The sequence below is a fragment of the Maricaulis salignorans genome, assembly GCF_900103475.1.
In the GTDB taxonomy this organism is placed as follows: Bacteria; Pseudomonadota; Alphaproteobacteria; order Caulobacterales; family Maricaulaceae; genus Maricaulis; species Maricaulis salignorans.
Window position 1 is genome coordinate 55,562 of record NZ_FNHG01000006.1, and the last position, 55,159, is coordinate 110,720.

Below are 55,159 nucleotides of genomic sequence, written 5' to 3' on the forward strand. Positions count from 1 at the left end.
ACAAGGCATGGTCACGCACGAAACCTTCAAGTCGGGCGATGGCCGCTGGCTGTCTCCGGAAGAAGTCGAGCGCAAGCATGATAGCGCCGTGGAAATCGCGACCGGCAAGCCTGTCACGATTGGCGGCATTGAGAAAATGTCGAAATCCAAGAAGAATGTCGTCGATCTTGATGCTTTCGTTGAGGATTTCGGGGCTGATGCCGCGCGTTGGTTCGTCCTTTCGGATTCCCCACCGGAGCGCGATGTCGAATACACCGATAGCGGTGTGGAAGGCGTCTGGCGCTTTATTCAGCGTCTCTGGACCGTCGTGATTTCATTGCCCGAGGACGCGCCAGGACCGCTGAGCGTTGCGACCAGTGCCGAGGGTGACGCCCTGGCGCTGCGCAAGACGGCTCACAAGACCCTGAAGGGCGTCACCGAAGCGATTGAAGGCTTCCGCTTCAATTCGGCCGTCGCACAGATCCACGACCTTGTGAACGCCTTGCGCAAGGCTGAGGGCGGCGGGGCCGGCATGGTTGAGGCCCGGGCGGAGACGCTTGGCATTCTCGCCCGGCTGATCTCACCCTTCATTCCGCATCTGGCTGAAGAATGCTGGCACAGACTGGGCGGTGATGGCCTGGTGATTGATGCACCATGGCCTGAGGTTGACCTCGGCCTGCTCGTCGAGACCGACCTGGTTCTGCCGGTCCAGGTCAATGGCAAGCGGCGTGGAGAGATCTCGGTAGCCAAGGATCTTGATCAGGAAAGCGTCAAGCAAATCGCCATTTCCGAAGAAGGGGTGGCGCGTTCGCTCGAAGGGCTTACGATACGCAAGGTGATCGTGGTTCCCGGTCGTATCGTGAATATCGTCGCAGGATAAATCATATGCGCCCTTTGCGTCTCGCACTCTCCGCTCTGCTCCTGATCGCCTCTGCCGGGCTTTCAGCCTGCGGCTTCGCGCCCATGTATGGTGCCAACGGCGTCTCCAGTGAACTGGCCGATATCCGTGTCGAGACTGGCCGTGAACGGGTGGATTTCCGGCTTCAGGAAGCCCTGCTGGACGGCATGGGCGCCCGGTCAGCATCCGGCCCCTATACCATCCGCGCGACGACCAGCGTGACCTCAACCCCGTTTGGCGTCGGTGCCGACGCTATCGCCAGCCGCTACGCCCTGCGCATAACCGTCAACTGGCAGCTATACCGCGACGGATCGGTCGATCCCGTCATGACCGGAGTCGCGCGCAGCGATGCATCCTATGATGTTCCAACGGGCGTCTACGGAGCTCTGGCTTCAGAGGCGGACGCCGAGGATCGCGCCATCAATATCGCCGCCGATCGCATCATCACCCAATTGGCGCGGGCGATGCAGGACGGACAGGCGTGGTAAAAACATCGCCACGCGATGCCGATGCGCGGATCGCGCGTCCTGACCCTTCCATCAAAGCCTATCTCATCTTCGGGCCGGATCGGGGCCTGGTGCACGAGCGCGCCGACGCCCTGGCCCAGGCTTTGGTTCCCGACCCGAATGATCCTTTCGCGGTCACCCAGATGACCGAAGAAGACCTCAAATCCGACCCCGCCTGCCTGTCCGATGCGATGGCAGCCATGTCGCTGACCGGTGGGGCACGGCTGGTCCGCGTACGTCTGTCCGGTGAAACCGGCAGTGGCCCGATCCTGGAGCTCGTGGCGGCGCTCGAGAAGGGCCAGGCCCAGGCCGAGGCCTGTCTCGTCGTTGAATCCGGCGACCTCACGCCCCGCGGAAAGCTGCGCAAGCTGTTTGAGCCCGCCAAATCGGCCATGGCCATCGCCTGTTACGCCGACTCCGCGCAATCCCTGGCCGATATCGCGACAAAAATGCTGGCAGAAGAAGGGCTGAGCCTCACATCTGACGCGCGAGCGGCCTGGCTGCCTCGGCTGGAAGGGGACCGGGCCTTTGCGCGTGGTGAGATTGAAAAGTTAATACTGTTCAAAGGCTTGAAGAGCCAACGCAAACCCGGCGATGATGTTGTCGAGCTTGGCGATGTCGAGATGATCGCCGCGGATCAGGGCGATGCTGCACTCGACGCAATCATCGGCCCGGTCCTAGACGGTTCACTGACGGTCGCCGACAGCGCGTATGTCCGTGCTTTGGGCGGTGGCGCCAGTGCGGTAGGTGTATTGCGTGCCCTGCAGCGCCGGCTCGACCAGTTAGGCTCTGTTGCCGCTGCGGGCGGTGATGATACAGCGATGGCCCGTAGCGGTGCGCCTCGTTACGGACCGCAGGCCGCACAGTTTCGCGGTCAGATGCAGATCTGGCGTGGGCGCCGGCTCGATGCGGCGCGGCAATTGGCCTTTGACGCCGAGCGGGCCGTCAAGCGGTCCGCCAGTCCGGCCGATACCCTGGTCGGTGACCTTTTGCTGCGTCTCGCACGCGGTGCAGCGCGGATGCGGGCCTGACAGCGATCAATGCTCGGCCGAGCTGAGACGCCGGCAGACATCATCGAGCTGTTCCAGCGTCGTATAGCGCACGCGAACCTCGCCGCCCTTGCTGCCATGCCGGATATCGACATCGAGTCCGAGGCGGGCCGATATATCAGCCTCGAGTGAACGCGTGTCAGCATCCTTGTCAGGCTGCCCCATGGCAGGAGACTGACGGCGGGAAGGGGCCGGGCGATCCAGGGCCTGGCGCGCCAAGCCCTCAGCGTCGCGAACAGAAAGCCCTTTATCGACAATAAGTTGAGCCAGGTTTGCTGGATCGGGCGCCGTCGCGATCGCGCGCGCATGTCCAGCGGAGATCTGACCTTCAGCCAGATATGTCAGGACGATGGCAGGCAAGGAAAGCAGGCGCACCATATTGGCGACATGGCTGCGGCTCTTGGATACAGCCCGGGCGATATCTTCCTGCGTGTGGCCGTAGCGATCAATCAGCTGACGATAGGCCTGGGCTTCCTCAACCGGATTGAGGTCGGCGCGCTGGACGTTCTCGACAATGCCGATTTCCAGTGTCTCCTGGTCGGAAAGTTCCCGTACCAGGGCAGGCACTTCGTGCAGGCGGGCCCGCTGGGCCGCGCGCCAGCGGCGCTCACCCGCGACAATTTCATAAGCCTCGCCCTGGCCTTTGGCAGGGCGAACCAGGATGGGCTGGACGATTCCTTTCTCGGCTATCGACGCTGCGAGGGCTTCCAGCTCGGCTTCCGCCATGGCCTTGCGGGGCTGGTCGGGATTTGGCCGGATCAGTTCGATCGACAACATGCGGACGCCGTCGCGCGATGCGGGCGCCGGGCTGCCGGCGGCTGCCGGGGTCTCGAAGGTTTCGCCCTCGGTCTCACCAAGCAGGGCAGAGAGGCCGCGGCCGAGGCGGCGATTCTTGTCGGTTCCAGTCATGCCACTTCACCCTGTTTCAGCCGGCTTCGGCTACGTTCCTGACGGACAATTTCGCGGGCCAGGCCGAGATAGGCCTGCGACCCGGTACAGGCGAGATCATACAGCAGGACTGGTTTTCCGACGGAAGGCGCTTCGGAAACGCGCACATTACGCGGGATTACAGTCTTGTAGACCGTATCGCCAAAATGACCGCGCACATCGGCCGCAACTTCAGCCGAGAGATTATTGCGGGAATCATACATCGTCAGCACGATGCCCTGGATCTCGAGCTTCGCGTTCAAATGCCCGCGAACACGTTCGACCGTGCGAATGAGCTGGGTCAGCCCCTCAAGGGCGAAGAATTCGCACTGTAGCGGCACGAGGATGGAATCAGCCGCCGTCATGGCATTGACTGTCAGGACGTTCAGCGATGGCGGACAATCGATCAGGATATAGTCAAACCCGTCGGATTCATGTTGCAGGGCTTGGAAATACTGGTCTACAGCGCGCTTCAGGCGGTAGGAACGGCCCTGATCCGTCGCCAGCTCAAGCTCGGCGCCTGACAGGAGGACATCAGAGGGCAGGATGGACAGGCCTGGCACCAGGGTCGGCACCAGAGCCTCACTCAATGGGACGCTTCCGACCAGAACATCAAAAGACGTCGTCGTCCGCCGTGCTGGCGGCACACCGAGGCCGGTCGAGGCATTGCCCTGGGGGTCGAGATCAATAATGAGGACTTTTTGCTTCACCGCCGCCAGCGCGGTGCCCAGATTGATGGCGGTCGTTGTCTTGCCGACGCCGCCTTTCTGGTTGGCGATAGCGATCACACGGGGCGCGCGTTGGCGCGGAAGATCATCGGACACGCTGTACCTCACTGATACGCAGGATCACACCATCACCGGTCTGACTGGGTATGACTTCGGTTTCGAATGTCCAGTGTTTATGGGCCTCGGTCAATTCGTCACGGTAGTGCCGGCCCTTGAAAAACAGGCCAACAGTCCCGCTTTTCAACAGCGGGGCGGCGAAACCCAATAATTTATTCAGGGGCGCAAATGCGCGTGCCGTGACGATTTCAAAGTCTTCCGACGGATCCATGGCCTCGACTCGAATCGCTCTTGCCTCGGCTGCCACACCCAGTTCGCCGATGACTCGATTGAGGAATGCGGTCTTCTTGGCGACAGAGTCGATCATGACAATACGGGTCTGGAGACCGCGATCGCGGCAAGCCAGGGCCAGGGCCAGCCCGGGAAAGCCCCCACCGGCACCCAGATCGGCGATACGGCGCGTCCCGGACGGAATGAGTTGCATCAGCTGGAGACTGTCGAGGGCATGCCGTTCCCAGAAGTCATCCAAGGTCGATCGACCGACGAGATTGGTATGCGCATTGGCTTCCACCAGAAGCTCGCGCCAACGATCAAAGCCCTGCGTTGTTTCACGTGAAACACCGGTGGCCGCTTCAAACTCGTCCCGGGTCAATCAGCTTGCCTCTCTCTTCTGGCGTTTGACATGCGCCAGCACGGCCGTCAGAGCCCCTGGCGTCACGCCCTCAAGGCGCGCGGCCTGGCCCAATGTGTCCGGCCTCGACGCGATCAATCGCTCGCGCGCTTCATTCGACAGCCCGCCAACGCTGGCATAGTCCAGATCGGCCGGGATCTTGACGGCCTCATCACGGCGGAAGGCCAGGATATCGGCCTGCTGACGATCCAGATAACCGGCATAGACGGCATCGATTTCCATCTGTTCCGCCACCTGACCATCGAACTCGGACAGTTCCGGCCAGATAGCGCGAACATCGGCCCAGACAATGCCGGGATAAGCGAGCAGGTCAGCGACGCTGCGCCGGCGGCCATCGGAATTGACGGTGAGGCCGTGGCGCTGGGCTTCCGGCGGCGTGATGTCGAGCTCAGACACTCGCTGGCGTGCGCGGATCAGCTTTTCCTGTTTCACGTGGAACATCTCGCGGCGCGCCGCAGAAACGGCACCGAGATCAATGGCCTTTTGCGTCAGCCGCTGGTCCGCATTGTCGGCACGCAAGATGAGCCGGTACTCGGCGCGCGAGGTGAACATGCGATAGGGCTCACTGACACCTCGTGTCACCAGATCGTCGATCATGACGCCGATATAGGCTTCGGAACGGCTGAGAATGAAGGGTGCGCCGCCTGCCGCCGAAAGGGCCGCATTAAAACCCGCAACGAGACCCTGGGCAGCGGCTTCCTCGTAACCGGTTGTGCCATTTATCTGGCCGGCCAGCCAAAGCCCGCCCACGGCGCGGACCTGCAGGGTGGCATCGAGCTCGCGTGGATCGACATAATCATATTCGATCGCATAGCCGTAACGCTTGACCTCAACCTGTTCGAGGCCCGGGATGGTGCGCAGGAATGCGTCCTGAACCAGATCCGGCATCGAGGTGGAAATACCGTTCGGATAGACCGTGTCATCGTCGAGACCTTCGGGCTCGAGGAAGATCTGATGCTCTGAACGGTCAGCGAAGCGCACGACCTTGTCCTCGATCGAGGGGCAATAACGCGGGCCGCGGCCGGCAATTGAACCGCTATAAACGGCGGAATGCTGGAGATTGTCCGCAATGACGCGGTGCGTCGCCTCGGTCGTATGGGTGATGGCGCAGCTGATCTGCGGCACCTTGATGCGATCGGTCATGAAGGAGAACGGCACCGGAATCTCGTCAGCAGCCTGCTGATCCAATCCATCCCAGGCGATCGAGGACTTTCGCAGACGCGCCGGCGTACCGGTCTTCAACCGCCCCATACGCAATCCGAGGCCATAGAGCGTGTCCGCCAGACCGATTGAGGGTTTTTCGTCGACCCGGCCGGCAGGAATGCGCTCCAGACCACGATGGATCATCCCGCGCAGGAAAGTCCCGGTGGTCAGGACCACGCTCCCGGCCCTGTAGCTCTGCCCATCCGCATCGACCACCCCGACACAGCGGCCATCTTCCAGGATCAGATCCTCGACCGGTGCTGCGCGGATATCCAGATTGGGCGTCTCATTGAGGACGGCCTGCATGGCCTGGCGATAGAGTTTGCGATCAGACTGGGTCCGAGGCCCGCGCACGGCGGGCCCCTTGGACCGGTTGAGCAGGCGGAACTGGATCCCGGAGGCATCAGCGACCTGGCCCATCACGCCATCGAGCGCATCGATTTCCCGAACCAGATGCCCTTTGCCCAACCCGCCAATCGCCGGATTGCAGGACATCTCACCAATGGTCTCAAGCTTGTGTGTGAGCAGGAGCGTGCGCGCGCCAAGCCGCGCCGCGGCTGAAGCCGCTTCGCAACCGGCATGTCCGCCGCCGATAATAATGACGTCCCAGGATTTCATGATCACTCTTCCGGCCGCGGATCAGTCTGCGGCGAAGCCGGCTACATAAGGCTGACAGCGCCCGGAGTCGAGCCGCAGCGTCCAGTGTTTCACGTGAAACAGACTCATTGAACCCTATTTGCCGATACAGAACTGGCTGAAGACCCGATCGAGAATATCCTCGACATCGACCCGGCCGGTCAGCGATTCAAGTGCCCGGACGGCCAGGCGCGCATCCTCGCCGGCCAATTCAGGGGCATCGGCCAGGCGCTCGCGGCACCGGACCAGCGCGCTCTGGGCCGCCTCAACTGCCCGGCGATGCCGCGCGCGGCTCAGTGCCGGCAACTCGCGGGCGCCCAGTCGTTCACGAACGATGGCCTCGATTCGCGCTTCCAGGGCCTCAATTCCGGCACCGGTACTTGCACTGACCCGATATCCGGCTCCGCCCTCCTGATCCGGCACCAGATCGCGCTTGTTCAGGACCAGCAGGTCGCCATCCAGCAAGCGGCCCTTCAGGTCCAGCAATTCAGCCTCCGACCGCGCATCGGCAACGCCAATTCTCAGATCCGCATGCTCGGCCCGGTCCAGCGCCCGACGGACGCCTTCTGCCTCGATCGCGTCGACCGCTTCGCGAAGCCCCGCCGTGTCGCTGATCACCACGGGAAATCCCGCCATGGTCAGCCGCACTTCGACGATATCGCGCGTCGTGCCGGGAATATCGGTCACTATCGCCGCTTCCCGCCCAGCCAGCCGGTTGAGCAGGCTCGACTTGCCGGCATTGGGCGCGCCAATCAGGGCGATGGAAAATCCGTTCCGGACGCGCTCCCCACGACGCCCGTCAGCCAGATGCTCCTCGATCGAGGCCAACAAGCCAGAAACCGGCTCATAGGCGCGATGTGACAGGGCGTCGGGCACGTCGGCTTCGTCAGGGAAATCAATCTCGCCCTCAATCGAGGCCAGCACCGCGATCAAGGCCTCGCGCCAACCCTCATAGAGCAATTTCAATGAACCCGACATTTGCGCCAGCGCCTGTTTGCGCTGGCCTTCGGTCTCGGCCTCAATCAGATCCGCAAGCCCCTCAGCCTCCGTCAGGTCGAGCTTGTCATTTTCAAAGGCTCGGCGGGTAAACTCGCCCGCCTGGGCCAATATGCCCCCGGCATCCTCGATCGCCGATATGGCGCCATCGATGACCGCGGCGCCGCCATGCAGGTGAAGCTCGACGCAATCCTCTCCGGTAAAACTGGCGGGAGCCGGAAACCAGAGCACCAGCGCCTGGTCAAATACCTCACCATCCGGCGCCCGCAAAAGGCGCAGGCTCGCCTGGCGCGGCGCGGGAAGCGCCCCGCGCACCAGTTGGGCCAGGATATCCCCGGCTTGGGGCCCCGAAAGCCGCACGACGGCAATTCCGGACCGGCCAGGCGGGGTGGATAGAGCATATATCGTTGTTTTCACGTGCCTATTTCTTATTCCCGGCAGAGGGCGTCGCAGCCGCCTGCCGCATCAGATTCATGAAGGTATCGCTCATTTGACCGCCATAGGTCGTCCATTGCCGCATCAGGGCATCGGGCTCCAGCGACCCCATATTCGCTTCCATCCGGCGGATCATCTCTTCGGAAAAGCGTTCATTGAGCGCCGTCACATCCGGCAGGCCGAGAAACGCCCGCGCCTCGGCCGGCGTGCAATCGATTTCAACATTGACCTTCATAATGATCTCCCAAAATGTTCTACTCAGCTTATCGCATGAAGTGGAGGCACGCCATGAGTGGCCAGGACATAGAGATCCAATCTGACGATGGCAATTTCTCGGCCTATCTCGCCGTGCCTGCCTCGGGAAGCGGACCCGGCGTCCTTGTTCTGCAGGAGATTTTCGGCGTCAATGCCTCGATGCGTTCCATCGCCGACTGGCTCGCCGGAGAAGGCTTCACGGCGCTCTGCCCGGACTTGTTCTGGAGAATTGAGCCCGGTATTCAGATCACCGACAAGACCGAGGCCGAACTCAATCGCGCCTTTGAACTCTTCGGTCTGTTCAACCAGGACACCGGGTTGAGGGACATCCGCACCAGCCTGTCCGCATTGCGCGCCCTCGACGCCTGTAACGGCAAGGCCGGCGCCCTCGGCTATTGTCTGGGCGGTCTGCTCGCCTATCGAACCGCCTGCCACACCGACAGCGATGCCAGCGTCGGCTATTACGGCGTGAGCATTGAGGACAGGCTCGCCGAGGCGACCGGGCTCAATTCACCACTCATGCTTCACATTGCCGGTGCTGACCAATTCGTCCCGCCGGCAGCCCAGGCCCGCCTGCATCAAGGGCTCGGCCCCAATCCGCTCGTCACCCTGCATGACTATCCCGGCAAGGAACACGCCTTCGCACGTCCCGATGGCCACCACTATGACGCCGACAGCGCCAACCTCGCCAATCAGCGCACCCTGGACTTCCTCCACGGGCACCTGGGCTAACCCGCCAGCCCGAGCTGTGTGGCATTAGTCCCGGGAACTGGCGATGACCCAGCTTTCGCGCGCCGTCATCCGGTCGAAATAGGTTTTGAGATTGTCTGGCGCATCGCCGAACTGCCGGATCAGTTTAAGCAGGTAGAACATATAGATCATCGAGATATCAGCGGCCGTAAAGCGGTCGCCGGCGATGAATTCGCGGTCTCCAATGCCGTGCTCCGAGGCAAAGCCAAGCAGTTTCCCCGTTTCCTGCCGTGCCCAGGCCGCCAGGTTTGGATCCCGCTTGTCTTCAGGCAAGAGCTGGGTGTGAGCCAGCAACAGCGAAACCGCCATGGTCATCCCGCTCTCGCCAAAGTTCAGCCAGTGCAGATAGCGGCCAAACTCTGCCTCATCGGACGCAATCTCGAGCGGGCTCGGGCCATAACGCCCCAGCAGGTATTGCATGATGGCGATGGAATCGAGCACGGTCTCATCGCCATCCTTGAGGGCCGGAACCTTCCGCAGGGGATGGATCAGCGCATAGCTCTCATCCCCGGCCGGACGCGTCGCGAACTGCACCGTGTGCAATTGATAGGGCAATTGCATCTCTTCCAGCAGCCAACGCACACGAATCGAGCGGGTTTGCGGGGCATGAAAGAGCGTCAAATCGGGTTTGCGTGTCACGGACCATCCTCCAGAAAACTCAGTCCTGATCCAAGCGCCAATCCGCCGCGAGGCATAGCCCCAAGTTTCGCATTGCTGCGATCCGTGCACCGAAGCGGCGTGATCGCCGGCCGGTTCAATGGCCGGTAAGCGGCGCAAACAGACACAAAAAAGCCCGCCAGAACAATGCTCTGGCGGGCTTTTTGTCAGCAGATGACAGGGTCAGGTATTCATCGAATCGAAGAACTCGTCATTGGTTTTGGTCTGACGCAATTTCTCGAGCAGGAATTCGATCGCATCCTGGGCACCCATCGGATTGAGGATGCGGCGCAGAACATACATTTTCTGGAGCTGCGACTTGTCGACCAGAAGCTCCTCTTTCCGGGTGCCGGATTTGAGAATGTCGATCGCCGGGAAGACGCGCTTGTCCGCAACCTTGCGATCGAGAACGATTTCCGAATTGCCCGTACCCTTGAACTCTTCGAAGATCACTTCGTCCATCCGGCTGCCGGTATCGATCAGCGCTGTTGCGATAATGGTCAGCGAGCCGCCATGCTCGATATTCCGGGCCGCACCGAAGAAACGCTTCGGACGTTGCAGTGCATTGGCGTCCACACCGCCCGTCAGCACCTTGCCAGAGCTCGGAACGACCGTGTTGTAGGCCCGGCCAAGGCGGGTGATGGAATCGAGCAGGATGACGACGTCACGGCCGTGTTCGACCAGGCGCTTGGCCTTCTCGATCACCATTTCGGCGACCTGGACGTGGCGCGTCGCCGGTTCATCGAAGGTCGAGGAGATAACCTCACCCTTCACCGTGCGTTGCATGTCGGTGACTTCTTCCGGCCGCTCATCGATGAGCAGGACCATCAGATAGCAATCGGGGTGATTGGTCTCGATCGCATTGGCGATATTCTGAAGCAGGACGGTCTTGCCGGTACGAGGCGGCGCGACGATCAGGCCGCGCTGACCCTTGCCGAGCGGCGCCACAATGTCGATCACCCGGCCCGAACGATCCTTGACCGTCGGATCGGCGAGTTCGATCACGAAGCGGCTTTCGGGATAAAGCGGCGTCAGATTGTCGAAATGCACCTTGTGACGGGCGCTTTCAGGGTCCTGGAAATTGATTGTGCTGATCTTCAGCAGTGCGAAATAGCGTTCGCCATCGCGCGGGCTGCGGATCTCGCCCTCAACCGTATCGCCCGTACGCAGACCGAATTTGCGGATCTGGGTTGGCGATACATAGATATCATCCGGTCCGGCCAGGTAATTGGCCTCTGGTGAGCGCAGGAAGCCGAAACCATCCTGCAGCACTTCCAGCACACCACCGCCATGGATCTCGACACCGCGTTCGGCGAAGGCCTTCAGGATGGCAAACATCATCGCCTGTTTGCGCAGCGAGGACGCGTTCTCGATTTCAAGCGCTTCCGCGAATTCGAGCAATTCGGTCGGCTTTTTGAGTTTCAGGTCCTGCAGCGTCATGCGCTCCAGGCCTTCGAGCAATGCCGGCGTGGTTGTTTGGTCGGTCATGATCAATCTGTTTTTTCAGGCAGGGGAAACCAATTCCCGGACGGGAACAGGCTGAAACAAGCAAGTCGGGTGCCAAAAGAGTATGGTCCCGATGAGTGAGGATTGGACAAGCGCGCCATGTTTTGCGCTGGCTTGACCGAGCAGGAGAGGATCCACGTGTGGATTCGGGAAAAGAATTGCCACGCTGAAGCGCGACCGTCAAGCACACCGGCGAGCCTGCCCGTCAGGCACCACGAGGTTTTATGCCCTAGCGCAAGGCCACAACGGCAATCAGCACGATCAGGATGGCCGCAAGAAACGGCATCTCGTTGAGAATTCGGTATGAGCGATCTGACCACTCATTCGTGCCGTTCTGAAAACGCTTATAGCGCAGGGCCAGAACGTGGTGGAGCCCCGTCATGACAGAGACCAGCACAAACTTTCCCATCCATGCCAGGCTGAGAAAGACGGTCCAGCTACCAGCGCGCTCGGCATTGGCCCAGACCAGAAGAACTCCGAAAATCCAGACCGCAATCATGGCCGGATTCATGATGATTTTCAGCAAGCGGGTTTCCTGGAGCCTGAGCGTTGTATCGAGCTCGCCATCGGGGATAGCGGCGCAATGATAGACAAACAGGCGCGGCAGATAGAGCAGTCCCGCCATCCAGGCGATGACCGCCAGGATATGTAGCGCGCGTAACCAGTCATAGGCAGCAAGGATCATGACGAACTAGGCTTCCTTCAATGCCATTGGGCAAGCCGGGCACGCAACCGGACAGAGGCGTTGACCGTCCGGAGGCCCGAGCCGCGTCGGAGCCGACATGGCGCCCGCAACGATATTCGCAAGCGCTGCAATGAATTGCGGTGCCGTTCCCAGAGCCGGGACCCTTGTATAGCTGCTCACACCGCTTTCCTGCGCGAGCTCGCCATACTCCTCGTCCAGTTCGACCAGAGTCTCGATATGCTCCGACACAAAGGCGATCGGGGTGAGCAAGATGGCCTTGCCGTCATTCCCTGCCTGGCGAACGGCATCATCGGTCGATGGTCCGATCCATTTCAGCGGACCGACGCGGCTTTGATAGCAAACCTGCCAATCGGAAAATTCAGGCAGCAAGGCTGCGACAGCGCTGGCGGTCTGCTCGATTTGCCATTGATAGGGGTCGCCCGCCGCAATCACTTTTTCCGGCAGACCATGGGCGGAAAACAGCAAGCGGATGTTTTCCGGTCGGCCGGCGGCCTCCCAGCTGGCCCGGATCAGTTGAGCATGGGCCTCGATGAAACCGGCTTCGACCGGATAGCAGCAAACCGTATGGGTTTCCGGCCCGCCGGCCTTGCGCCATGCGCCCAGCGAAGACCCGGTCGTGGTCGTCGAAAAATGCGGGTAAAGGGGCAGCAAAACCGTTTCGTCCGGCTGCCAGCCGGCCACCTCTTGCGCCACGTCTTCGGTCAAGGGGTGCCAATAACGCATGGCCGGCCAGATCCGGATTTCACGGTCCGGAAAACGCTCCGCCATCAAGGGGGCCAAAGCCTCGATCTGCTTGAGTGTTTCCGGCACAAGCGGCGATCCGCCACCCATTTTCGCGTAATTTGCGCGCGCTGACTTGGCCCGCAAGGTCGAGATCATCCAGGCGAGAAACTGGCGAAGCGGCGTTGGCGCGCCGATAATTGCCGGATCGCGGAACAAATTGCGCAGGAATGGCTTTACCGCCTCGGGTCCGTCGGGACCGCCGAGATTGAACAGCACGATTGCCAGTCTTTTCTGCGTCTTGGCCATGTTCAACTCCGTCATCCCGCTGGACCTCAGGCTGATCGCCGAATCCGCGCCAGCAATTGCTCGACATGCGCGACCGGTACGTCCGGTGTGATGCCGTGACCGAGATTGAAAATATGCGGTCGACCCGACCAGGCTTCAAGCAAGCGGTCGACTTCGCTGTCGAGCACAGCTCCGCCGGCACGCAGTACGGACGGGTCCAGATGCCCCTGGACCGGCAAATTATCGGGCAGGACCGAACGTGCCCATTCGGGCTGAACCGCGGTGTCCAGCGCCAGTGCTGTCACGCCGGTTTCGCGAGCATAGCGCGGGTAGAGGGTTCCGGCACCGCGCGGAAAGCCGATAATCGGAACATCAATCCCGGCGGCCCGGACCCGATCAACGATCCGCCGCGTCGGGCGAATAATCACCCGTTCGAACAAGGGTTCTGGCAGGCCTTCAGCCCAGCTGTCGAAAAGCTTCAGCACTTCAGCGCCGGCGTTGGCCTGCATGATGAGATATTCGGCCGTCGCGTCTGCAATCCGGTCGAGCATGCCGTCAAAGGCAACCGGATCACTCCAGGCCGCCACGCGGGTTGCATAGCGATCCTTCGATCCCCCGCCTTCGACCATGTAGGTGGCGACGGTCCAGGGTGAGCCGGCAAAGCCGATCAGCGTGGTGTTGTCGGGCAATTGAGGCTTCACCAGTCGCAAGGTCTCGCCGATCGGTGCCAGAACTTCTGCCACACGCCCTTCGGTCAAACCCTCGAAATCTGCCGGATTGAATGGTTCCAGCTTCGGACCCTCTCCGGTGACAAACCAGACCTTGCGTCCCAGTGCGATCGGGATCAGCAATATGTCCGCAAACATGATCGCTGCATCGAATCCGAAGCGCCGGATCGGCTGCAGCGTCACTTCGGCAGCAAGTTCAGGGGTGAAGCAGAATTCAATGAAATTGGCTGCTTTTGACCGGACCTGGCGATATTCTGCCAGATAACGGCCGGCTTGCCGCATCAGCCACACAGGTGGTGGCGTGCGGGTCTCACCGGCAAGAACGGCGAGGAGGGGTTTTTGGGGCGTCAGCATCATTGGGCCTGATTAGTCTTCTCTGACCGATCATTCAATGCGGCGCTTTCACCCAAATATATATGTTTTTTTATTGTGATAATTGTAGGACCGTGAATGTCGTGAACTCAGAAACTTATCCGGCCATACCGGACAAGTCTGTCCACGCTAACTCGGCGCGCTCACAAGTTTGTCGCTAACGGGAATAAATAAGCTCACGCCATACAAAACAATAATTTACGCCAGATACATATGTTGAATTCTCTGTGAAACCTTGTTCAAATGGGCTTCGAACATTCAGGTTATCATACGGTTTTTCACAGGACTTTCATTGTGGATAGACGTGTGGGTAGTACCGGGTCATACCCGGTGAAACCCACACTCCAGGGATCCGCAACGATCGCTTGGGGAAAATCTTCATACTTATTAACAATTCGTAAACACCCTCGAGGCCCCGATCATCATGCCAACGACATCAAGGCCACGGTTGAATACGTCATTCCATATCCACATGGTCTCCGATTCGACCGGAGAAACCCTGATGGAAGTGATGCGCGCCTCCGTCGCGCAATTCGAACACACCAACCCGCTTGAACACCTTTACGCGCTTGTGCGTTCGCCCCGTCAGCTCGATCGTGTGCTGGAGGAGATCGAGGGTTATCCGGGCGTTGTGATGTACACGATCGTCAATTCCGAACTGCGCCGGGACCTGGAGACGCGCTGCGCCGATCTGGGTGTGCCGGCGATAGCCATTCTTGACCCGATGCTCGCGACCTTGAGCACCTATCTCGGCCGGGCCATGGCCAGCCGGGCGGGCGCGCAGCGGGCTTTGGATGCTGACTACTATCACCGGATGGACGCGTTGAACTTCGCCATGGCGCATGATGATGGCCAGGGCGATAATTTCGAGAATGCCGATATCATTCTGCTGGGCGTCAGCCGGACATCCAAGACTCCGACCAGTATCTATCTCGCCCATCGCGGCTATCGCGCGGCCAATATACCGCTTGTTCGCGGTGTGCCGGCGCCTGAATTCCTGTTCTCACTGCGTAATCCATTGATCGTCGGTCTGACGGCCTCGCCGGAACGCATCGTCCAGATCCGGCGCAACCGGCTGTTGACGCTGAATGAAGACCGGTCGACCGACTATATCGATGACTTCGCCGTTCGAGACGAGATCGTTGAGGCCAAGCGGCTCTACGCCAAGCATGGCTGGCCCAATATCGATGTGACACGCCGGTCGGTCGAGGAAACCGCTGCCAAGATCATCAATATGCTCAATGAAAAGCGGGGTCGCAAATGACCGCCCGTCTAATCCTTGCCTCGGGCAGCCAGATCCGGCGCCAGATCCTCCAGGACGCCGGAATTGCGTTCGAGATCATCAAGTCCAATGTCGATGAGGACCTGTTGAAGCAGGAAAACGCCGCGCTCTCGCCCTCGGCCATGGCTGTATTGCTCGGCCAGGCCAAGGCAGTACAGGTGTCGAGCCGGCATCCCGATGCGCTGGTGCTGGGAGCTGATCAGACCATGGAGCTCGATGGCGCCCTGCTCGACAAGCTGCCCCGCCGGGATCTGGCGCGGCAACGCCTGTCCGCCATGCGGGGCCAGCCACACCAGCTTCATGCCGGTTTGACGCTCGCCCAGGCCGGAAAGCCGGTATGGCAGCACCAACAAAGCTCAACCCTCTGGGTGCGCGATTTCTCCGATGCTTTCCTGGATCACTATCTGGCCGAAGCTGGTGATGAATTGACAGCCAGCGTCGGGGCTTACGCCTTTGAAGGCCTGGGCGCGCAATTATTTGACCGGGTCGATGGTGATTTTCATGCCGTGCTCGGATTGCCGCTCCTGCCCGTGATGAGCGCCTTGCGTCAGCATGGCCTGCTGACGTCATGAAACCCACCGGCGCAGCCAGACTGGCCGGCGTGGCCGGCGATCCGATTGCCCATTCACTCTCGCCCAGCCTGATGGCGGCGTGGATTAAAGCCGCCGGACTGGACGCGGTCTATTCGCCGTTCAGGATTGCGCCAGACGATGCAGAGGCCTTCTTTCGCGCCCTGGCCCGGACTCAATGCTCGGGCCTCAATATTACCTTGCCCCACAAGCAGACCGCCCTGGCGATCGCTGATCAGGTCAGCCCGGCAGCTCGCGCAATTGGCGCTGCCAATCTCCTGACATTCCGCGATGGAATGATCCACGCGGACAATACTGATGCGGCTGGCTTTCTCGGCGCCCTTCTCGCCCGGGGCGTCGACCCGGAGCGCGGACCGGCCCTGGTTCTCGGTGCCGGCGGTGCGGCGAGGGCAATCGCCTATGCCCTTCATCAGGCCGGTGTTCCGGAGATCCGGCTGAGCAATCGCAGTCGCTCGAATGCGGCGGACCTGGCGCGCGATCTGGTGCCGGACGCCCGAATTCATGACTGGGATGATCGTGACCAGGCGCTCGATGGTGCCGCGCTCATCGTGAATGCCACCTCCCTGGGACTCTCGGGCGCCGGTGATCTTGTCATGGACTGGCGAAGGGCGCCGACGGACGCTGTTGCCGCTGACAGCGTCTACAAGCCGTTGCAGACGGGATTTCTGCGCGACGCCGCCAAATGCGGGCTTGGGACGGTCGATGGGCTGGGCATGTTGATTGGTCAGGCCCGGCCGAGCTTTGAGGCGTTTTTCGGCATTGCACCGCCGGAAGGGGTTGATGCCCACGCCCTGTTGCACGCCATGCTGGAGCCGGCGCTATGAAGATTATCGGACTGACCGGCTCTATCGGCATGGGCAAATCCGCGACCGCGGCCCTGATGGCCGAGGCCGGCATACCGGTGTTTGACTCCGACGCCAGTGTGCACGCGCTTTATGCAAAGGGTGGCAAGGCGGTCGGCCCGGTTGGTGAGATGTTTCCCGGCGTCGTGGTGGACGGTGCGATCGACCGGTCGCGCCTCTCCGCGGCTCTGCATGAAGACCCGAGCGGGTTCGCGCGGCTGGAAGCCATCGTTCACCCGCTTGTGCTTGAGCAGCGTGAAGCCTTTCTCCACGAAGCGCATGAGCGCGGCGCAGATCTGGTCGTGTTTGATATTCCACTCCTGTTCGAGACCGGCGCCCACGAAGATGTTGATCATGTCCTGGTCGTCTATGCCCCCGAGGCGGAGCGCCGGGCGCGTGTCCTGCAGCGGCCGGGCATGACGGACGCGAAGCTGGACGCCATAATCGCCCGCCAGCTCGATGATTCGAGCAAGCTGGCGCGGGCGGATTATCGGGTTGAGACGTCCGGTGGCCTGGAGGATGCCCGGCGCCAGCTGGAGCAGATCCTGAGTTCGATACGCGAACAGGCCGGGGGCTGAGGATTATGATGCGCGAAATCGTTTTCGATACCGAGACTACCGGCCTGTACGCGACATCCGGCGATCGCGTGACCGAGCTGGGCTGTGTCGAGATCATCGACTTCATCCCGACCGGCCGCACCTGGCATGCCTATGTCAATCCGCAGCGCTCGACGCCGAAGGAAGTCGTCGAGATCACCGGGCTGACCGATGCCTTCCTCGCGGACAAACCCCTGTTTTCACAGATCGCCGAGGAATTCATCGACTTTGTGGGTGATGCCGGACTGGTCGCGCATAATGCGCCCTTCGACCGCGGCTTCATCAATATGGAGCTCGAGCGGCTCGGGCGTCCCGGCTATGCCGAGGCCCGGTTCAAGGATACCGCCCGGATCGCACGGGCCAAATTCCCCGGCTCCTATGTCTCCCTCGACGCCTTGTGCAAACGCTTTGATATCTCGCTGGAAAGCCGTGAGAAACACGGTGCCCTGATCGATGCCCAGCTGCTCGCCGAGGTTTATCTCGAGCTATCGGGCGGTCGCACCCGCGCGTTGGATCTCAGTGGTCAGGGAGAGGCCGGGCCGGGCGAAGTCGTCTTTCCGCCGCAGGCCGTGCGGCCCAGCCCGCTCAACCGGGCCCAGACAGAATCAGAGCGCGCCGCCCATGCTGCCTTCATTGAGGAGCTGGGCGAAAACGCGCTCTGGAAAAAACTGACGATCGGCCAGGGCTGACCGAAACGGGCTAATTGCCCGCTTCAGGTGCGCCATTGCCATTGGTGTCGGCGCCCGGGACAGCAGCAGCCCGCTTGAGCATTTGCTGGCGATAGAGACCGGCGAAATCAACAGGATCCAGCATCAGCGGCGGGAAGCCACCATCGCGCGTCGCGTCGGCCAGGACACGGCGGGCGAAGGGGAAGAGCAGACGCGGACATTCAATCAGCAGGAAGGGCTCGCGATCCATGTCGGCAACATTGGCCAGCTGGAACAGGCCGCCATAGGCCAGCTCGGTGATGAAGACGACATCGCCATCTTCACGGGCGGCATTGGCGGAAATATTGAGCACGACTTCGAAAGCACCTTCGCTGACGGTGCGGGCCTGGACGTCGATCGCCAGATCAATTCCGGGAGCCTGGGCATTGCGCAGGGAATCCGGCGCGCCCGGGTTTTCGAATGACAAATCCTTCACATACTGCGCGAGAATGCGTAGCTGCGGCGGGAGTGGCGGCGTATTTTCGGCAGGCGTGGATGGAGCGTCGGTCATGAAAATCCCCACAGGACGGGCGTCGGTGATACGGTCGTGACCAGAATGGCCACACGAAACGAGGCGCGCCGGTTAGCATGCGGGCCGGGCCGGAGCAAGCATGCTGGGTTTCAGCGACAAGGCTGACGGCTGGACAAATAGCGGCTATATCTGATCAACATTCCCTACCGGCCCAATCGAGCGGCGACAATCACATGTTTGAACTTCTATCCACTCTCATTTTTGCCGGCATCGCGATCTTTATTGCGATCCGCCTCTACTCGACCCTCGGCCGGCGCGAGGGGCATATGGAAGCGCCGCCCGCGAGCGATCCAAATGCGCGCCCATCCCTGTCTGATGTGCCGCAGAGCCATTTGCGTCCGGCCTTTGAAGGACGTGCGGCGGCAGGCCTCGAGGCGATTGCGGCGGTGGATCCCGGTTTTGACCCCGAGAGCTTCACCAGCGGTGCCCGGGCGGCCTATACGATGATCGTCGAGGCCTTTGCCAAGGGCGATCTGGCGGCCTTGCGGCCCTTGCTCGCCGACAAGGTCTATCAGCGCTATGCCGATGCCATCGCGGCGCGCAATGAGCGCAAGCAAAGCGTTCGGACCGAGATCGAACGGATCAAGGCGGCCGAGATCAGCGAAGCCTCGCACGAGGGCCATATCGCGCGGGTCAAGGTCAGCTTTGAGGCTGAAATCGCTACGGAAACCCTTGGCGAAAACGGGGAGCGCGTGTCCGGTGACCTGGGCACTCTGAACACGGTTCGCGAGAATTGGGTGTTTGAGCGCCGCACCGATAATGCCAATCCGAACTGGGTCTTGACCGGTGTGGCGGCGGTATAGCCCGGCCGCCTTTCTGATCGCGCTGTCAGTGGCAGCGTGTCAGCCGGCGCCCGTTCCACAACCCGAACCCGAGCCGGAACCACCTGTCGAACAACCCCTCCCGACCGGTCTTCAATTATTGCCGGCGCATTGGGACGCCCTGCCGGGCTGGGCTGATGCCGATATGCGCGCCGCGCTGGGCGCCTTTATGCGGTCCTGCGCCCGGCTTGATAATCGCAGCGATTCCGAGCCCTTGAGCCCGAGAGCCGCATGGGCCGGCCAGGTCGGTGACTGGCGTGCGGCCTGTACGGCGGCGGCGATGACCGGGCCAACGGCCGAGGCGGCGCAGGCGACGTTCGAGGCTTTTTTCGCGCCGGTACGGGCGATTGCGCTCGATGAAACGGGCGAGGCTGTCGGCGAAACCGGTTTGCTGACCGGGTATTACGAACCCTATGTCGAAGTGCGCGGCGAAGCGGATGGTGAGTTCAGCCAACCCTTGCGGCGGCGCCCGGCGGATCTGGTTTCGGTGGATCTGGGTCTGTTTGAATCCGATCTGGCGGGGCGGCGGATTGTGGGCCGGGTCAATGACGGGTCTTTGGTCCGCTATTATAACCGGGCCGAGATCGAGGTGGATAATCGCGGCGAGATTTTTGCCTGGGGCCGGCCGATTGATGTGTTCTTCCTGCAGATCCAGGGCTCCGGCCGGCTGGTCGATGCCGGGGGTAATCAGAGCCGTGCGGCCTTCGCGGCGCATAATGGCCTGCCCTATCGCTCGATCGGGCGCGAGCTGATTGAACGCGGGGAGCTGCAAGCCCATGCGGCCTCGAAAGCGGGCATTGAGGCCTGGCTGAACCGCAATGGCAGCGCTGCGACGGCGGAATTATTCTCGGTCAATCCGCGCTATGTTTTCTTTGAAACACAAGACCTTACCGACCCGACTTTGGGGCCGCGCGGCTCCTCCGGTGTGGCGCTGACGCCGATGGCCTCGATCGCGGTCGACCCGGCCTTCCATGCCTGGGGCGTACCGGTCTGGCTGGCCGCTGATCTGCCCGATATGCCTGCCTGGACAGGGCTAGTCGTGACCCAGGATGGCGGCGGTGCGATCAATGGTCCGCTGCGTGGTGACTTCTTCTGGGGCTGGGGCGAGCTTGAGGAACGGCGCGCCGGGACGACGCGGGCCCAGGCGCAGTGGACTGTTTTGCTTCCGGTTTCTGTCGCGCAGCGCATCGTCGACGCGACGCCGCCGGCCTGATCGGATGGCTCGCAAACGCTCCCTGCGTCCGGAGGAAAAGGCGATCTGGCGCAAGATTGCCAGCTCGACCAAGCCGCTGTCACCGGACCGGATGGACAAGCTGGACGATCCGGAACCGCCTGAATTGTCTCCTGAAAAACCCGCACCTGACAAGAAGTTGTCACTCAGGAACAGCCATTTTCCCCACCCGCACAGCAAGCCGAAACTGCCGGCTCTGCCGGTTGACCGGGGCGGTGAGAAACGGGTGCGTAAAGGGCGTCTGGAGATTGACGGGCGCATTGATTTGCATGGGCTGACGCAGGATATGGCGCTGAGAACATTGCGGAATTTTCTGGCGATGGCCTATCGCGATGGCTATAGGACCGTGCTGGTCATCACGGGTAAGGGGTTCAAGGCGCGCGAGCGCGAGAGCGAGCCGTGGGAAAACCATGAGGAGCCCGGTGTTTTGCGGCGTAAATTGCCGGAATGGCTTGGTAATCCGGAGTTTCGTCAGTGGGTGTCAGGGTATGCGATCGCGCATTTGCGCCATGGCGGGGGCGGCGCTTTTTACGTCACCATGCGGCGGGTGAAGCCGTAAACCGGCGTGTGGCTCAAGCTACCCCTGGACGGCCACAGCCCTGCCACTCATTTGCCGCTCATCATCGCCTGGTCTGCCATCAGCTTGCCGCTGCCTCGGGGGACCCTGTTGCGGGAGTCGATTCCGCAGGCGGAAAACCGACGACACCATCCCCCGGCTCGAACCTCCGGACGGATTCTCAGGTGTCGCATTTTCGAACCGCAAAACCGGTTCCCACTTTTGCTGAAAATGCTCCGGCCTCAAAAACGCGGCCCGTCAGAGAATGAATTTCGACAGATCGACATTCTTCGCCAGATTGCCGACATGCTCGGCGACATAATCCGGATCGATCACAATCGTCTCGCCATCGCGGTCGGAGGCGGAGAATGAAATCTCCTCGACCAGTTTTTCCATCACCGTCTGCAAACGCCGCGCGCCGATATTCTCGACCGAGGCATTGACCTCGTGCGCCAGCGAAGCGAGCGCGTCGATGGCTTCATCGGTGAAATCGAGCGTGACGCCCTCCGTGCCCATCAGCGCGACATATTGCGTGATCAGGCTGGCTTCCGGTTCGGTGAGAATGCGTTTGAGATCGGCTTCGCTGAGCGCCTGCAGTTCGACGCGGATCGGCAGCCGGCCCTGCAATTCGGGCAGCATGTCGGACGGTTTGGCCAGGTGGAAGGCGCCCGAGGCGATAAACAGGATATGGTCGGTCTTCATCACGCCATGCTTGGTGGTCACCGAGGTGCCCTCGATCAGCGGCAGCAGGTCCCGCTGCACGCCTTCGCGGGAGACATCCGCGCCGCGGGCGTCGGAGCGGCCGACAATCTTGTCGATCTCGTCGAGAAAGACGATGCCGTCATTTTCCGCCAGCTTGATGGCATCGGCCGTGATCGCGGCATCATCGAGCAGTTTGTCGGCTTCCTCGGCCAAAAGCGGCTCATAGGCCTCGCGCACCTTCATGCGCACGGTTTTGGTCTTCTTGCCGAAACCCTTGCCCAGGATATCGCCGAGATTGATCACGCCGGCGCCGCCACCGGGCACGCCGGGAATATCCATCATCGGCATGCCGCCGGCATCATTGAGCTCGATCTCGACATCCTTGTCGTCGAGCTCGCCATCACGCAGCCGCTTGCGAAAGCTCTCGCGCGTCGCCGGACTGGCACCGGGACCGACGAGGGCATCCACCACGCGGTCCTCAGCTTGGGCTTCGGCCTGGGCCTTGACCGCCTCGCGGCGGTTTTCGCGCACCAGGGTGATCGCCACCTCGACCAGGTCGCGGGCGATCTGGTCGACATCGCGGCCGACATAGCCGACCTCGGTAAACTTGGTCGCCTCGACTTTTATGAAGGGCGCCCCGGCCAGCCTGGCCAGGCGGCGCGAGATCTCGGTCTTGCCGACGCCGGTGGGCCCGATCATCAGGATATTCTTCGGCATCACCTCTTCGCGCAGGCCCGGTTCAAGCTGACGCCGGCGCCAGCGATTGCGCAGGGCGATCGCCACCGCCTTCTTGGCATCGCCCTGGCCGACAATAAAGCGGTCGAGCTCGGAAACAATTTCGCGCGGCGTAAATTCAGTCATGACAGGTTTCGCATTTGGCTTGGCTTCGCCCTCCATGTAATCAGGACGGAGCGATGAAACCAGAGCTGAAAGGCATTTACCGACATGAAGAGCGATCAACAACGCCCCCGCTTCCACCTGGCCTTCCCCGTCGACGACCTTGACAAGGCGCGCGCCTTCTATGGCGGCATCATGGCCTGCCCGGAAGGCCGCTCAAGCGAGAACTGGGTCGATTTCGACTTCTACGGCCACCAGATCGTCGCCCACCTCGCGCCCGGGGAATGCCAGATGTCCCCCGACCAATGCCAGGACGTCGCCACCGGCGGTGTCGACGGCAAAGCCGTCCCGGTCCGCCATTTCGGCCTGCTGATGGCCTGGGAGGACTGGGAAGACCTCGCGGAACGGTTCAAGGCCGCCGGCGTGAAATTCATCCTCGAACCCTATGTCCGCTTCAAGGGCGAAACCGGCGAGCAGGGGACGTTTTTCCTGAGGGATCCGGCGGGGAATGCGCTGGAGTTCAAGTGCTTTCGGGATGAGGGGGGGATTTTTGCGCGGTGAGGGGGTGAGGGTGTCGGTGGAAAATTTGTAATTTGATTTCCCACGGAAAATCACACCATATTATCGAATCATAAAGGGAGCGCGCTTGATTATCGGAGGGCATTGCTATAGATGGCCTGCCATTTTCGAATCGAGCAACTGAGAAATCCATGACCAATGAACTTCTAACATCGGCATTGTCGGTCCTTTTTGGGATTCTAGCGGTGCTGAGTCTATTTGGTGTATTTCGCTCTATGAAGTTGGGAACGACGGATTTGCGCGAAGCACGCCGCGAGGGCCGTGGAATACTCTCTCTAATCATAGCAAGCCTTCCAAACGGGCGGGAGCGCCCACAGGAAGATGTGCGTCGTGGTGTCAACAGCCATCGAAGCGTAAAGGGTGGGATCTCTTACCATAAAAAGGCGCGTGTCTTTAGATAGTTGCAAACCTTGGCGGCGACACCTTATGGTGCGCTATGACTGATAGAAGCGACACCCCCCAAACGGGCCCCTGGCCCTTCCCAAACGACCATTTCGCCGGATGGGTGCCTTGCGCTACAGGGCACCTTTCATTTGGGCTCTTTGGGAGAGATAGCCAATTCTCCACCGCAAATGTTTCAGGCAACGGGGCTACACCTACCCGTCACGTGTTCATCGCGCAGCGTCGCGAATCGCATGACCTGATTATTCCTGCGTGGCTGCTGCGCCACGTGTTTAGATATCATCGTGTCGCTGCAGACTATTTTTTGATCGCGAACACGGAACGCGCACTCCATCCAATTCACACAGTTGAGGGCATTAAATCGTTTGATGATGAACTCGGCTGTTTAACTGGAACAATTGCGATAATCATTGACCAAAATGCGAACGCATATTTGAACGGAAAACAAAGCCGTGCACTTCACAACAAAAGAAACCGATTTTATAAAAGTATATGTCGAGAGGCCGAAGCTGCGCACCAAGAATACATTCATCACAGAGACCCGTTTGGTCCAAAATCAATATTTACTACATTTAAGACGCAGATAGATGGTCTAGCCGATGAGGGGTTGTCATTAGTACAGTTTAAATTCGCGGTGTACAGAACTGGCGAAATCCGAATTGAGCCTATCGAATCCTCGTTCCCCTTAGACGGCTATGAAGGAGATGAAGACGCCGGACGTTCTGACTACATTCGATCCATGGCTGAGCAGGCTTACTATTTTGCCAAAGACGCAGGGCATCGTCATTATCATCACTACCATAAACAAGATAATCTAATACCGATTACGCCCGCTAGTCGAAGTGATGATGAGTCTTGGCGGCGTGAGACAATGTGGTCCCTCGTTCGTGCGATCCTAAGTGCACGGCGGAAGCACAATATTGAACATTTTTCAAAGGCGTCCGGTATTTCTGCCTATGCAGCATCATTTCAAACTCATCTCGGCGGGCATAAACGGTCGGAAAAGAGCTTTACAACATTTGTGAAGATCAATGTAACCACTGAATACGATTTGAGCTTCCTAAATGCATCTCTAGACTCACGTAGGGAAGAGCTTTCTTGGGCTAGGTCGAACGAATTACAAGTATTCTTCGCATCAGTCGGTGTTCTAATTTCGGTAGTTGGTCTGTGGCTAGCTGGCGCGCAATGGAAAGCAGCGGCAGATCCGTACTTTTACAGCTGGCCAATTTCTTTTGATACGGCAATCACATTCTTCGTACTATACCCAGAATATATAGTTATCACATTTATAGCGCTATGGATGCTTTATCTGTCGAGAACCATCAGTGAAATCCCTTGGTTTTCAAACACAATTTCTACCGTAATGGAATTTATTGATAGTTTTTATTACTCAATAACTACGTATGCATACAATTTGCTAAATGATTTTGGGGAGCGCATGGTCTCTATCCTGCGGATTATGATGTTCGTTGGGGTGTTTATATACTCACTCCAGAAGTCTTTCTCGCTAAATGGTATGAATATATTCCATTACATCAGCGATTTGTTACCCTTCTAGCAAATAGATAAACTGGGGACATACGCAATTTGTGTCACCCAGCGCTCCCTCAGAAATCCCTTGCCAGCCAGTGGGCCACCGGGGTTCAGCGCCGTCAAGGCCGCCCTTGGCGCCGCTTCGCGGGTCTACGCCTTGACGGCGCTGAACCCCGGTGGCGGGATCTCGGCATGGGTTTTGGGACGGGGTGTGACGCCCGGGCAATTGTCTGGTGTTCCCTCTTTGGAAATTCAGCTAGCCTGAACCCATGAGTTGGGAAGAGATAGCTTTGCACGAATCGCCATGCGCTTGTGGCGCAGGCTTGGTCGAAACCTCGGTCGAAATGAACGACTGGGGTGGGAGTCGGAAATTTACGCGCATACACTGCGAGCCCTGCCGAAAAGCGCAGGAGGAAATTCAACGTCAACGAGACGCCAACAACCGCCAGCGTGAGACATTGTTGGAGGAAGCGAAGGCCATCGCCCGTGAGCGCTACCTCGCAACCTGGCTTGGCCAGTTTGAGGGTCTGACCAAGAAAGACATATGGTGTCGCCTCACGAAGGGTGAGGGTTACCCGGTACTCCAAACGTTTTACAGGCACGTTCGAGATACAGGACTGCAACGATATCTAACCCGCTGGTTTGAGGATCATATCTTGATTGCGCTGGAACAGGTGAGCGTAACGGATGCAGAAGTGATTGGCTTGCTCCAACGCCGCGATGCCATTCCCCAATATCGAGAACGCCATCCTTGGCAATAGCGGTGAGTTCGCGCTTGCGCGGCTAGAAAACGGTTCCACCACCCCGATTCCCTCTAGTCTCCCCCTACGCCAGCGGAGCACTAGGCATGCGCTTTGGAGCACGGCGCCAGCGTCCGCCATTTCCTCACCACCGCACAAAATACCGTCACCCTGACAAGGGGGTGGAATTTTTGGGGGAAGAGGCTCCCGATTTGTCCACCACCCCGCTTCCCCCTAGTCTGCCCCCACGCCAGGGGAGCACCAGGCATGGACCGGTTTTCATTTGTGATGGTGTTGCTGTCGATCATTGTCGGGCTCGGCGTGACCGAATTGCTGACCAATGTGGCGCGGCAGATCCAAAATCGGGCGCGGTCGCGGTTTTACTGGTTGCACAGTTTGATGGTGGCGCTGGTCTTCATCGCCCTGCTGCAGCAATGGTGGGAGGCTTGGGACCAGCGGCTGGTCGAGACGTGGAGCTTTCCGATCCTGCTTTTGATGCTGGGCGGGCCGATCGGGCTTTACATCATCTCGCATCTTCTGTTTCCCGACGATGCGGAGGGGGTGGATTACGACCGGCATTATTTTGCCAATACGCGCCAGACCTATCTGCTCGGCATCGCCACCGTGGTGTTCGCGACCATCTACCGGCCGCTGAGCTTTGGTCACGGGCTGGTCAACATGGATAATCTGTCCTCGGCCTTCATCCTCGCCGCCTTCCTGGCGCTGGCGGTCTGGAAGACGCGAATGCTGCACCAGATCCTGGTGCCACTCCTGTTCGCGGCGCTGGTGCTCGATGTGCTGGTGTTTCACTTCGCGCTTTAGGGCGCGCCCTCGCTGCGCTCAGCCCCCTCCGTCATCCTTCGCCGGGGCGAAGGATGACACCTCCCCCGCCTGGCGGGGGAGGACGACGCATTTTTCTGCCCCCGCTTTGCGGGGGAAGTGGCCGCGAAGCGGCCGAAGGGGGCCGCCGCGCGCGCGCCTTCGTTACTGCGCCAGGCTGGCCGTAATCCCGGCAAAGCCCGCCTCGTAAATCCCCGGCCGGCGCCTAGGCCGAGCATTGAGAAGATGAGACATATCAGTATCGGCGCACGCAGCGGCGCCCCCCCGGGTGTGAAATCAAACGTCGCGGCGGACGCTATCACTTCACTCGCGCCTGCGGGGAATAAACTCGAGAGGCTCAGTCCGTGTCCGCGACCACGGCGGCGCGGGCGAGCCGTTTGATCTCGCTGACATAATCGTCCTGCGTCCAGCCGCAATCGCTGACCAGATGCTCCCAGTTTCGCACCGAGAGCAGGGTCCAGACCAGATCCGTGGCGCGGACGGGGTCGAGACCGGGGCGTAGCCGGCGGTCGCGGGCGATGGCCTGGATGGCGGCGTCGCAGCCATGGCGCATGGCGGCCATGCGGTCAGCCCAGGCGGCGCGGGCGGCCTCATCGGTCGCGGCCATCGCCATCAGGGCGCTGCCGACGCCATGGATCACCGGAATATAATTCCCCCAGGCCTCGATATAGGCGTCCAGACGCGCCGGTCCGCCCGTGGTGGCGCGGCTTGTGGCGAGGCGTTCGTCAATGTCCGAGGCCTCATCGATGAAGCGCGTGGTGGCGATCAAAAGCTCGGTCCGGTTGGGGAAATGCAGATAGACGGCCTGGCGGCTGACCCCGGCCGCGCGGGCGATATCGCTCATCCGTGCCGGGGCGTCGGGGCCCTGTTCCAGCAGGGTCCAGCAGGCCTTGAGGATGCGGGTGCGGGTTTCTTCACCGGATTTGGACATGGGGCAGTTTTCCGATTCACGCTTGACACGGTGTCAAGGTAACTCATATAGCGGCGATGTAAACTTTACACGGTGTCAAGACAGCACCCGAAACGAGGAAATCGCCATGGTCAATTCAAAAGCTTCCATCCGCCCCGCCGCCAGCGACGCGTCGCAGGCCGCCAAGAAGCCCGGCCTCATCCTGGTCATTGGCGGCAGCGGCAAGACCGGCCGGCGCGTCGCTGAAGGCCTGATGCGCCTGGGCCATGCCGTGCGTATCGCCTCGCGCAGCGCTGCCGCCGCCTTCGACTGGGACAAGCCGGCCGGCTGGGCTGCTGTGCTCACAGGGGTCAGCGCCGTCTATCTCACCTTCGCGCCCGATCTGGCAATTCCCGGCGCCGGCGAGGCGATCACCGCCTTTGTCGCCGCAGCGAAATCGGCGGGTGTGCGCCATATCGTGCTGCTCTCCGGGCGCGGCGAGGTCGAAGCCCAGGCCAGTGAACGCATCGTGCAGGATTCCGGTCTCGACTGGACCATCGTGCGCGCCAGCTGGTTCAACCAGAATTTCACCGAGGGCGAATTCCTCCCCATGGTGCAGGCGGGCGAGATCGCCCTGCCGGCCGGCGATGTGGTCGAACCCTTTGTCGATGCCAATGATATTGCCGATGTCGCCATCGCGGCGCTGACCGAGCCGGGCCATGCCGGCGAGCTCTACGAGGTTACCGGGCCGCGCCTGCTGAGCTTTGCCGATATCGCCGCCGAAATCAGCCAGGTGACGGGCCGCAGCGTGCGCTTTGTCGATATCCCGCACGAGGTTTTCATTGACGGCCTGGTCGCCGCCGGCCTGAGCGAAACCATGGTCTGGCTGCTCGACTACCTTCTGGCCACCGTGCTCGACGGCCGCAATGCCCGTCTGGGCGATGGTGTCCAGCGCGCGCTGGGGCGGCCACCGGCCGACTTCATCGACTTCGCCCGCGATGCCGCCCGTTCCGGTGCCTGGTCAATGGCCGCCTGAGACCTGGCGCCCGAGTGAAAGGAAATCACCATGTCGACGACATTGATCGCCATCGCCTGCCTCCTGCTGGCGCTTGTCAGCGCCCTGGTCAGCGGTGTCCTGCTGGCCTTCTCCGATTTCATCATGCGCGGTCTGGCCCAGGCCAGACCGGCCGGCGGAATCGAGGCGATGCAGGGAATAAACCGCACCGTGCTGCGCTCGGCCTTCCTGCTCGCCTTCGTCCTGCTTCTGCCGGGCGTGTACGGGCTGGCCGCCTATGCGCTCTTCAATCTGGAAGGGCCGGGTCAGTCACTGATCTATCTCGGCGCGATGATCTATCTGGTCACTGTCTTCCTGGTCACCGGTTTCGGGAATGTGCCGATGAATAAACGCCTTGCCGGTCTGGATGCGCAGGATGACGCGGCACAGGCCTATTGGCAGCGCTATCTGACCCGCTGGACCGGGCTCAATCACTGGCGTGCCGCAGGGTCGCTGGCGACCTCGCTGTGTTTCGCGGCGGCAGCTTTCATGCTGGTGTGAGGGGGCGCAAGGGCCCGGGGCGCTATTGCGCGGTCAGTATCTCGATGGTGAGATTGTCATTGGTGTAGATGCAGACCTCGGCCGCGATCGCCATCGCCTTGCGGGTGATGATTTCCGGGTCCGCTTCATAGTCGAGCAGGGCCCGTGCCGCCGAGCTGGCATAATTCCCGCCGGATCCCACAGCGACGACGCCATGCTCCGGTTCGAGGACATCGCCGGCACCGGTCAGCACGAAGGTGGCGCTGGTGTCGGCGACGATCAGCATGGCGTCGAGCTTGCGCAGATAGCGGTCGGTGCGCCAGTCCTTGGCCAGTTCGACACAGGCGCGGGCGAGCTGGGAGGGATATTGCTCGAGCTTGGCCTCGAGGCGTTCGAACAGGGCGAAGGCGTCGGCGGTCGAGCCGGCGAATCCGGCGACGACCTTGCCGTCGGCGAGCCGGCGGACCTTCTTGGCATTGCCCTTCATCACGGTCGGCCCGAAGGAGACCTGGCCGTCACCGGCGATCACGACGGTCTTGCCCTTGCGCACGGCGAGAATGGTGGTGCCGCGCCATTGCGTGGCGTCAGTGGATGAAGGTCTGGACATCATGGTCTCCAAGCTGTGCAGAGACAGATGTGGCCGCAGCAGCCGCCGCGATCAAGTCCTCAGACCATTTGAGCTATTCGGCTACGGCGCGCTTGGCTGAACCGCCCTGGGTATATTCGACGAAATCATGGGCCGGCATCGGGCGGGCAAACAGGAAGCCCTGGGCCAGGGTGGCGCCTTCGGCCCGCAGCATTTCAAACTGTTCCTGGGTCTCGACGCCTTCAGCGACGGTTTCCAGTTTCAGGGCCTTGGCCATGGCGAGAATGGTCTCGACGACGATGCAGGCGTGCGGATCGGTGGTCATGTCGCGCACAAAGCTCTGGTCGATCTTGAAGACGTCAAACGGCATCCGCGTCAGATAGGAGAGCGAGGAATGGCCGGTGCCGAAATCATCGATGGCGAAATTGACGCCGCGGTCACGCAGGGGCTGAACCTGGACGATGGCACGCTCAGGGTTTTCCATCGCGATCGACTCGGTCAGTTCCAGCTCGAGCAGGTGTGGCGGCAGATCTGCCAGTTCCAGCGCGTGCAGCACGGACTCCGCGAAACCCTCGCGCTCGAACTGCATCGCCGAGACATTGACGGCCACGGGAATCTCGATCCCCAGCGTGCGCCAGCGGGCGGCTTCAATACAGGCGGCGCGCAGGACCCAGTCGCCGATTTCGCCGATCAGGCCGCATTCCTCGGCCGCCTCGATGAAGGCGCCAGGGGATAACAGGCCGGCCGTCGGGTGCTGCCAGCGCACCAGCGCCTCAGCCCCGGCAACGGCGCCGGTCTTCATGTCGATCTTGGGCTGGTAGAAGACCACCAGCTGGTCCTTGAGGACGGCGTCGCGCAGTTCATTTTCCAGCACCAGGCGCTCGAAGGCGGACTGGTTCATGGCCGATTCGAAGAAACGGGCCGAGGAACCGCCATCGCGCTTGGCATGGGCCATGGCCAGGTCGGCATGGCGGATCAGGGATTCCGGGTCGGCGCCGTCCTGCGGGAAGACGGCGATGCCGATCGAGACACCCAGGAAGACCTGGTGACCGGAGATTTCAAACGGCAGACGGATAGCGTCGACCAGTTTATTGGCAATCCGGGCCGCGTCAGCGGGCTCGTCAATGGACGGCAGAAGCACGGTGAATTCATCGCCGCCGAGGCGAGCAACCAGGCTGGGTTCGCCGATGCGGCCGGCGGCAAGATCACAGCCGCGCGTCACTTCCGACAGGCGCCGGGCGACCATTTCGAGCATGCGGTCGCCTTCGCCTATGCCCAGGCTGTCATTGACGCGCTTGAAACGGTCGAGATCGAGGAAGAGCACGGCACCGGTTTCGCCATCTTCCAGCGCCTTGCGCGAGACCCGCTCGGTCTCCTTGCGGAAGCGTTCGCGATTGGGCAGCTCGGTGACCAGATCGACATAGGCCAGCCGGTGGATGCGTTTGAGATTGCCGTCGAGGCGCGCAAACATGCGGTTGAAGGCATTGGCAAGCACTTCCAGCTCATCGCCGGTGCGCACATCAATGCGCATGTCGAGGGTCTTTGACGAGGCGAGCCGCGCAGCATCGGTCAGTGTCTGCACCGGTTTCAGCGCCCGGCCGACGATCAGCGCGGCCAGCGGCAGGAAAATGCCCAGCGCGAACAGGGCGATCAATGTCTGGCGCCGGATGGCGGCATTGCGTGAGCGCACCAGTTCAGTGAGCTCCTGGCTGGCAAACACAACGCCCACCAGGCGGCGGGAAGCGGTGTAGATCGGCACGGCGACTTCCAGCGTCGTTGAGCCGAGGGCCGCACGGCGATCACCGGCGCCCAGGGCCATGACGGCCAGATCGGACTGAACCAGACGTTCCGGTTCCAGGCCTTCGGCAAAGGCGCTGCCCAGGACTTCGCGGCGGTTATTGATCGCATAGACTTCGGACAGATTGAGCGCGGCCATCATCTCGGTGAGATAGACCTGGATAAACTCGACATCATTGCCCGCGAAGGCGACGGCCATCCGGTCGGTCGAGGCTTGCAGCCTGGCGATCGAGCTTTCGGCCAGCAGATTGCGGGTTTCGCGCTGGGCCGCGATATTCTCCAGCGTCATCAGCATCAATGTGGTCGCAAAAATCAGCATGCCGGTGAGAAGTGTGAACTTCATCACCAGTGATCGCATTACACGCGATATCGCCTTGCGGATGGGTGCCATGTCTGCCCCTGATCGCGATCTTTTCAGATCGCGCCTACACCATCAAAACCTCTGGCACGACACGAAGTCCGCCAGTTCTCAGGAAGCAGAATGGGGGCAACCACTTGAATTGTGGTTAAAATGCCGGACAATTTTCATTAAGAATTGAATCGAATTTACGACCAGCCCTTATTCAAAAGGGATTCCTGCGTCTTCGGCGAGTGTTTTAAGACTGCATTCAGGCCGTGCACCGAAGTGAGAAATGATTTCTGCGGCGCAAATCGCCCCCATCCGACCGGATTCGGCAAGACTTCTATCCTGCGCCAGACCGAGCAGGAAGCCGGCGGCAAACAGGTCGCCCGCGCCTGTGGTGTCTACCAATTCGGAGACGGGCTCGGCCTCGATGATGACAGTTTCCTCATCACGCAACAAGACGGCACCCTTGTCGCTACGCGTCACGGCGGCGATGGCGACATCGCGGCGGCACATCTCGATGGCGGCGTCAAAATCATCGGTTTCGTAGAGCGCTGTGATTTCCGCCTCATTGGCGAGCAGGATATCGATGTGATGGGCCACGAGGTGGCGGAAGGCCGCGCGGTGGCGCGCGACGCAGAATGTGTCCGACAGGGTCAGCGCCGTCTTGCGGCCGGCCGCTGCCGCGAGTTCGGCGGCGCGGACATAGGCGCGCTTGGCCTCTTCACGATCAAACAGATAGCCTTCCAGATAGACGATGCTCGAGGCGCGCAGCGCGTCTGCGCCGGCTTCGACATCCTCTTCGGTCACCAGGGCCGCAGCTCCGAGAAAGGTCGACATGGACCGGCCCGCATCGGGCGTGACATTGATCAGGCAGCGCGCCGTCGCCGGACCACCTGTCAGCGGGGTGGAGGCGAAATCGACACCGATGGCGCGGATGTCATGGCTGAAAATCTCACCCAGCTGATCATCGGCGACCTTGCCGATATAGGCGGCGCGGCCACCGAGTGAGGCGATGCCGGCCACAGTATTGGCGGCGGATCCGCCGGAAGCTTCCTTGCCCGGCTGCATGCGCTCATACAGGGTGCGGGCCCGGTCTTCATCGATCAGCGTCATCGCGTCGCGGGCAATACCCTCGGCGGCGAGGAAGGCGTCACTCGCCGGGGACAGGACGTCGACAATGGCATTTCCAACGGCAAGAACGTCAAAGCGGGTCGCGGTCATGGCGGGTCTCTCGATCATTAAGGTTAAGCCCGGCTGGGCTGGCGGGCTGCCTCGCGGGCTGAATGTGGGTTAACCCTGACCGCGCGATACAGCAAGACTTGCGGGCACCGCTATTCCCGATTACGAGCGCCCCATGAAACATGTCGCCTTTCTCTCCGCCGCCTGCATGCTCAAGGACAATCCCGAGGCCCGCAAGGATTACTGGGAATATGATCTCGAGATCTCCGCCCTGGCACCCGCCTGCCGGGAAGCCGGTATCGAGCTGGTCACGCGTATCTGGGATGATCCGGATTTTGATGCCTCTCACTATGACGCCGCGGTGATCGGTACCTGCTGGGACTATATGCAAAAGCCCGAGGCCTTCGAGGCGGCGCTGGAAACCATCGCCGGCCAGACCCGCCTGCTCAACCCGTTCGAGATTTTCCGCTGGAACCAGCGCAAGACCTATCTCAAGGATCTGGCGGCACGCGGCGCTCCCATGATCCCGACCCTGTGGCGCGATCGCGCCGATGCGGCCACGATCGATGCAGCGTTCGAGGCGCTGGGGAGTGATGATATCGTCGTCAAGCCGGTGCTCGGCGGCGGCGCCTGGCGTCAGGCGCGGATCCGGCGCGGCGAAGCTCTGCCAAGCCCCGAAAATCTGCCAATCGCCGAATGCATGATCCAGCCTTTTCTGCCAGCCGTGTCGCAGGAAGGCGAATACGCCTTTCTCTTCTTCGGCCGCGAGTTTTCCCATTGCGCCCGCAAGCTTCCGGCGGCAGGCGATTATCGAGTTCAGTCCGAATATGGCGGACGCGAGGAAATCCATCACCCGACCGATGAAGAGCTGGCGCTGGCGAATTCGGTGCTGGCCTGCGTCGAGGGCGATCTTCTCTATGCCCGCATTGACATGCTGCGCGGTCTTGATGGTCAGCTGGCCCTGATCGAGCTGGAACTGATCGAACCCTATCTCTATCCGCAGCAGGGCCCGGATATGGGCGCGGCGTTTGCGCGGGCGCTCAAGGCGCTGATTTAGACGGAGGCGCCATAATCTGGCCGCCAGAACGCGGTTGCATGGCGGCTGGTTCTGCAACGGGGTTGATGATGCGTGCTCTTCTACTGGCTTTGACAGCGCTGGCCCTATCGGCCTGCGCCACGACACAGACCGGCACCGGTCCGAGCGGCCCGGGACCAACCGCTGCGGCCTGGACCGAGATCGAGATTGCCGAGGGCGCCTGTTATGGCTTCTGCCCGATCTACACCATCACCCTCACGCCCGATGATCGCTATGCGTTGAATGGCGAGCGTTTCACCCGCCATGACGGCGAAACCAGCGGACGGCTGGCCGCCGGCAGTTTCCAGCGCATCGCCGCGATCCTGCAGCGCCATGACGCCGTGTCCCTGCCGGCCGACATCACCATGAATAATCCGGCCACTTGCGGCCGCACCATGATGTCGGACCTGCCTGATTTCCGTTTGGGGCTGACCGGCCCGGATGGCCGCCAGGATATCGTCTGGTATCCGGGCTGCGCCGACTCGCCCTATCGCGATGCCCTGTCGCAGATCCGCGAACAGGTGCGCGAGGCCTATCAGTATGAGAGCCTGATCGCGCCGAAGCGCTAGGCGCCCTTCGGTGCCGGCGTCTTGTCCTTGAAACGGCACAGATCCGCGATCGGGCAGCGCCAGCATTCCGGCTTTCTCGCCTTGCAGACATACCGTCCGTGCAGGATCAGCCAGTGATGCGCGCCCTTCATATATTCGGCGGGCACGATCTTCATCAGCCGGGCCTCGACCTCATCCGGAGTCTTGCCGGGAGCGAGGCCGGTGCGGTTGCCGACGCGGAAGATATGCGTGTCCACCGCGATGGTTTCCTCGCCGAAGGCCTCATTGAGCACGACATTGGCGGTCTTGCGGCCAACCCCGGCCAGCGCTTCGAGTGAGGCGCGGTCATGGGGCACCTGCCCGCCATGACGCTCGACCAATTGCTGCGACATGATGATCGCGTTCTTCGCCTTGTTGCGGAACAGGCCGATCGTCTTGATGCGGTCGCGGACATGATCCTCGCCCAGGGCCAGCATTTTCTCCGGCGTATCGGCCTCCTGGAACAGGAGTTTCGTCGCCTTGTTGACCCCGATATCGGTCGCCTGCGCCGACAGCGCGACGGCGACGAGCAGGGTGAAGGGGTTCACATAATCCAGCTCGGTCTTTGGATCGGGGCGGTCCTGGGCCAGGCGGGCGAAGATATCGAGCGCCTGCTCGCGGGTCAGGCCGCGCGGGGCACGCTTGGCGGTTTTCTTGATTGGCGTCTTGCTCATGGCATCCTGTCTAGCCCAGGCCGCCGGTCAGCGTCATGCCGTTTCTTGCGTCAGCGCGCCGTGGCCATCAGCAACCAGACGGCGACGCCGACGAGCAGCAGCGAGAGCGCCCGCTGGAAGACGCGGTGGCGCGCCGGGTCCTCGAGAAAGCTGCGGGCACTGCCCGCTAGCAGGACGATTCCGAGATGGATTGCCGTGGCAATCGAGACCGAGATGGTCGCGAGCAAGGCCGCTTGCGCAGCAACCGGCGCATTCGGGTGTATGAATTGCGGGAAGACGGCGATGTAGAAGAGTGCCGCCTTGGGATTCAGGGCGTTGATCAGAAAGCCGCGCGCGAAATAGCGGCGATAGCCCTGCCGGGCGAGGACCTCCGGTGCACCATTGGCGTCGCGCCAGCCCTCCCAGGCCAGATAGAGCAGGAATGCCACGCCGGCCCAGCGCAGGCTCTGATACAGCCAGTCGAAGCGCTCGATGACGGCGCCCAGTCCCAGTGCGGCAGCCCCGCCGATCGTCGCCAGGCCCAGCGCGACGCCCGCAACCGCGGCAAAACCGGCGCGCCGACCCTCGCTGACGCTGAGCACCGCCAGCCAGGCCATATTCGGGCCGGGCGTCAGCTCGATGACGAGGACGGTAAAGGCAAAGGTCGCAAGGGCGGCAAGGTCAAACATGGCTCCTGATTACGCAAGCTGTGCGGATACGTCACCTGTTCGAGTGGGTTAGAGCGACGCAGAATGAAGGCTTGCGGGGTCCGCCGGTGCGTTCATGCCGGCCCTGAGCGTGCGATTGGCCGGTTCTGTGAAGATTTTTTCTATAGGTTCGTCGGGTAAATTCGATTGGAATTATGGCCCGCCTTCCGGCATCGTGAAAACATAGCGTTCGCGTAGACAATTCACCTCGAACCACGATCGGAAATACCATGGACGGCGAAAGCAAATGCCCGGTAATGGGCGCATCCCAGCGACACACGGCGGCCGGCGCGGCGAATAACGGGGACTGGTGGCCCGAACAGTTGAATCTGCAAATCCTTCGCCAGAATTCCAGCCTCGCCAACCCGCTGGACCCGGATTTCGATTATGCCGAGGCCTTCAAAAGCCTCGATCTCAAGGCGGTCAAGAAAGATCTCTACGCCCTGATGACCGACAGCCAGGACTGGTGGCCGGCTGATTACGGCCATTACGGTCCCTTCTTCATCCGCATGGCCTGGCACAGCGCCGGCACCTATCGCATCAGCGATGGCCGCGGCGGCGCCGGGTCCGGCTCGCAGCGTTTTGCGCCGCTCAATAGCTGGCCCGACAACGTCAATCTCGACAAGGCACGCCGCCTGCTCTGGCCGATCAAACAGAAATACGGCCAGAAGATTTCCTGGGCCGACCTGATGGTGCTGGCCGGAAATTGCGCCCTGGAATCCATGGGCTGTCCGACCTTCGGCTTTGCCGGTGGCCGCACCGATATCTGGGAGCCGGAGCAGGACATCTATTGGGGTCCCGAGAGCACCTGGCTCGGCGATGAGCGCTATAGCGGGGAGCGCGAGCTGGAAAACCCGCTCGCCGCAGTGCAGATGGGCCTGATCTACGTCAATCCGGAAGGCCCGAACGGCAATCCCGACCCGGTCGCCTCCGGCCGCGATGTCCGCGACACCTTTGCCCGTATGGCGATGGATGATGAAGAGACCGTGGCCCTGGTCGCCGGTGGTCACACTTTCGGCAAATGCCATGGTGCCGGCGATGCCGGCCTTGTCGGCGCTGAACCCGAGGCGGCCTCGATTGAGCAGCAGGGGTTGGGCTGGAAGAGCAGTTTTGGCAGCGGCAAGGGTGCCGATGCGATCGGCAGTGGTATTGAAGGCGCCTGGAAAGCCAATCCGACGAAGTGGGATATGGGCTATCTCAACGTGCTGTTCAAATATGAGTGGGAGTTGTCGAAGAGCCCGGCCGGCGCCCACCAATGGCATCCCAAGGATTGCGAAGAGGCGGACATGGTCGTCGACGCCTTCGATCCGACCAAGAAGCACCGGCCGATGATGACCACAGCGGACTTGTCGCTGCGCTTCGATCCCATCTATGAGCCGATCGCGCGCCGCTATCAGCAAAATCCGCAGGCCTTCGCTGATGCCTTCGCCCGTGCCTGGTACAAGCTGACCCATCGCGATATGGGCCCGGTTTCCCGATATCTCGGACCGGAAGTGCCCAGCGAGGAGCTGCTCTGGCAGGATCCGGTCCCCGAGCCTGATCACAAGCCAATCGGCGCCAAGGATATCGCCGCGTTGAAGGCGAAAATCCTCGCCTCGGGCCTCACCATCGCCCAGCTCGTCCAGACCGCCTGGGCCTCGGCCTCGACCTTCCGTGGGTCGGACATGCGCGGCGGTGCCAATGGTGCCCGCATCCGGCTCGCGCCGCAGAAGGATTGGGCGGTCAACCAGCCGGCCGAGCTCTCGCAAGTGCTGGCAAAGCTGGAGGAGGTCCGCAAAGGTTTCGGCGAGACAAAAGTTTCGATCGCCGATCTGATTGTTCTGGGCGGCTGTGCAGCGGTTGAATCTGCCGCGAAGCAGGCCGGGCATGATGTCAGCGTGCCCTTCACGCCGGGCCGGACGGATGCATCACAGGCGCAGACCGATATCGACTCCTTCGAACCGCTGGAGCCGAGATCGGATGGTTTCCGCAATTATCTGGGCAAGACGGCCGACCGGCCAGCCGAGGAATTGCTGGTCGACAAGGCGCAATTGCTCACCCTGACAGCGCCGGAAATGACGGTTCTTCTTGGTGGCATGCGCGTGCTTGGTGGCAATTTTGGCGGCACAAAGCATGGCGTCTTCACCGACAGGCCGGGCGTGCTCAGCAATGACTTCTTCGTCAATCTGCTGGACATGGGCACGACATGGCAGCCGGTTGCCGGATCTGATGATCTGTTTGAAGGGCGTGACCGCAAGACCGGCGAGGTCAAATGGACCGGAACCCGCGTCGATCTCGTCTTCGGCTCCAATTCGCAATTGCGCGCCCTGGCCGAGGTCTATGCCGCCGCCGATGCGAAAGCTGCCTTCGTGCGCGACTTCGTCAAGGTCTGGGACAAGGTGATGAATCTGGATCGGTTCGATCTGGCCTGATCCGCGCGGGCATATTCAGGCAATAAGCAGAAGGGGAGTGGGCCGAAACGTCCACTCCTTTTCTCTTGCGCGGGCGGTACTGGCTTGAGCTGCGCTGAAACGTCACCTGTCGCGCCGCGCCGGGCCGGGATTGAATGGCGTCATGGCAAGTCTTGTCGAAACCTGGCCCGCCGCGAGCGACGGCCATGAAGCGGCCACCGGCCCTTTCACCATGGATGCCGAGCTTGCACCCAATCGCTCCCTGCCCAATCCGGCTTTCAATGTGCTGATTCTGACCGTGGCCGCGGTCTCCTTCTTCTCCGGCATCCTGTTTGTCTCGATGGGGGCCTGGCCGGTGATGCCGTTTTTCGGGCTCGACGCGCTTCTGGTCTGGCTCGCTTTCCGGGTCTCCTATCGCGATGGCCGGATGCGCGAATATGTCCGCGTTGATGCGCGCGATATCGAGGTGACGCGTCAACACCCGACCGGTCATGTCCGCCGCTACCGTCTGCCGACGGGCTGGGCGATGTTGCAGCACCTCAATGCCGGCAAGCATGACGCCCAGCTGGCCATCGGCACGCACGGGCGCTGGCTGGTGCTGGGGTCTTTCCTCAGCCCGAAAGAGCGCGATGAATTTGCCGCCGCGCTGGGGGACGCGATCGGGCGCGCGCGCCGTTTCACGCCGCAAGAACCGGGTGGCGAGCTGGCGTAACCGGCCTAAACTCCGCCCCATGACCGCTGAAATCTACACCCTCGACGCCGCCGCCCGCGATTTTGATCGCGTCTCCGCCGCCCTCGCCTTTCTCGGCGATCATTGGCAGGAGCATCCCGATCTGGATGCTGCGGCCCGCGCTGCCGGCCTGTCGCCGCACCATTTCCAGCGTGTTTTCACGCGCTGGGTCGGGGTCAGCCCGAAGAAATATGTCGGTGCCCTGGCCCACGGCGCCGCCCGCGCTGCGCTCGATGAGGGCGCCTGTGTGCTCGACGCCTCATTCGAGGCCGGATTGTCGGGACCCGGGCGGCTGCATGATCTCTTCATTGCCCATGAAGCGGTCACACCCGGTGACGCCCGCCGCCGCGGGGCGGGGCTCGACTTTGTCTGGGGGGCGGCGCCGACGCCGTTTGGCGAAGCGGTGTTTCTGATCGCCCCGCGCGGCCTGTCGGCGCTGGCCTTTGCCGATCCGTACCCCGAAGGCGGTTTCGCCGATCTCCAGGCGCGCTATCCCGCTGCCGATTATCGCCGCGATGACGATATCGCGCGGCAATGGGCGGAGCGGGTCTTCGCCGCCACGCCGGGCGAGCCGATCCCGCTGGCGCTTTACGGTACGCCCTGGCAACGCCAGGTCTGGCGCGCCCTGCTCTCCATTCCGGCCGGTGCGACGACGACCTATAAAACCATCGCGGACGCCGTCGGTTCGGCCAAGGCGTCACGCGCCGTCGGCGCGGCGGTCGGCGCCAATCCGATATCCTGGCTGATCCCCTGCCACCGCGTGCTCGCCAGCAATGGCCTCCTGACCGGTTATCACTGGGGTGTAGACCGCAAGCGCGCCATGCTCGCCTATGAGGCAGCGAGGGGGTAAAAGGCGGCATGAATCTGACCCTCTATATCGTTGCCCTGCTGATCTTCACTGTCTCGGCAGCCTTGTTTTCGCGATGGCTGGCGGCGCGGATCAATCTGACCGCCGACGCCCGCGCCGAATATGCCGAGCGCGTTCTCACCAAGCCGGCCACGATCAAGGGCGTCGACGAGGCGGTCTTCGTGAAGCTCTATGTCGGGGCGCATGAGCCGCGCTGGGCGCTCTACATGCCGATCGCCCTGTTGACCGCGACACTGGCGACGCCGCTGGCGGCAATTGCCCTGACGGCGTTCTGGCCGGTGTTTACCTCAATGCTTGATGGCGGGCCCTGGTATGATGTCGGCTATTACCCGTGGATGTTCTACATGTTCTTCGGGTTTTGCGGCCTGTGGGCGCTATGCGCCGCCATTGTCGCGCGGATCCATCACGCCCGTTCACCAGAAGCCTTCCAGCCGGCCCTGGCACGCGCCCGCGGCGAGCCGCTCGATGATGTCGTGATCCGGCGCGCCCGTCCGAAATGGGCTGTCCGCGCGCGGCCCGATCCGGCGCCGCAGTCCACACCCACCCCCGAAACAAAATCCGCTACGGAGACCGAATAGATGGAATTCCTGCACACCATGGTCCGCGTCTCGGACGTCGATGCCAGCCTGCGCTTCTATTGTGACGGGCTTGGTCTCAAGGAAATCAGCCGCTTCGACAGCGAACCGGGCCGTTTCACCCTGATCTTCCTGGCGACACCGCAAGACATTGCCCGCGCCGGCTATACCGGCGGCCCGATCCCGACCGGCCTGCCCTGCGTCGAACTGACCCATAACTGGGATCCGGAGAGCTATGAGGGCGGCCGCAATTTCGGGCATCTCGCCTATCGCGTCGCCGATATCTACGCCACCTGCGCCCATCTCGACGCCATGGGCTATCTGATTTGCCGCCCGCCACGCGACGGCCATATGGCCTTCGTACGCTCACCGGATCTGATATCGGTGGAATTGCTGCAAAAGGGCGAAAGCCTGCCGCCGCAAGAGCCCTGGGCCTCGATGGAGAATACCGGGAGCTGGTAGGTTGGGGGCGTTTCATTGAAGCCGAAGTCACTGTAGCGGCACCAAGTTTTTGCTTTGTCGCGTTTTCGAACCGCAAAACCGGTTCCTACTTTTGCTGAAAACGCTCTAGGCCGCCCGCTGCATATCCTTGAAGCGTTTGCCGACCTCGTCTTCGAAGCTTTCGGCGAGGACGGTGACGCGTTCGATTCTGTCAGTGCGGAAGTGGCGGAAATCATTACGCAGTTCGCACCAGGCTGTCAGCAGCCACACGCGGCCGAAACAGGTCAGGGCGAGCGGGCGGATGATGCGCGTTGTCGCCTCATCATCGAGCGAATTGTAGCGCACCCGCAATTTGCGCCGATTGGTGATCGCATTGCGTACCGGGCCGAAGGCTTCCGGACGCACCGTGTCGTCGAGGAAGGCGGCAAAGAGTGGCGCCGATTTCAGACGTTCGCGATGGGTGTCGGGCAGGGCGTGTTCGATCTTCGACAATGCCTCCGATGCCGCCGCCGCGAGATCGCGATCACCGGTGGCGCGCACGAAGCGGGCACCCAGGGCGAGGGCGTCGAGCTGTTCATAGCTGAAGGTGATGGGCGGCAGATCGAAACCCGGCCGCAGGACATAGCCGACACCGGCCTCGCCATCGATGGGCGCGCCCGAACCGATCAGATGGGCAATGTCGCGATAAATGGTGCGTTCTGAGACATCGAACCGGCCACCCATGTCCTGGGCGGTGACGGCGCCGGGTGCGGCCTGGCGCAGGGCCTGGATAATGCGGATTAATCTTTCGGCGCGACGCACTGACAATCTCCTGACGCCAACGGGTATGACGGCAAGGTGTCAGGGTTCGACGTGCTGATCAAGTGAAGAATTGCCGGGCCAGGAGGGCCCGCCCGTCCTGACCTGTCTGGTGACGTCAGGCTGACAAACGACAGTTCACGCGGCGCTGCCGCGGCCTGCGTCTGGCGGGTGCGGCAGCGTGACCGGCTGAACTGCCCTCCTGACATCCACCGCCATGAACGCCAAGACAAGGAAACGACGCGTGAAATTCGACGACATGGTGCGAGAGAGCGGGCAGGGCCCGCGCTGTCCCACGTGAAACAGCTTGCCTAAGCCTTAACGACATCCTGCATCGAATACAGGCCGGGCTCGCGGCCCTTGCCGCCATCACACATCCAGCGCGTCGCCGTGATCGCACCGCGGGCAAAGACGCGGCGGTCATGGGTGCGGTGGGAGATGGAGATCTCCTCCATATCGGACAGCAGCCGCACCTCATGCTCGCCGATAATCCCGCCACCGCGAGAGACGGCATAGCCGATCGTGCCGGGCCGTCGCGGTCCGGTCACGCCTTCACGGGCCCACACAGCCATGGCTTCGTGATTGATGCCGCGGCCTCTCGCGGCTGCATGGCCGAGCAGGAGTGCGGTCCCCGAGGGTGCATCGGCCTTGAGCCTGTGATGGGTTTCGGAAATCTCGATATCCCAGTCCTTGGCCGGCAGGATGGCGGCCTGTTCGACCAGGGCCTCGATGACCGCTATGCCAAGCGAGAAATTGCCGGCGGCCAGCAGCGGGACGCGCTGGGCAGCGGTGGCCAGGCGTTCGGATTGCTCGGTCGTGAAACCCGTAACCCCGGTCACCAGGCCGCACTTTCGTGCCTGCACAGCCATGCGTTCGGCGACCGAGATCGTCATGGCCGGCATGCTCGCATCAATGACGATATCGCTCAGCTCCAACGCGTCCTCGAAGGGGACTGTCGTGCGGCAACCGACCGTGTCGCGATCCAGCATTTCGCCCACATCCTCGTCAAGAAAGGCGGACTGGCTGCGGACGATGGCGCCCACCAGTTCCATATCCGGAGCATCGAGAACGGCGGCGCAGATCGCGCGCCCGAGGCGGCCGGTCGGCCCGAGCACGGTGACTTTGGTGACTGACTTCAAAATACGCCTCCGGAAAGAATGCGATCAGCAAATTTTTCAAACAGATAAGAGCCCAAAATTGGCAGGATGGGGATTAGGATGTAAAGGCTGAAGCGTAGCGTGACCGAGGTCGAGATCGGCCATTCCGGTCGGCGTTCGACCCAGACTTCATAATCGGTCAGCCCGGCCAGTGCCGAGGCCGCCGCGTCATCGCCGGCAAAGGCCCGCTCGCGTGCCTGCGCCATATGCCGGTGCACTTCGGCCAGTTCCGCTGCCTTGGCCGCATGCACCTTGCGCTGAATTGGGCGCACCGCATTGGTGAGCGCGACCACGCCGCCCAGTACAGCCAGGCCAATTGCCGGCACGGCTATCCAGGCCTGGCGGGGATCGGCAATGAAGAGCAGGAGCACGCCGGCCATCACCAGCCATGAGCCGGATGCGGCAAGTCCGATGCGTCCGAAAATATCAAGTCGTTCAAGGTGATAGAGATCGATTACGACATGGCGATCGATCAGTTTGCGCATTTCCCGGCCTTCGCGTGCCAGGCTCAGCCCGGCGCGCATGCCGACGGCATAGAGCCAGGGGGAGAAGACCAGGAACCACAGGCCGATCGACTGGATATATTCCAGGGGTGTGACGGCTTCGGCATCGGTCATGATGATGTTGAAAATCAGGCCGCCGATAAAGCCGAATACGGTCAGCAGCCAGTAATAGCGGCGCCAGGAGACCGGGACGCCATCGCACAGCGCATTTGCGGCGGCGCGGCCCTGCGTATCCATGGCGGCAAGCAGATTGGCTCGTTCGGTTTCCCAGCGGCGGCGGCCGATCTGGGTCAGCGCGACACCGGTTGTCAGGATCATGGAGAGTACGAAACCGATCCAGCTGACCGTGTTCAGCTGCCAGGCCCCGGCGGCGTTCACATAGCCCAGATGTGGACGGCCCGTGATCTCGGCGATCAGCGCGAAGGAGCCAAAACTGACAGCGAAAACCGCCAGCGTCGTGCCCCAGAAACCCAGCGGCGACCAGCGATAGAGCGCGGTCTCGGCCGGTGTGAAGCGCTCGAGGTCCAGGATCTGTTCGGGTGTGGCATCGCTTTCGGTCATGCCGGCCACATTAGGCCGCGCCGGGCGCGCGTGTCACCTGCCCTGTGAGCCAAATCCGGTCAGGCGTTTGGGCGACCGTCATCCGTGGTCACGTCGCTCCAGAACTGCTTGACCTTGGTGAAAAAGCCATCGCTGTCCGGATTGCAGCCCTCGCCGGAGAGCGAGCAGAATTCTTTCAGCAGCTCTTTCTGGCGTTCGCACAGATTGCGCGGGGTCTCGACGAAAAGCTCGATCACCATATCGCCGCGCGGTCCGCCGCGCAGACGGGGCATGCCCTTGCCGCGCAGGCGCATACGGCGGCCGGTCTGGGCACCGGCGGGGATTTTCAGCTCGGCCTTGCCGCCATCAATGGTCGGCACTTCAATCGTCGCGCCCAGGGCGGCGGACACCATGGAGGCCGGTGTGCGGCAATAGAGATTGGGGCCGTCGCGCTCGAACAATTCGTGTGGTTTGGCGGAAAGGAAGAGATAGAGATCGCCGCGCGGCCCGCCGCGCGCCCCGGCTTCGCCTTCACCAGCCAGGCGAATGCGCGTGCCATCCTCGACGCCCGCCGGGATATTGACGGTCAGGGTGCGGTTCTTGCGCACGCGACCGACGCCATCACAGTCCTGGCAGGGGGTTTTGACATATTGGCCGCGGCCACCGCACTGCGGGCAGGTCTGTTCCATGGTGAACAAGCCCTGGGACCGGCGGATCCGGCCGGCACCGTGGCAGGTCGGACAGGATTCAAGATCGGTGCCCGGTTCATTGCCCTGACCGTCACAGCGCTCGCAATTCATTGCAGTTGGCACGGTGATGGTGGTTTCCTTGCCGGTGAAGGCGTCTTCCAGCGAGACTTCCATATCGAAGCGCAGATCATTGCCGCGGGCCGGTCCGGTATGGCTGCCGCCACGGCGTCCGCCGCCACGCCCGAAGGCATCGCCGAACACCTGTTCGAAAATATCGGCAAATTCGGCCGCGCCGCCAGCGCCGAACGGGCCCTGGCCGCCATAGCCGCCGCCACCGCCCTGTTCGAAGGCAGCGTGGCCCATGCGGTCATAGGCGGCGCGCTTGTCGCCATCGGACAGGATGGCATAGGCTTCGCCGACTTCCTTGAACTTGGCCTCGGCAGCGGCATCGCCCGGATTGCGGTCCGGGTGAAACTCCATCGCCAGCTTGCGATAAGCGACTTTGAGGGTCTTTTCATCGGCGGTCCTGGCGACACCAAGGATTTCGTAGAAGTCACGCTTGCTCATTAAATTTCACCCGGTTTCAGCACCAGCACCGCGTTCTGACGCATCTGCAATGCCAATTCATATCCATTTCGCAGGCACAGGCCGGCCGCTCCCGCTGTGAGACCGGCTTCATGCCGGGTCTCGAGCAGGATCATGCGGGGCCATATGGTTCGGGGCGCGTCCCCGAAAAAGGCCTCGAGGACAGTTTCCTCAAAGCCTTCAATATCCATTTTCATGATGTCGACATGGTCGACACCGGCTTCATGCAAGGCGGCGCGCAGCGGGCGCAGACGGATGCTGCTGCCTTCGCCGCCGGCCTCGATATGTACTTCGCCGCGATTATGGTCGGACTGGACCAGCACGGCTTCGCCCTCTTCGGCACCGAGTGCATAGGGCAGAACGGTGACATTGCCCGCATTCGAGGCGGCGAGATTGAATTCCAGCCGACGCCGGTTCTCGACGTCCGGTTCGATTGCGACCGCCTTGACGGTCCGCCCGAGGGCCTGACCGTCGGACACCGCCGACAATGTGTAGAAGCCGGCATTGGCGCCGGCATCGACGAAGACGAACTTCTCTCCGGCCGGTTTGGCGGCGATCTGTCCGCGGATGGCGGCGCGTTCGGCATTGTCCCAGGTCCGGGAGCCGACGAAGACCCGCTTCTCGCAGCGATTATCGCGCATGTGCAGGCGGGCAAACTGGCCGGGAAAGACCTCGACATCGGCGATGTCGCGACCGCCCGACATCAGCACGCGGCGGATGGCGGATTCGGCGCCGCGGCGCAGCCCGTCTGTCGGGAGCGACATCGCCAGCCGGCGCAGCCACTCTTCGCGGGAAGACAGGGCAAAGGCGCCAAATGGCGCAGTCATCGGGTCGGGGTTCGACATGTTTACGCTCTCAAGTCCGGTGCGGGCCGGCACCACCAATGCGGCGCCGGCCCGGATACCGTTTCTTAGGCGTCTTTCTTGGCGTCGTCGTCAACCTCTGAGAATTCAGCGTCGACAACATCGTCATCGGCTGTCTCTTCGGTTGCGCCTTCAGTGCCGCCTTCGCTCTGCTGGGCGGCATAGATGGCCTCACCCAGCTTCATCGAAGCCTGGACGAGGGCCTGGGTCTTCTGCTGGATGGCTTCGAGATCCTCGCCATCCTTGACTTCCTTCAGCTCGCCAAGGGCCGCTTCGATGGCTTCCTTGTCGGCGGTCGGGACCTTGTCGCCGAACTCCTCGAGCTGTTTCTCGGTCTGGTGCACCATGGCCTCGGCGCCATTCTTGGCTTCGACCAGGGCACGGGCGGCCTTGTCGCTTTCGGCATTGGCCTCGGCGTCCTTGACCATCTGGTCGATGTCGGCGTCGGACAGACCACCGGAGGCCTGGATGCGGATCTGCTGCTCCTTGCCGGTTGCCTTGTCCTTGGCCGAGACGTTGACGATACCGTTGGCGTCGATGTCGAAGGTGACCTCGATCTGCGGCAGGCCGCGCGGTGCCGGTGGCAGGCCAACCAGGTCGAACTGACCCAGCAGCTTGTTGTCGGCAGCCATTTCACGCTCGCCCTGCGAGACGCGGATGGTGACGGCGGTCTGGTTGTCATCGGCGGTCGAGAAGACTTGCGACTTCTTGGTCGGGATCGTCGTATTACGCTCGATCAGACGCGTGAAGACACCGCCGAGCGTTTCGATACCCAGCGAGAGCGGGGTGACGTCGAGCAGGAGCACGTCTTTGACATCGCCTTGCAGCACGCCGGCCTGGATGGCGGCGCCCATGGCAACAACTTCGTCCGGGTTCACACCCTTGTGCGGGTCCTTGCCGAAGAAGCCTTTCACGACTTCCTGGACTTTCGGCATACGCGTCATGCCGCCGACCAGGACGACATCATCGATATCGGCTGCGGTCAGGCCAGCATCCTTGAGCGCCTTCTTGCAGGGCTCGAGGGTGCGTTTGACGAGGTCTTCGACCAGGGCTTCCAGCTTGGCGCGGGAGAGCTTGATATTCAGGTGTTTCGGACCTGAGGCGTCAGCGGTGATGAAGGGAAGATTGACTTCATAGCTGGTCGCCGAAGAAAGTTCCTTCTTCGCCTTTTCAGCTTCTTCCTTCAGACGCTGGAGGGCCAGCTTGTCCTTGCGCAGGTCGATCGCATGTTCTTTTTTGAACTCGTCGGCGAGATAGCTGACAATACGCATGTCGAAGTCTTCACCGCCGAGGAATGTGTCCCCGTTGGTCGCTTTCACTTCAAACACGCCATCGCCGATTTCCAGCACGGAGACGTCAAACGTACCGCCGCCGAGGTCGAACACGGCAATCGTCTTGCCTTCATTCTTGTCGAGGCCATAGGCGAGCGCCGCAGCGGTCGGCTCATTGATGATGCGCAGGACTTCAAGGCCGGCAATCTTGCCCGCATCCTTGGTCGCCTGGCGCTGGGCATCGTCGAAATAGGCCGGCACGGTGATCACGGCCTGGTCGACCTTCTCACCCAGATGGGCTTCGGCGGTCTCTTTCATCTTCTGCAGGATGAAGGCGGAGATCTCCGAAGGCGAATATTTCTTGTCGCGGCCCTGCACCCAGGCGGCGTTATTGTCCGACGGGACAATCTTGTAGGGCACCATGTCGATGTCCTTCTTGACCGTCGGGTCGTCCATTGTGCGGCCGATGAGGCGCTTGATGGCAAAGAAGGTAAAGTCGGGGTTGGTGACAGCCTGGCGGCGTGCCGGCTGGCCAATCAAGCGTTCGCCGTCAGCGGAAAACGCGACAACGGACGGCGTGGTACGGGCGCCTTCGGAATTTTCAATCACCTTTGCGGTGCCGCCATCCATGACGGATACGCAGGAGTTGGTGGTTCCGAGATCAATGCCGATGACCTTGCTCATAGATATATTCTCCGTTTTTCTCACAGCGGGACCGCCACGCGGACAGGGACCTTGAGACCAAGCATCCACTACCCGGGTTGACTGCCCCCTTCGGGATCGTCGTTGAGTGTCCAATGGAGCCGCCACCGGACGTGGTTCGTGTTCAGCGGGAATACCCCCGCTCTTGGTAGGCGATTTAGGGAGCGATCACGCCAAGCGCAAGTGCGGGTTCAGCTTCAGCGCAGGCTTTCGCTGATTCCGTGCTATCCTGAGCAGGCAAACGGCAAAGCGATGAAAACGGGAGACTGTCATGATCAAAACCGCTGTGAGCCTGGTTGCGGTACTTCTGTCGTCCGCAGGAATTGCCGTCGCACAGGAGAGGCCGCTTCCGGAAAGCACTAGCCAGCCCGCGTCGGACGCGAGCCCGGAACCGGGACAGGATTCCAATCCTCGCCCACAACGCGTGCGTACCGATCGGCAAGCCGATGCGGCGGCCCCTGCGCGCCAGCCTGCCGAACCGGTGACTGACGAGCTGGGCCATGTCTTGGTTCCCGAGACGGCAGCGAGCCCGCCCGTATCGCCCGGGACCGATGGCGAACCCGGCCCCGATCCGGAGATGCGCGGCCGCTCCTGACCAGCTGTTTGCGCTGCCGATCATAGGCCTCGCGCACATTCCGGGTGGCCCGGCGCTGCGGACTGCGGCAGTTTCAGGCCCATGACCGCGCCCTTCTCGCTTCCCGACGGCTTTCGCTATCTGCCCGGCCATTTCGACCGGCCGGCCCAGGCCGCGCTGATCGAGGCCGTGATCGCGGCGACCCGAACAGCGCCCTTCTGGCGTCCTGCCATGCCACGCACCGGTCAGCCGCTTTCGGTCATGATGACGAATTTCGGACCGCTTGGATGGGTTACCGACAAGGCGAAAGGCTATCGCTATGAGTCGCATCACCCGCAGACGGGGCAGGCCTGGCCGCAAATGCCGTTGGCCCTGCTCCAGCTGTGGCAGGATTTCGCCGACTACCCGGCCGCGCCGGAGGCCTGCCTGGTGAATTGGTATGCGCCCGATAGCCGCATGGGTATGCATATCGACTGGGATGAAGCGGCGACCGATGCCGCCGTGCTCTCGGTCTCGCTGGGGGACAAGGCCCGTTTTCGCATCGGTGGTCCGCAGCGCGGCGGCAAGACCGGTTCGATTGTGGTGTCATCAGGTGATGTGGTGGTGCTCGGCGGCGCAGCGCGGCGCTGTTATCACGGCGTTGACCGAATTTATCCGGGCACGTCGACCTTGTTGCCGCCGGCGGCGTTCCCCGGTGGCGGGCGGATCAATCTGACGCTGAGGCGGGTGAATTTGCCCTAGTTGGCATTCTCGGCAACTTTTTTTGCGCCCGCGTCAATTTATGCCCTTATTTAGCCACGCCCTTGGTCTCATGATGCAATTGCTCGGATCCGGCGGCCTGTTCGCCGGGGCCATGGGCTTGAGTTCATCATAGCGACCGGATGTGGCGCGGTATCGCGCCCCGGCTGCTCAGGGAGGCAAGATATCATGTTCAGAAAAGTTCTCATTGTTGGTTTGGCGACACTCGGCCTTGCCGCTTGCGGCGCAACCACGCGCGGGGCTGCTACAGGCGGTGCCATCGGTGCCGTTGCCGGCGCCATCATTGGCAATAATACCGGTTCGGGCGACGCCCAGACCGGCGCGATCATCGGCGGTGCCGTCGGTGCGGCTGCGGGCGGTTATGCCGGCTGCCGCAGCGAGGGTGGCTGTCAGTGGAACCAGTCCAACCAGGACCATTCGCGCCTCTATACCGACCAGCGCACGGGCGGCCAGTATTATCTCAACAGCCGTGATGGTTGTTCCTACTGGCGCAATGGCCAGCTGCGCGGCTGCTAGACGCGGCCACATGACATGAAAAGGCCCGCCCCACCGGCTATGGTGGCGCGGGCTTTTTCTTGTCCGCAATCAGTCTTGTGCCGGCAGGTCCGCCGGACCGGATTCGTCCGGCGGCATGTAGTCGATGGCCGTCATGGGTATCGAGCGGCCATTGGCCTGGACCAGCCGGACATGCTTGCGCCGCAACAGGCGCGGCTCGGCGACGCCGCAGGAATGGGCGATGATCTCGACATGCTCGCGCACCGTATTGGCGTAGTGGGCAACTTTTTCGGATTTCTCCGCCACGACGAGACCGCGCTGCAGGCGCTTGTCATGAGTGGTAACGCCGGTCGGACAGGTATTCTTGTGGCATTTCATCGCCTGGATACAGCCCAATGAGAACATGAAGCCGCGGCCGCACTGGATGAAGTCCGCACCGGAGGCGAGCGCCCAGGCGACCGAGCCAGGGGTCAGCAGCTTGCCCGAGGCGATAATGCGTATCCGGCCACGCAGCCCGTGCCGCTCCAGTATGGTGACGGCGATCGGCAGGCTTTCGCGGATCGGCAAGCCGACATTGTCCATCAGGGCCATCGGCGCGGCACCGGTGCCACCATCGCCGCTGTCGATGGTGAAGAAGTCCGGCGCGCTGTCGACGCCGCGCTTCCTGATCTCCAAGCATAATTCCTCGAGCCAGCCATAGGCGCCGATACAGGCCTTGAACCCGACCGGCTTGCCGGTGACCTCGCGCAGATGGGCGATCATGTCGAGCAGGTCTTCGGTATTGGCGACTTCGGGATGGCGATTGGGAGAGATCGAGGCCTGACCGGCAGGAATGCCGCGGATCGCCGCGATCTCGGCCGTGACCTTCTCAGCTGGCAGGATCCCGCCCTTGCCCGGCTTGGCGCCCTGGCTGAGCTTGAGCTCGAACATCTTCACCTGCGGAATGGCGGCGACTTCACGCAGCTTTTCCTCTGAAAATCCGCCAAGCGCGTCGCGCACACCGTATTTGGCGGTGCCGATCTGAAAAACGATGTCGCAGCCGCCGTCGAGATGCATTTCGGTGAGGCCGCCCTCGCCGGTATTCATCCAGATCCCGGCCTTGCCCGCACCGCGTGACAGGGCGCGCACGGCCGGCTTGGACAGGGCGCCATAGCTCATGCCGGAAATATTGAAGAAGGAGGGCGCGTCATAGGGTTCGCGCGCCGTCGGCCCGATCCGCAGCGCCTGGGTATCGGCGGCATGGTCGTCGAGTGGCGGAAAGGCGCTATTGGCGAAGATCGCCGTGCCTACCGGGGTGAGCGGCTTGGTTGAGCCGAAGGGCACAGTGCCGCCCTCGCCGCGGGCCGAGCGATAGACCCATTCGCGCTCGGCGCGGTTAAAGGGCAATTCCTCGCGGTCCATGGCAAAGAAATACTGGCGAAAAAACTCGCCCAGGGTCGTGAACAGACCGCGAAAACGCCCGACCACAGGGTAATTACGGCGGATGGCATCGCTGGTCTGGGTGCGGTCGATGACAAAGAAGACCAGCGCGATCAGCGCCAGCACACCCAGTGCTAGGACGAAAGCCTGGGTCAGGACCGACATCGCCTGCACTGCCCAGTCAGGAAGCCCCATCATGCCGTATTCTCCCGATTCAGAACCGCCGCCATGATGACCCAGCCCGCCGCGCGAGGCGAGCGTCTATAGCGCCCGCTCCGGCCTTCGTGATCCGGCGTGAAGCGAGCTATTCCGCGTTGGCCGCCTCGAGCTCGGCCGCAATCGCTTCGGCGCGGTCGACGCGCAGATCCGGCGTCTGGTCGGCGGCGCCCATTTCCAGCTGACCGGCCTTCCATTGCATCGCCATGAAGACGCGCGCCCGGCCGGACGGGTGGTCGAACATGAACCATTCCTCCAACGGGCCCGGTTCGATCTTGCGATAGGAGGAGAGGCGCAGGGCCGTGGTCGCAAAGCCATCGGGCTCGCGCGCGGCATTGAGGCCGAAAATATCGGCTTCGGCTTCATCGGTGCGGATAATGGTGTTGAAGACCGGGGTCGCGACGAAGAAAAAGACCGACAGGCAGGCGATCAGCAGGGGAAGACCCGCAACATCGCCAATATCGGCAATGCCCCAGCGCTGGCCCAGAACGCGATTGGCCCAGCCGAACAGCCCGTTGGTGACGGCAAAGCCGATCGCCAGCAACAGGGTGAACATCGCGAACATTTCCCAGATATGGTTGAGCACATAATGGCCCATCTCATGCGCCATCACGGCCATGACTTCATCACGATCCGTATTCTCGACCAGCGTGTCGGACAGGGCGATGCGGGTTGTGTCAAACAGGCCGGAGACATTGGCGGTGATCCGGTTGGACTGGCGCGAGACATCGAACACATAGACATCATCGGCGGGGATGCCATTGGCATGGGCGACCGCGAGAATATCATCGCGCAGCTCGCCCGCCTCCATCGGCTGATAATCATTGAACAGCGGGTCGATATAGATCGGCGACAGAAACAGCATGAAGCCGAGGAAGAGCACGGACAGCGCCGTACCCCACATCCACCAGCTCGCCCTGGCGATCCGGATGACCGCGTAGAGGATGGTAAAGAAGACCGCGAACATCAGGGTCGAAACCCCGAGATTGATCGCCCATTCGCCCAGCCAGTCCGGCAGGCTCATGGTCGACAGGTTGAAGGCGTGCTCGCGGTAAAAGCCTTCATACAGCGTCATCGGGAAGGTCAGGATCGAGGTGATCAGGGAATAGACAGCGGCGAAGACCAGTGTTGTCGCCCAGTTGAACTTCACGGCGGCGCGCAGCTTGTCACGCAGGGTTTTGGCGAAACTGGTTTGCAGCAGGATTCCCGCAACGATCAGGCCGATCACGAAATTGGCCAGGATCAGCCAGTAGCCGCCCTCGAAATAGGCGTCAGAGCGGGCGCGGGCCGCGCCATCGAGGGTCGCAAGATAGGCCTGGGTCGCCGTTTCCGGATCGAAGGCCGGCGCTGCCTGGACTGCCAGGCTGGCGAAATGGGTGATGATCATGATCGTATCCCCGCATTCCCGCACCGGAACAGGGCGGTGCTTTGGCGGCGATTAGAACGGTGTCATCACCCAATAGGCAAGCAAGAAGGCGATGTGAGGCGCTGGATCAGGCTTTCATATCGATATGTCCGCCAGGCTCGCCGCCTTGCGGGGTATCACCGGCGGGCTGGCCAGCGGACACGGCGACCATCGCGGCGCGCAAGGTGCGTCCGCCAATGGTGAAGCCGGTTTGCATGGCCGCTGCGATCGAGCCGGCTGGCTGATCGGACGGGATTTGCGCCACGGCCTGGTGCAGGTGCGGATCGAAAACATCGCCCGGCTGAGGGTCGACCTTGCGAACGCCATGGCGTTCCATCTTGGCCAGCATGGAGCGTTCAGTCATCGCCACGCCCTCGATCAGGTTCTTCATCGGCTCCGAGGCATTGGCGATGGTGTCTTCATCAACCGCTGCCACCGCGCGCGACAGGCTGTCGGAAATGTCGAGCATGTCTTCGGCAAATTTGGAGACGGAATAATCGCGCGCATCGCGGACTTCCTTCTCGGCCCGCTTGCGGGTGTTGTCGGCATCGGCGACAGAGCGCAGCAGGCGGTCACGCGTGGCTTCCAGCTCGGCATTCAGCTTGAAAATGATGTCATCGCGTCCGGCGGGAATGTCCTCGGCGGCGTTATTGTCTTCGTTCTCGATCGCGTCGTCGGTCATGATGTCCTCGTTCTCGGTGTCCTGAGGCGTGCCGTCGGTCGTGTCAGTCATGCTTCTTCACTCTCAAGGTCTGGCGCCGTCCAAAATCTTGCCGACGACGCGGGCTGTATAATCAACCAGGGGGATAACACGCGCATAGTTCAAACGGGTTGGGCCAATTACACCCAGCGCGCCGACAATCTCCTGATCCCTGTTCATATAGGGAGCCACGATCACACTTGAACCCGACAGGCTGAAGAGCGGGTTTTCCGCGCCGATGAAAAGGCGCACGCCCTGGCCGTCCCGGGTCCTGTCCAGCAAGGCGATCAATTCCTGTTTGCGCTCGAGATCGTCGAACAGCATGCGGATGCGTTCAAGATCATCGGCGGCTTCGAGGTTTTCCAGCAGGCGGCCCTGGCCGCGCACGATCAGCGAGCGATGTTCGCCGCCGCCGCCCCAATCGGCCAGACCCTGCTTGACCAGACCTTGGGCGGCACTGTCGAGCTGGGAGCGGTTTTCCGCGATTTCGCGTTCGATATCGAGCCGGGCCTGTTCCAGGCTGCGCCCGGTCAGGCGCGAAGAGAGGAAATTGCCCGCTTCCACCAGCGTTGCCGGCGGCAGGCCTTCGGGCGCGGTCATCAGACGGTTCTCGATCGAGCCGTCCGAGAAGACCAGCACGGCGAGGACTTCATGGCGCGAAATCGGCACGAATTCGACATGGCGCAGCGGCGCGTCGCGCTTGGGCGTGACGACAAGGCCGGCCCCGCCCGACAGTCCGCCCAGTACGGCGGAGACTTCGTTGAGCAGATCCGGGACGGTGCGGCCGGTGGTGGCAACCCGGCCTTCGATGGCGCCGCGCTCTGAAGCATTGAGCTCGCCGACCTGAAGCAGTCCATCGACGAACAGGCGCAAGCCGGCATGGGTCGGCATGCGGCCGGCGCTGGCATGGGGGGCGGAAAGCAGGCCCATCTGGGCGAGGTCGGCCATGGTATTGCGGATTGAGGCCGGCGACAGCGAAAGTTTCCCCGCCTGGGCCAGGGTGCGCGAGCCGACCGGGCCGCCCGATTGCAGATAATTCTCGACAATCTCGCGGAAAATATCGCGCATCCGCTCATCGAGCGCGGCCAGGCCGGTCTTGGGTGTCGTGTCGGACATGTCCTTCAATTAGGCCCGACCGCGCCAAGGTTCAATTACCCTGTTCAATTGTCATGCTCCGCGGGCGCATGCCGGCATCATCGCCGGTGTGAATGCTTGATGCGCGGCGGGATGAGAGCTAGAGCGGCAGTCG

General features: G+C 61.9%; 57 protein-coding genes (1 of these 57 only partly in view). 28 read left to right on the forward strand and 29 right to left on the reverse strand.

All coding sequences use genetic code 11. The features are described 5' to 3' along the window. The 3 genes in view from leuS to holA are tightly spaced (at most 5 nt apart) and all read left to right on the forward strand, a layout consistent with a single transcriptional unit that may run on beyond the window. A protein-coding gene (gene leuS / locus BLT42_RS06815; RefSeq protein ID WP_091768837.1) for a leucine--tRNA ligase crosses the window boundary here: on the forward strand, positions 1-859 show its 3' portion. It extends 1,739 nt beyond the left edge of the window; only the last 859 of its 2,598 coding nucleotides appear in the window; the start codon falls outside the window, past its left edge; its stop codon occupies positions 857-859. A 5-nt stretch (positions 860-864) separates the two neighbouring features. After that, positions 865-1,365: an LPS assembly lipoprotein LptE gene (lptE, locus tag BLT42_RS06820; protein WP_091768840.1), complete on the forward strand. Its 501-nt coding sequence runs from the start codon at positions 865-867 to the stop codon at positions 1,363-1,365. Further along, on the forward strand, positions 1,359-2,414 hold the full coding sequence (holA, locus tag BLT42_RS06825) for a DNA polymerase III subunit delta (protein ID WP_091768843.1): 1,056 nt from the start codon (positions 1,359-1,361) through the stop codon (positions 2,412-2,414). The genes lptE and holA overlap by 7 nt, the downstream gene beginning before the upstream one ends. 6 nt (positions 2,415-2,420) lie before the next feature. On the opposite strand, the gene BLT42_RS06830 is transcribed toward holA, so the two are convergent. The 6 genes from BLT42_RS06830 to BLT42_RS06855 all read right to left on the reverse strand — a co-directional run bounded on the left by BLT42_RS06830 (position 2,421) and on the right by BLT42_RS06855 (position 8,340). Beyond that, on the reverse strand, positions 2,421-3,341 hold the full coding sequence (locus BLT42_RS06830; protein ID WP_091768846.1) for a ParB/RepB/Spo0J family partition protein: 921 nt from the start codon (positions 3,339-3,341) through the stop codon (positions 2,421-2,423). Further along, on the reverse strand, positions 3,338-4,183 hold the full coding sequence (locus BLT42_RS06835) for a ParA family protein (RefSeq protein ID WP_233342362.1): 846 nt from the start codon (positions 4,181-4,183) through the stop codon (positions 3,338-3,340). Before BLT42_RS06835 ends, BLT42_RS06830 begins: the two co-directional genes overlap by 4 nt. Beyond that, positions 4,173-4,796 (reverse strand): 16S rRNA (guanine(527)-N(7))-methyltransferase RsmG, encoded by a 624-nt coding sequence (rsmG, locus tag BLT42_RS06840; RefSeq protein ID WP_091768852.1) that lies wholly within the window; start codon positions 4,794-4,796, stop codon positions 4,173-4,175. Before rsmG ends, BLT42_RS06835 begins: the two co-directional genes overlap by 11 nt. Beyond that, positions 4,797-6,656: a tRNA uridine-5-carboxymethylaminomethyl(34) synthesis enzyme MnmG gene (mnmG, locus tag BLT42_RS06845; protein ID WP_091768855.1), complete on the reverse strand. Its 1,860-nt coding sequence runs from the start codon at positions 6,654-6,656 to the stop codon at positions 4,797-4,799. A 114-nt stretch (positions 6,657-6,770) separates the two neighbouring features. Then, complete coding sequence (mnmE, locus tag BLT42_RS06850) at positions 6,771-8,087, reverse strand: tRNA uridine-5-carboxymethylaminomethyl(34) synthesis GTPase MnmE (protein WP_091768859.1); 1,317 nt, start codon at positions 8,085-8,087, stop codon at positions 6,771-6,773. 4 nt (positions 8,088-8,091) lie between these two features. Next, the gene (locus BLT42_RS06855) at positions 8,092-8,340 is read right to left on the reverse strand and encodes a DUF6489 family protein (RefSeq protein ID WP_091768862.1); all 249 of its coding nucleotides are present in this window, start codon (positions 8,338-8,340) and stop codon (positions 8,092-8,094) included. Between the two features lie 53 nt (positions 8,341-8,393). Here BLT42_RS06855 and BLT42_RS06860 point away from each other — a divergent pair, with 53 nt between their 5' ends. Beyond that, complete coding sequence (locus BLT42_RS06860; protein WP_091768865.1) at positions 8,394-9,092, forward strand: dienelactone hydrolase family protein; 699 nt, start codon at positions 8,394-8,396, stop codon at positions 9,090-9,092. Between the two features lie 24 nt (positions 9,093-9,116). On the opposite strand, the gene BLT42_RS06865 is transcribed toward BLT42_RS06860, so the two are convergent. From BLT42_RS06865 to hemE, 5 genes are all read right to left on the reverse strand, one after another. Next, positions 9,117-9,749, reverse strand: coding sequence for a glutathione S-transferase family protein (locus tag BLT42_RS06865; RefSeq protein WP_091768868.1), 633 nt, complete (start codon positions 9,747-9,749; stop codon positions 9,117-9,119). Positions 9,750-9,950: 201 nt separating this feature from the next. Beyond that, positions 9,951-11,255: a transcription termination factor Rho gene (gene rho / locus BLT42_RS06870; protein WP_407657296.1), complete on the reverse strand. Its 1,305-nt coding sequence runs from the start codon at positions 11,253-11,255 to the stop codon at positions 9,951-9,953. A 247-nt stretch (positions 11,256-11,502) separates the two neighbouring features. Next, entirely contained in the window at positions 11,503-11,958 is a 456-nt protein-coding gene (locus BLT42_RS06875; RefSeq protein WP_091768871.1) for a CopD family protein, read from the reverse strand. A 6-nt stretch (positions 11,959-11,964) separates the two neighbouring features. Continuing rightward, positions 11,965-13,008 (reverse strand): ferrochelatase, encoded by a 1,044-nt coding sequence (gene hemH / locus BLT42_RS06880; protein ID WP_091768876.1) that lies wholly within the window; start codon positions 13,006-13,008, stop codon positions 11,965-11,967. Positions 13,009-13,034: 26 nt separating this feature from the next. After that, the gene (gene hemE / locus BLT42_RS06885; RefSeq protein WP_091769050.1) at positions 13,035-14,069 is read right to left on the reverse strand and encodes a uroporphyrinogen decarboxylase; all 1,035 of its coding nucleotides are present in this window, start codon (positions 14,067-14,069) and stop codon (positions 13,035-13,037) included. Positions 14,070-14,511: 442 nt separating this feature from the next. Here hemE and BLT42_RS06890 point away from each other — a divergent pair, with 442 nt between their 5' ends. The 5 genes from BLT42_RS06890 to dnaQ are packed head-to-tail and all read left to right on the forward strand — an operon-like array spanning position 14,512 to position 18,086. Next, positions 14,512-15,351 carry a pyruvate, water dikinase regulatory protein gene (locus tag BLT42_RS06890; RefSeq protein WP_091768878.1) on the forward strand — a complete coding sequence of 280 codons (840 nt, stop codon included), beginning with the start codon at positions 14,512-14,514 and terminating at the stop codon, positions 15,349-15,351. Beyond that, positions 15,348-15,941, forward strand: a complete 594-nt coding sequence (locus tag BLT42_RS06895; protein WP_091768881.1) for a Maf family protein — start codon at positions 15,348-15,350, stop codon at positions 15,939-15,941. The genes BLT42_RS06890 and BLT42_RS06895 overlap by 4 nt, the downstream gene beginning before the upstream one ends. After that, positions 15,938-16,783: a shikimate dehydrogenase family protein gene (locus BLT42_RS06900; RefSeq protein WP_091768884.1), complete on the forward strand. Its 846-nt coding sequence runs from the start codon at positions 15,938-15,940 to the stop codon at positions 16,781-16,783. Before BLT42_RS06895 ends, BLT42_RS06900 begins: the two co-directional genes overlap by 4 nt. Beyond that, positions 16,780-17,379 carry a dephospho-CoA kinase gene (coaE, locus tag BLT42_RS06905; protein WP_091768887.1) on the forward strand — a complete coding sequence of 200 codons (600 nt, stop codon included), beginning with the start codon at positions 16,780-16,782 and terminating at the stop codon, positions 17,377-17,379. The genes BLT42_RS06900 and coaE overlap by 4 nt, the downstream gene beginning before the upstream one ends. 5 nt (positions 17,380-17,384) lie before the next feature. Next, a complete protein-coding gene (gene dnaQ, locus BLT42_RS06910; RefSeq protein ID WP_233342365.1) occupies positions 17,385-18,086 on the forward strand; it encodes a DNA polymerase III subunit epsilon in 702 nt (233 codons plus the stop codon). Between the two features lie 10 nt (positions 18,087-18,096). Here dnaQ and secB read toward each other — a convergent pair whose 3' ends face one another. Next, positions 18,097-18,615, reverse strand: a complete 519-nt coding sequence (gene secB / locus BLT42_RS06915; RefSeq protein ID WP_091768890.1) for a protein-export chaperone SecB — start codon at positions 18,613-18,615, stop codon at positions 18,097-18,099. 194 nt (positions 18,616-18,809) lie between these two features. On the opposite strand from secB, the gene BLT42_RS06920 reads away from it, so the two are divergent. From BLT42_RS06920 to BLT42_RS06930, 3 genes are all read left to right on the forward strand, one after another. Next, positions 18,810-19,439: a Tim44/TimA family putative adaptor protein gene (locus tag BLT42_RS06920; RefSeq protein ID WP_176780287.1), complete on the forward strand. Its 630-nt coding sequence runs from the start codon at positions 18,810-18,812 to the stop codon at positions 19,437-19,439. Positions 19,440-19,557: 118 nt separating this feature from the next. Then, the gene (mltA, locus tag BLT42_RS06925) at positions 19,558-20,670 is read left to right on the forward strand and encodes a murein transglycosylase A (protein ID WP_233342366.1); all 1,113 of its coding nucleotides are present in this window, start codon (positions 19,558-19,560) and stop codon (positions 20,668-20,670) included. A 91-nt stretch (positions 20,671-20,761) separates the two neighbouring features. Then, positions 20,762-21,247, forward strand: a complete 486-nt coding sequence (locus tag BLT42_RS06930; RefSeq protein WP_176780288.1) for a Smr/MutS family protein — start codon at positions 20,762-20,764, stop codon at positions 21,245-21,247. 255 nt (positions 21,248-21,502) lie between these two features. Here BLT42_RS06930 and hslU read toward each other — a convergent pair whose 3' ends face one another. After that, positions 21,503-22,807, reverse strand: a complete 1,305-nt coding sequence (hslU, locus tag BLT42_RS06935; RefSeq protein WP_091769059.1) for an ATP-dependent protease ATPase subunit HslU — start codon at positions 22,805-22,807, stop codon at positions 21,503-21,505. A gap of 84 nt (positions 22,808-22,891) precedes the next feature. On the opposite strand from hslU, the gene BLT42_RS06940 reads away from it, so the two are divergent. From BLT42_RS06940 to BLT42_RS06955, 4 genes are all read left to right on the forward strand, one after another. Next, positions 22,892-23,344: a VOC family protein gene (locus tag BLT42_RS06940; protein ID WP_091768899.1), complete on the forward strand. Its 453-nt coding sequence runs from the start codon at positions 22,892-22,894 to the stop codon at positions 23,342-23,344. Positions 23,345-23,798: 454 nt separating this feature from the next. Further along, on the forward strand, positions 23,799-25,322 hold the full coding sequence (locus BLT42_RS14960) for a hypothetical protein (RefSeq protein ID WP_143024070.1): 1,524 nt from the start codon (positions 23,799-23,801) through the stop codon (positions 25,320-25,322). A gap of 319 nt (positions 25,323-25,641) precedes the next feature. Next, positions 25,642-26,058 (forward strand): hypothetical protein, encoded by a 417-nt coding sequence (locus tag BLT42_RS06950; protein WP_233342367.1) that lies wholly within the window; start codon positions 25,642-25,644, stop codon positions 26,056-26,058. Positions 26,059-26,304: 246 nt separating this feature from the next. Next, the gene (locus BLT42_RS06955) at positions 26,305-26,859 is read left to right on the forward strand and encodes a hypothetical protein (RefSeq protein ID WP_143024072.1); all 555 of its coding nucleotides are present in this window, start codon (positions 26,305-26,307) and stop codon (positions 26,857-26,859) included. Positions 26,860-27,214: 355 nt separating this feature from the next. On the opposite strand, the gene BLT42_RS06960 is transcribed toward BLT42_RS06955, so the two are convergent. Next, positions 27,215-27,808, reverse strand: a complete 594-nt coding sequence (locus BLT42_RS06960; RefSeq protein ID WP_091768911.1) for a TetR/AcrR family transcriptional regulator — start codon at positions 27,806-27,808, stop codon at positions 27,215-27,217. Positions 27,809-27,914: 106 nt separating this feature from the next. Between BLT42_RS06960 and BLT42_RS06965 the strand changes: the two genes are divergently transcribed. Both BLT42_RS06965 and BLT42_RS06970 read left to right on the forward strand, forming a co-directional pair. Continuing rightward, the gene (locus BLT42_RS06965; RefSeq protein ID WP_091768914.1) at positions 27,915-28,802 is read left to right on the forward strand and encodes an NmrA family NAD(P)-binding protein; all 888 of its coding nucleotides are present in this window, start codon (positions 27,915-27,917) and stop codon (positions 28,800-28,802) included. Positions 28,803-28,832: 30 nt separating this feature from the next. Further along, positions 28,833-29,321: an anthrone oxygenase family protein gene (locus BLT42_RS06970; protein WP_091768917.1), complete on the forward strand. Its 489-nt coding sequence runs from the start codon at positions 28,833-28,835 to the stop codon at positions 29,319-29,321. Between the two features lie 22 nt (positions 29,322-29,343). On the opposite strand, the gene hslV is transcribed toward BLT42_RS06970, so the two are convergent. The 3 genes from hslV to BLT42_RS06985 all read right to left on the reverse strand — a co-directional run bounded on the left by hslV (position 29,344) and on the right by BLT42_RS06985 (position 33,250). Further along, positions 29,344-29,907: an ATP-dependent protease subunit HslV gene (gene hslV, locus BLT42_RS06975; RefSeq protein WP_091769062.1), complete on the reverse strand. Its 564-nt coding sequence runs from the start codon at positions 29,905-29,907 to the stop codon at positions 29,344-29,346. Between the two features lie 73 nt (positions 29,908-29,980). Further along, the gene (locus tag BLT42_RS06980) at positions 29,981-32,026 is read right to left on the reverse strand and encodes a putative bifunctional diguanylate cyclase/phosphodiesterase (RefSeq protein WP_233342368.1); all 2,046 of its coding nucleotides are present in this window, start codon (positions 32,024-32,026) and stop codon (positions 29,981-29,983) included. A 216-nt stretch (positions 32,027-32,242) separates the two neighbouring features. Then, a complete protein-coding gene (locus BLT42_RS06985) occupies positions 32,243-33,250 on the reverse strand; it encodes an adenosine kinase (RefSeq protein WP_091768924.1) in 1,008 nt (335 codons plus the stop codon). 133 nt (positions 33,251-33,383) lie between these two features. On the opposite strand from BLT42_RS06985, the gene BLT42_RS06990 reads away from it, so the two are divergent. Both BLT42_RS06990 and BLT42_RS06995 read left to right on the forward strand, forming a co-directional pair. Further along, the gene (locus BLT42_RS06990; protein WP_091768927.1) at positions 33,384-34,265 is read left to right on the forward strand and encodes an ATP-grasp domain-containing protein; all 882 of its coding nucleotides are present in this window, start codon (positions 33,384-33,386) and stop codon (positions 34,263-34,265) included. Positions 34,266-34,333: 68 nt separating this feature from the next. Then, positions 34,334-34,852, forward strand: coding sequence for a DUF6438 domain-containing protein (locus tag BLT42_RS06995; protein ID WP_143024073.1), 519 nt, complete (start codon positions 34,334-34,336; stop codon positions 34,850-34,852). On the opposite strand, the gene nth is transcribed toward BLT42_RS06995, so the two are convergent. Continuing rightward, the gene (gene nth / locus BLT42_RS07000; protein ID WP_091768933.1) at positions 34,849-35,544 is read right to left on the reverse strand and encodes an endonuclease III; all 696 of its coding nucleotides are present in this window, start codon (positions 35,542-35,544) and stop codon (positions 34,849-34,851) included. The two genes, BLT42_RS06995 and nth, sit on opposite strands and share 4 nt — an antisense overlap. A 50-nt stretch (positions 35,545-35,594) precedes the next feature. Further along, the gene (locus BLT42_RS07005) at positions 35,595-36,212 is read right to left on the reverse strand and encodes a LysE family translocator (RefSeq protein WP_091768936.1); all 618 of its coding nucleotides are present in this window, start codon (positions 36,210-36,212) and stop codon (positions 35,595-35,597) included. Between the two features lie 248 nt (positions 36,213-36,460). On the opposite strand from BLT42_RS07005, the gene katG reads away from it, so the two are divergent. The 5 genes from katG (at position 36,461) to BLT42_RS07030 (ending at position 41,255) form a co-directional block, all read left to right on the forward strand. Next, positions 36,461-38,641: a catalase/peroxidase HPI gene (gene katG / locus BLT42_RS07010; protein WP_091768939.1), complete on the forward strand. Its 2,181-nt coding sequence runs from the start codon at positions 36,461-36,463 to the stop codon at positions 38,639-38,641. A 142-nt stretch (positions 38,642-38,783) separates the two neighbouring features. Continuing rightward, positions 38,784-39,332 (forward strand): DUF2244 domain-containing protein, encoded by a 549-nt coding sequence (locus BLT42_RS07015; protein ID WP_091768942.1) that lies wholly within the window; start codon positions 38,784-38,786, stop codon positions 39,330-39,332. Between the two features lie 19 nt (positions 39,333-39,351). Further along, positions 39,352-40,200, forward strand: coding sequence for a methylated-DNA--[protein]-cysteine S-methyltransferase (locus BLT42_RS07020; RefSeq protein ID WP_091768945.1), 849 nt, complete (start codon positions 39,352-39,354; stop codon positions 40,198-40,200). A gap of 8 nt (positions 40,201-40,208) precedes the next feature. Then, positions 40,209-40,796 (forward strand): hypothetical protein, encoded by a 588-nt coding sequence (locus BLT42_RS07025; RefSeq protein WP_091768948.1) that lies wholly within the window; start codon positions 40,209-40,211, stop codon positions 40,794-40,796. Then, entirely contained in the window at positions 40,797-41,255 is a 459-nt protein-coding gene (locus BLT42_RS07030; RefSeq protein ID WP_091768951.1) for a VOC family protein, read from the forward strand. A 105-nt stretch (positions 41,256-41,360) separates the two neighbouring features. Here BLT42_RS07030 and BLT42_RS07035 read toward each other — a convergent pair whose 3' ends face one another. The 6 genes from BLT42_RS07035 to dnaK form a co-directional block, all read right to left on the reverse strand. Further along, positions 41,361-42,035, reverse strand: a complete 675-nt coding sequence (locus tag BLT42_RS07035) for a helix-turn-helix transcriptional regulator (RefSeq protein WP_091768954.1) — start codon at positions 42,033-42,035, stop codon at positions 41,361-41,363. Positions 42,036-42,343: 308 nt separating this feature from the next. Next, positions 42,344-43,171, reverse strand: a complete 828-nt coding sequence (gene dapB, locus BLT42_RS07040) for a 4-hydroxy-tetrahydrodipicolinate reductase (protein ID WP_091768956.1) — start codon at positions 43,169-43,171, stop codon at positions 42,344-42,346. Beyond that, the gene (locus BLT42_RS07045) at positions 43,168-44,253 is read right to left on the reverse strand and encodes a hypothetical protein (protein ID WP_091768959.1); all 1,086 of its coding nucleotides are present in this window, start codon (positions 44,251-44,253) and stop codon (positions 43,168-43,170) included. The genes dapB and BLT42_RS07045 overlap by 4 nt, the downstream gene beginning before the upstream one ends. A gap of 59 nt (positions 44,254-44,312) precedes the next feature. Beyond that, a complete protein-coding gene (gene dnaJ, locus BLT42_RS07050) occupies positions 44,313-45,488 on the reverse strand; it encodes a molecular chaperone DnaJ (RefSeq protein ID WP_091768962.1) in 1,176 nt (391 codons plus the stop codon). Beyond that, complete coding sequence (locus BLT42_RS07055) at positions 45,488-46,333, reverse strand: FkbM family methyltransferase (protein WP_233342369.1); 846 nt, start codon at positions 46,331-46,333, stop codon at positions 45,488-45,490. The genes dnaJ and BLT42_RS07055 overlap by 1 nt, the downstream gene beginning before the upstream one ends. A gap of 83 nt (positions 46,334-46,416) precedes the next feature. Next, positions 46,417-48,324: a molecular chaperone DnaK gene (gene dnaK / locus BLT42_RS07060; RefSeq protein WP_091768968.1), complete on the reverse strand. Its 1,908-nt coding sequence runs from the start codon at positions 48,322-48,324 to the stop codon at positions 46,417-46,419. Positions 48,325-48,766: 442 nt separating this feature from the next. Here dnaK and BLT42_RS15215 point away from each other — a divergent pair, with 442 nt between their 5' ends. From BLT42_RS15215 to BLT42_RS07070, 3 genes are all read left to right on the forward strand, one after another. Beyond that, complete coding sequence (locus BLT42_RS15215) at positions 48,767-48,937, forward strand: hypothetical protein (RefSeq protein WP_233342370.1); 171 nt, start codon at positions 48,767-48,769, stop codon at positions 48,935-48,937. Between the two features lie 81 nt (positions 48,938-49,018). Beyond that, positions 49,019-49,657 carry an alpha-ketoglutarate-dependent dioxygenase AlkB gene (locus BLT42_RS07065; RefSeq protein ID WP_091768971.1) on the forward strand — a complete coding sequence of 213 codons (639 nt, stop codon included), beginning with the start codon at positions 49,019-49,021 and terminating at the stop codon, positions 49,655-49,657. Positions 49,658-49,843: 186 nt separating this feature from the next. Then, positions 49,844-50,191 carry a glycine zipper domain-containing protein gene (locus BLT42_RS07070; RefSeq protein ID WP_091768974.1) on the forward strand — a complete coding sequence of 116 codons (348 nt, stop codon included), beginning with the start codon at positions 49,844-49,846 and terminating at the stop codon, positions 50,189-50,191. Between the two features lie 69 nt (positions 50,192-50,260). On the opposite strand, the gene BLT42_RS07075 is transcribed toward BLT42_RS07070, so the two are convergent. From BLT42_RS07075 to hrcA, 4 genes are all read right to left on the reverse strand, one after another. Further along, on the reverse strand, positions 50,261-51,787 hold the full coding sequence (locus BLT42_RS07075) for an FMN-binding glutamate synthase family protein (RefSeq protein WP_233342371.1): 1,527 nt from the start codon (positions 51,785-51,787) through the stop codon (positions 50,261-50,263). Between the two features lie 106 nt (positions 51,788-51,893). Continuing rightward, positions 51,894-53,192 carry a M48 family metallopeptidase gene (locus BLT42_RS07080; RefSeq protein WP_091768977.1) on the reverse strand — a complete coding sequence of 433 codons (1,299 nt, stop codon included), beginning with the start codon at positions 53,190-53,192 and terminating at the stop codon, positions 51,894-51,896. A gap of 106 nt (positions 53,193-53,298) precedes the next feature. After that, a complete protein-coding gene (gene grpE / locus BLT42_RS07085; RefSeq protein ID WP_091768980.1) occupies positions 53,299-53,943 on the reverse strand; it encodes a nucleotide exchange factor GrpE in 645 nt (214 codons plus the stop codon). Between the two features lie 12 nt (positions 53,944-53,955). Continuing rightward, a complete protein-coding gene (gene hrcA, locus BLT42_RS07090) occupies positions 53,956-55,026 on the reverse strand; it encodes a heat-inducible transcriptional repressor HrcA (protein WP_091768983.1) in 1,071 nt (356 codons plus the stop codon). Positions 55,027-55,159 lie beyond the last annotated feature (133 nt).

What these genes read in the sequence shown, in the direction of transcription:
- lptE (WP_091768840.1), top strand. Translation starts at nt 865, where the DNA reads ATGCGCCCTTTGCGTCTCGCACTCTCCGCTCTGCTCCTGATCGCCTCT.
- BLT42_RS06830 (WP_091768846.1), bottom strand. Translation starts at nt 3,341, where the DNA reads ATGACTGGAACCGACAAGAATCGCCGCCTCGGCCGCGGCCTCTCTGCC.
- mnmG (WP_091768855.1), bottom strand. Translation starts at nt 6,656, where the DNA reads ATGAAATCCTGGGACGTCATTATTATCGGCGGCGGACATGCCGGTTGC.
- BLT42_RS06855 (WP_091768862.1), bottom strand. Translation starts at nt 8,340, where the DNA reads ATGAAGGTCAATGTTGAAATCGATTGCACGCCGGCCGAGGCGCGGGCG.
- BLT42_RS06860 (WP_091768865.1), top strand. Translation starts at nt 8,394, where the DNA reads ATGAGTGGCCAGGACATAGAGATCCAATCTGACGATGGCAATTTCTCG.
- rho (WP_407657296.1), bottom strand. Translation starts at nt 11,255, where the DNA reads ATGACCGACCAAACAACCACGCCGGCATTGCTCGAAGGCCTGGAGCGC.
- BLT42_RS06875 (WP_091768871.1), bottom strand. Translation starts at nt 11,958, where the DNA reads ATGATCCTTGCTGCCTATGACTGGTTACGCGCGCTACATATCCTGGCG.
- hemH (WP_091768876.1), bottom strand. Translation starts at nt 13,008, where the DNA reads ATGGCCAAGACGCAGAAAAGACTGGCAATCGTGCTGTTCAATCTCGGC.
- hemE (WP_091769050.1), bottom strand. Translation starts at nt 14,069, where the DNA reads ATGCTGACGCCCCAAAAACCCCTCCTCGCCGTTCTTGCCGGTGAGACC.
- BLT42_RS06890 (WP_091768878.1), top strand. Translation starts at nt 14,512, where the DNA reads ATGCCAACGACATCAAGGCCACGGTTGAATACGTCATTCCATATCCAC.
- BLT42_RS06895 (WP_091768881.1), top strand. Translation starts at nt 15,348, where the DNA reads ATGACCGCCCGTCTAATCCTTGCCTCGGGCAGCCAGATCCGGCGCCAG.
- BLT42_RS06900 (WP_091768884.1), top strand. Translation starts at nt 15,938, where the DNA reads ATGAAACCCACCGGCGCAGCCAGACTGGCCGGCGTGGCCGGCGATCCG.
- coaE (WP_091768887.1), top strand. Translation starts at nt 16,780, where the DNA reads ATGAAGATTATCGGACTGACCGGCTCTATCGGCATGGGCAAATCCGCG.
- dnaQ (WP_233342365.1), top strand. Translation starts at nt 17,385, where the DNA reads ATGATGCGCGAAATCGTTTTCGATACCGAGACTACCGGCCTGTACGCG.
- secB (WP_091768890.1), bottom strand. Translation starts at nt 18,615, where the DNA reads ATGACCGACGCTCCATCCACGCCTGCCGAAAATACGCCGCCACTCCCG.
- BLT42_RS06920 (WP_176780287.1), top strand. Translation starts at nt 18,810, where the DNA reads ATGTTTGAACTTCTATCCACTCTCATTTTTGCCGGCATCGCGATCTTT.
- BLT42_RS06930 (WP_176780288.1), top strand. Translation starts at nt 20,762, where the DNA reads ATGGACAAGCTGGACGATCCGGAACCGCCTGAATTGTCTCCTGAAAAA.
- hslU (WP_091769059.1), bottom strand. Translation starts at nt 22,807, where the DNA reads ATGACTGAATTTACGCCGCGCGAAATTGTTTCCGAGCTCGACCGCTTT.
- BLT42_RS06940 (WP_091768899.1), top strand. Translation starts at nt 22,892, where the DNA reads ATGAAGAGCGATCAACAACGCCCCCGCTTCCACCTGGCCTTCCCCGTC.
- BLT42_RS14960 (WP_143024070.1), top strand. Translation starts at nt 23,799, where the DNA reads ATGACTGATAGAAGCGACACCCCCCAAACGGGCCCCTGGCCCTTCCCA.
- BLT42_RS06950 (WP_233342367.1), top strand. Translation starts at nt 25,642, where the DNA reads ATGAACGACTGGGGTGGGAGTCGGAAATTTACGCGCATACACTGCGAG.
- BLT42_RS06955 (WP_143024072.1), top strand. Translation starts at nt 26,305, where the DNA reads ATGGACCGGTTTTCATTTGTGATGGTGTTGCTGTCGATCATTGTCGGG.
- BLT42_RS06960 (WP_091768911.1), bottom strand. Translation starts at nt 27,808, where the DNA reads ATGTCCAAATCCGGTGAAGAAACCCGCACCCGCATCCTCAAGGCCTGC.
- BLT42_RS06965 (WP_091768914.1), top strand. Translation starts at nt 27,915, where the DNA reads ATGGTCAATTCAAAAGCTTCCATCCGCCCCGCCGCCAGCGACGCGTCG.
- BLT42_RS06970 (WP_091768917.1), top strand. Translation starts at nt 28,833, where the DNA reads ATGTCGACGACATTGATCGCCATCGCCTGCCTCCTGCTGGCGCTTGTC.
- hslV (WP_091769062.1), bottom strand. Translation starts at nt 29,907, where the DNA reads ATGTCCAGACCTTCATCCACTGACGCCACGCAATGGCGCGGCACCACC.
- BLT42_RS06980 (WP_233342368.1), bottom strand. Translation starts at nt 32,026, where the DNA reads ATGAAGTTCACACTTCTCACCGGCATGCTGATTTTTGCGACCACATTG.
- BLT42_RS06985 (WP_091768924.1), bottom strand. Translation starts at nt 33,250, where the DNA reads ATGACCGCGACCCGCTTTGACGTTCTTGCCGTTGGAAATGCCATTGTC.
- BLT42_RS06990 (WP_091768927.1), top strand. Translation starts at nt 33,384, where the DNA reads ATGAAACATGTCGCCTTTCTCTCCGCCGCCTGCATGCTCAAGGACAAT.
- BLT42_RS06995 (WP_143024073.1), top strand. Translation starts at nt 34,334, where the DNA reads ATGCGTGCTCTTCTACTGGCTTTGACAGCGCTGGCCCTATCGGCCTGC.
- nth (WP_091768933.1), bottom strand. Translation starts at nt 35,544, where the DNA reads ATGAGCAAGACGCCAATCAAGAAAACCGCCAAGCGTGCCCCGCGCGGC.
- BLT42_RS07005 (WP_091768936.1), bottom strand. Translation starts at nt 36,212, where the DNA reads ATGTTTGACCTTGCCGCCCTTGCGACCTTTGCCTTTACCGTCCTCGTC.
- katG (WP_091768939.1), top strand. Translation starts at nt 36,461, where the DNA reads ATGGACGGCGAAAGCAAATGCCCGGTAATGGGCGCATCCCAGCGACAC.
- BLT42_RS07015 (WP_091768942.1), top strand. Translation starts at nt 38,784, where the DNA reads ATGGCAAGTCTTGTCGAAACCTGGCCCGCCGCGAGCGACGGCCATGAA.
- BLT42_RS07020 (WP_091768945.1), top strand. Translation starts at nt 39,352, where the DNA reads ATGACCGCTGAAATCTACACCCTCGACGCCGCCGCCCGCGATTTTGAT.
- BLT42_RS07025 (WP_091768948.1), top strand. Translation starts at nt 40,209, where the DNA reads ATGAATCTGACCCTCTATATCGTTGCCCTGCTGATCTTCACTGTCTCG.
- BLT42_RS07030 (WP_091768951.1), top strand. Translation starts at nt 40,797, where the DNA reads ATGGAATTCCTGCACACCATGGTCCGCGTCTCGGACGTCGATGCCAGC.
- BLT42_RS07045 (WP_091768959.1), bottom strand. Translation starts at nt 44,253, where the DNA reads ATGACCGAAAGCGATGCCACACCCGAACAGATCCTGGACCTCGAGCGC.
- dnaJ (WP_091768962.1), bottom strand. Translation starts at nt 45,488, where the DNA reads ATGAGCAAGCGTGACTTCTACGAAATCCTTGGTGTCGCCAGGACCGCC.
- BLT42_RS07055 (WP_233342369.1), bottom strand. Translation starts at nt 46,333, where the DNA reads ATGACTGCGCCATTTGGCGCCTTTGCCCTGTCTTCCCGCGAAGAGTGG.
- dnaK (WP_091768968.1), bottom strand. Translation starts at nt 48,324, where the DNA reads ATGAGCAAGGTCATCGGCATTGATCTCGGAACCACCAACTCCTGCGTA.
- BLT42_RS07065 (WP_091768971.1), top strand. Translation starts at nt 49,019, where the DNA reads ATGACCGCGCCCTTCTCGCTTCCCGACGGCTTTCGCTATCTGCCCGGC.
- BLT42_RS07070 (WP_091768974.1), top strand. Translation starts at nt 49,844, where the DNA reads ATGTTCAGAAAAGTTCTCATTGTTGGTTTGGCGACACTCGGCCTTGCC.
- BLT42_RS07075 (WP_233342371.1), bottom strand. Translation starts at nt 51,787, where the DNA reads ATGATGGGGCTTCCTGACTGGGCAGTGCAGGCGATGTCGGTCCTGACC.
- BLT42_RS07080 (WP_091768977.1), bottom strand. Translation starts at nt 53,192, where the DNA reads ATGATCATCACCCATTTCGCCAGCCTGGCAGTCCAGGCAGCGCCGGCC.
- grpE (WP_091768980.1), bottom strand. Translation starts at nt 53,943, where the DNA reads ATGACTGACACGACCGACGGCACGCCTCAGGACACCGAGAACGAGGAC.
- hrcA (WP_091768983.1), bottom strand. Translation starts at nt 55,026, where the DNA reads ATGTCCGACACGACACCCAAGACCGGCCTGGCCGCGCTCGATGAGCGG.